General features: G+C 72.8%; 46 protein-coding genes and 2 pseudogenes (2 of these 48 cut by a window edge). 28 read left to right on the top strand and 20 right to left on the bottom strand.

Annotation, left to right across the window (positions count from 1 at the left end; genetic code table 11):
* A protein-coding gene (locus RFN52_RS37515) for an elongation factor G (protein WP_184853370.1) crosses the window boundary here: on the bottom strand, window positions 1-260 show its start. Its footprint begins 1,717 nt before the window's first position; 260 of the gene's 1,977 nt are visible here — the first part of the coding sequence; its start codon is at window positions 258-260; its stop codon lies off the left edge, out of view.
* Between the two features lie 191 nt (window positions 261-451).
* Between RFN52_RS37515 and RFN52_RS37510 the strand changes: the two genes are divergently transcribed.
* From RFN52_RS37510 to RFN52_RS37490, 5 genes are all read left to right on the top strand, one after another.
* Window positions 452-1,558 (top strand): XdhC family protein, encoded by a 1,107-nt coding sequence (locus tag RFN52_RS37510; RefSeq protein ID WP_184853369.1) that lies wholly within the window; start codon window positions 452-454, stop codon window positions 1,556-1,558.
* Window positions 1,559-1,681: 123 nt separating this feature from the next.
* Window positions 1,682-2,014, top strand: a complete 333-nt coding sequence (locus tag RFN52_RS37505) for a putative quinol monooxygenase (RefSeq protein ID WP_184853368.1) — start codon at window positions 1,682-1,684, stop codon at window positions 2,012-2,014.
* Window positions 2,015-2,145: 131 nt separating this feature from the next.
* The gene (locus RFN52_RS37500; RefSeq protein WP_184853367.1) at window positions 2,146-3,153 is read left to right on the top strand and encodes an NADP-dependent oxidoreductase; all 1,008 of its coding nucleotides are present in this window, start codon (window positions 2,146-2,148) and stop codon (window positions 3,151-3,153) included.
* Between the two features lie 26 nt (window positions 3,154-3,179).
* On the top strand, window positions 3,180-4,232 hold the full coding sequence (locus RFN52_RS37495) for an alcohol dehydrogenase catalytic domain-containing protein (RefSeq protein ID WP_184853366.1): 1,053 nt from the start codon (window positions 3,180-3,182) through the stop codon (window positions 4,230-4,232).
* Between the two features lie 109 nt (window positions 4,233-4,341).
* A complete protein-coding gene (locus RFN52_RS37490) occupies window positions 4,342-4,893 on the top strand; it encodes a carboxymuconolactone decarboxylase family protein (RefSeq protein WP_311241153.1) in 552 nt (183 codons plus the stop codon).
* On the opposite strand, the gene RFN52_RS37485 is transcribed toward RFN52_RS37490, so the two are convergent.
* Entirely contained in the window at window positions 4,890-5,711 is an 822-nt protein-coding gene (locus tag RFN52_RS37485; RefSeq protein WP_184853364.1) for a methyltransferase domain-containing protein, read from the bottom strand. The genes RFN52_RS37490 and RFN52_RS37485 overlap by 4 nt on opposite strands.
* Window positions 5,712-5,744: 33 nt before the next feature.
* On the bottom strand, window positions 5,745-6,254 hold the full coding sequence (locus tag RFN52_RS37480; RefSeq protein WP_184853363.1) for a metallophosphoesterase family protein: 510 nt from the start codon (window positions 6,252-6,254) through the stop codon (window positions 5,745-5,747).
* 95 nt (window positions 6,255-6,349) lie between these two features.
* Between RFN52_RS37480 and RFN52_RS37475 the strand changes: the two genes are divergently transcribed.
* From RFN52_RS37475 to rfbC, 3 genes are all read left to right on the top strand, one after another.
* Window positions 6,350-8,245, top strand: a complete 1,896-nt coding sequence (locus RFN52_RS37475; protein WP_184853362.1) for a TerD family protein — start codon at window positions 6,350-6,352, stop codon at window positions 8,243-8,245.
* Window positions 8,246-8,418: 173 nt separating this feature from the next.
* Entirely contained in the window at window positions 8,419-10,362 is a 1,944-nt protein-coding gene (locus RFN52_RS37470; RefSeq protein ID WP_184853361.1) for a glycosyltransferase family 2 protein, read from the top strand.
* A gap of 4 nt (window positions 10,363-10,366) precedes the next feature.
* A complete protein-coding gene (gene rfbC, locus RFN52_RS37465; protein ID WP_184853360.1) occupies window positions 10,367-10,972 on the top strand; it encodes a dTDP-4-dehydrorhamnose 3,5-epimerase in 606 nt (201 codons plus the stop codon).
* Between the two features lie 121 nt (window positions 10,973-11,093).
* Here the strand turns inward: rfbC and RFN52_RS37460 are convergent, their stop codons facing one another.
* The 7 genes from RFN52_RS37460 to RFN52_RS37430 form a co-directional block, all read right to left on the bottom strand.
* Complete coding sequence (locus tag RFN52_RS37460) at window positions 11,094-11,897, bottom strand: class I SAM-dependent methyltransferase (protein ID WP_107459841.1); 804 nt, start codon at window positions 11,895-11,897, stop codon at window positions 11,094-11,096.
* The gene (gene rfbD / locus RFN52_RS37455; protein WP_184853359.1) at window positions 11,884-12,771 is read right to left on the bottom strand and encodes a dTDP-4-dehydrorhamnose reductase; all 888 of its coding nucleotides are present in this window, start codon (window positions 12,769-12,771) and stop codon (window positions 11,884-11,886) included. The genes RFN52_RS37460 and rfbD overlap by 14 nt, the downstream gene beginning before the upstream one ends.
* Entirely contained in the window at window positions 12,768-13,748 is a 981-nt protein-coding gene (gene rfbB, locus RFN52_RS37450; RefSeq protein ID WP_184853358.1) for a dTDP-glucose 4,6-dehydratase, read from the bottom strand. The genes rfbD and rfbB overlap by 4 nt, the downstream gene beginning before the upstream one ends.
* Window positions 13,745-14,812 (bottom strand): glucose-1-phosphate thymidylyltransferase, encoded by a 1,068-nt coding sequence (locus RFN52_RS37445; protein WP_142156571.1) that lies wholly within the window; start codon window positions 14,810-14,812, stop codon window positions 13,745-13,747. The genes rfbB and RFN52_RS37445 overlap by 4 nt, the downstream gene beginning before the upstream one ends.
* A 104-nt stretch (window positions 14,813-14,916) precedes the next feature.
* Entirely contained in the window at window positions 14,917-15,099 is a 183-nt protein-coding gene (locus tag RFN52_RS37440) for a hypothetical protein (protein ID WP_184854236.1), read from the bottom strand.
* 181 nt (window positions 15,100-15,280) lie between these two features.
* Complete coding sequence (locus tag RFN52_RS37435) at window positions 15,281-15,700, bottom strand: CBS domain-containing protein (protein ID WP_184853357.1); 420 nt, start codon at window positions 15,698-15,700, stop codon at window positions 15,281-15,283.
* 74 nt (window positions 15,701-15,774) lie between these two features.
* Window positions 15,775-16,707 (bottom strand): LysR family transcriptional regulator, encoded by a 933-nt coding sequence (locus tag RFN52_RS37430; RefSeq protein WP_184853356.1) that lies wholly within the window; start codon window positions 16,705-16,707, stop codon window positions 15,775-15,777.
* Between the two features lie 153 nt (window positions 16,708-16,860).
* Here RFN52_RS37430 and RFN52_RS37425 point away from each other — a divergent pair, with 153 nt between their 5' ends.
* The gene (locus RFN52_RS37425; protein ID WP_184853355.1) at window positions 16,861-17,556 is read left to right on the top strand and encodes a type 1 glutamine amidotransferase domain-containing protein; all 696 of its coding nucleotides are present in this window, start codon (window positions 16,861-16,863) and stop codon (window positions 17,554-17,556) included.
* A gap of 270 nt (window positions 17,557-17,826) precedes the next feature.
* Here the strand turns inward: RFN52_RS37425 and RFN52_RS37420 are convergent, their stop codons facing one another.
* A complete protein-coding gene (locus tag RFN52_RS37420; RefSeq protein ID WP_184853354.1) occupies window positions 17,827-20,274 on the bottom strand; it encodes a SpoIIE family protein phosphatase in 2,448 nt (815 codons plus the stop codon).
* Window positions 20,275-20,460: 186 nt separating this feature from the next.
* On the opposite strand from RFN52_RS37420, the gene lanKC reads away from it, so the two are divergent.
* From lanKC to RFN52_RS37400, 4 genes are all read left to right on the top strand, one after another.
* A complete protein-coding gene (gene lanKC / locus RFN52_RS37415; protein WP_184853353.1) occupies window positions 20,461-23,055 on the top strand; it encodes a class III lanthionine synthetase LanKC in 2,595 nt (864 codons plus the stop codon).
* An 84-nt stretch (window positions 23,056-23,139) separates the two neighbouring features.
* A complete protein-coding gene (locus RFN52_RS37410) occupies window positions 23,140-23,256 on the top strand; it encodes a SapB/AmfS family lanthipeptide (protein ID WP_031113019.1) in 117 nt (38 codons plus the stop codon).
* 81 nt (window positions 23,257-23,337) lie between these two features.
* Window positions 23,338-25,179: an ABC transporter ATP-binding protein gene (locus RFN52_RS37405; protein ID WP_311241152.1), complete on the top strand. Its 1,842-nt coding sequence runs from the start codon at window positions 23,338-23,340 to the stop codon at window positions 25,177-25,179.
* Window positions 25,176-27,260, top strand: a complete 2,085-nt coding sequence (locus tag RFN52_RS37400) for an ATP-binding cassette domain-containing protein (RefSeq protein ID WP_311241151.1) — start codon at window positions 25,176-25,178, stop codon at window positions 27,258-27,260. The genes RFN52_RS37405 and RFN52_RS37400 overlap by 4 nt, the downstream gene beginning before the upstream one ends.
* Here RFN52_RS37400 and RFN52_RS37395 read toward each other — a convergent pair.
* A pseudogene (locus tag RFN52_RS37395) lies at window positions 27,183-27,587 on the bottom strand (response regulator transcription factor); the annotation flags it as partial. The gene RFN52_RS37400 and the pseudogene RFN52_RS37395 overlap by 78 nt on opposite strands.
* A gap of 437 nt (window positions 27,588-28,024) precedes the next feature.
* Here RFN52_RS37395 and RFN52_RS37390 point away from each other — a divergent pair.
* Entirely contained in the window at window positions 28,025-30,181 is a 2,157-nt protein-coding gene (locus RFN52_RS37390; protein WP_184854184.1) for a SpoIIE family protein phosphatase, read from the top strand.
* Window positions 30,182-30,297: 116 nt separating this feature from the next.
* Here RFN52_RS37390 and RFN52_RS37385 read toward each other — a convergent pair whose 3' ends face one another.
* Window positions 30,298-31,713, bottom strand: coding sequence for a S1 family peptidase (locus tag RFN52_RS37385; protein ID WP_184853351.1), 1,416 nt, complete (start codon window positions 31,711-31,713; stop codon window positions 30,298-30,300).
* A 745-nt stretch (window positions 31,714-32,458) separates the two neighbouring features.
* On the opposite strand from RFN52_RS37385, the gene RFN52_RS37380 reads away from it, so the two are divergent.
* From RFN52_RS37380 to RFN52_RS37335, 10 genes and pseudogenes are all read left to right on the top strand, one after another.
* The gene (locus RFN52_RS37380) at window positions 32,459-32,674 is read left to right on the top strand and encodes a hypothetical protein (protein ID WP_003994898.1); all 216 of its coding nucleotides are present in this window, start codon (window positions 32,459-32,461) and stop codon (window positions 32,672-32,674) included.
* 117 nt (window positions 32,675-32,791) lie between these two features.
* Window positions 32,792-33,598, top strand: a complete 807-nt coding sequence (locus RFN52_RS37375; protein ID WP_184853350.1) for a biotin/lipoyl-containing protein — start codon at window positions 32,792-32,794, stop codon at window positions 33,596-33,598.
* Window positions 33,595-35,820 carry an NHLP family bacteriocin export ABC transporter peptidase/permease/ATPase subunit gene (locus tag RFN52_RS37370; RefSeq protein ID WP_184853349.1) on the top strand — a complete coding sequence of 742 codons (2,226 nt, stop codon included), beginning with the start codon at window positions 33,595-33,597 and terminating at the stop codon, window positions 35,818-35,820. Before RFN52_RS37375 ends, RFN52_RS37370 begins: the two co-directional genes overlap by 4 nt.
* A gap of 1 nt (window position 35,821) precedes the next feature.
* On the top strand, window positions 35,822-38,647 hold the full coding sequence (locus tag RFN52_RS37365) for an NHLP bacteriocin export ABC transporter permease/ATPase subunit (protein ID WP_184853348.1): 2,826 nt from the start codon (window positions 35,822-35,824) through the stop codon (window positions 38,645-38,647).
* 43 nt (window positions 38,648-38,690) lie between these two features.
* A pseudogene (locus tag RFN52_RS37360) lies at window positions 38,691-39,208 on the top strand (MFS transporter); the annotation flags it as partial.
* 124 nt (window positions 39,209-39,332) lie between these two features.
* Entirely contained in the window at window positions 39,333-40,340 is a 1,008-nt protein-coding gene (locus RFN52_RS37355; protein ID WP_184853347.1) for a Ppx/GppA family phosphatase, read from the top strand.
* A gap of 58 nt (window positions 40,341-40,398) precedes the next feature.
* The gene (locus RFN52_RS37350) at window positions 40,399-40,599 is read left to right on the top strand and encodes a hypothetical protein (RefSeq protein ID WP_184853346.1); all 201 of its coding nucleotides are present in this window, start codon (window positions 40,399-40,401) and stop codon (window positions 40,597-40,599) included.
* 61 nt (window positions 40,600-40,660) lie between these two features.
* Window positions 40,661-41,668, top strand: coding sequence for an iron-containing redox enzyme family protein (locus tag RFN52_RS37345; RefSeq protein ID WP_184853345.1), 1,008 nt, complete (start codon window positions 40,661-40,663; stop codon window positions 41,666-41,668).
* Window positions 41,669-41,698: 30 nt separating this feature from the next.
* Window positions 41,699-42,343 carry a HemK2/MTQ2 family protein methyltransferase gene (locus RFN52_RS37340; protein WP_229856121.1) on the top strand — a complete coding sequence of 215 codons (645 nt, stop codon included), beginning with the start codon at window positions 41,699-41,701 and terminating at the stop codon, window positions 42,341-42,343.
* Window positions 42,324-42,530: a CDGSH iron-sulfur domain-containing protein gene (locus RFN52_RS37335; protein ID WP_033308553.1), complete on the top strand. Its 207-nt coding sequence runs from the start codon at window positions 42,324-42,326 to the stop codon at window positions 42,528-42,530. Before RFN52_RS37340 ends, RFN52_RS37335 begins: the two co-directional genes overlap by 20 nt.
* Window positions 42,531-42,694: 164 nt before the next feature.
* On the opposite strand, the gene RFN52_RS37330 is transcribed toward RFN52_RS37335, so the two are convergent.
* Window positions 42,695-43,129, bottom strand: coding sequence for a protease inhibitor (locus RFN52_RS37330; RefSeq protein WP_184853344.1), 435 nt, complete (start codon window positions 43,127-43,129; stop codon window positions 42,695-42,697).
* A 326-nt stretch (window positions 43,130-43,455) separates the two neighbouring features.
* Here RFN52_RS37330 and abmR point away from each other — a divergent pair, with 326 nt between their 5' ends.
* Together abmR and RFN52_RS37320 are read left to right on the top strand one after the other, a co-directional pair.
* The gene (gene abmR / locus RFN52_RS37325; protein ID WP_184853343.1) at window positions 43,456-44,010 is read left to right on the top strand and encodes an ATP-binding transcription factor AbmR; all 555 of its coding nucleotides are present in this window, start codon (window positions 43,456-43,458) and stop codon (window positions 44,008-44,010) included.
* Between the two features lie 130 nt (window positions 44,011-44,140).
* Window positions 44,141-45,310, top strand: coding sequence for a lactate 2-monooxygenase (locus RFN52_RS37320; RefSeq protein WP_184853342.1), 1,170 nt, complete (start codon window positions 44,141-44,143; stop codon window positions 45,308-45,310).
* A 60-nt stretch (window positions 45,311-45,370) separates the two neighbouring features.
* Here the strand turns inward: RFN52_RS37320 and RFN52_RS37315 are convergent, their stop codons facing one another.
* From RFN52_RS37315 to RFN52_RS37305, 3 genes are all read right to left on the bottom strand, one after another.
* Entirely contained in the window at window positions 45,371-46,993 is a 1,623-nt protein-coding gene (locus RFN52_RS37315; protein ID WP_184853341.1) for an RICIN domain-containing protein, read from the bottom strand.
* Window positions 46,994-47,330: 337 nt separating this feature from the next.
* A complete protein-coding gene (locus RFN52_RS37310) occupies window positions 47,331-47,708 on the bottom strand; it encodes a hypothetical protein (protein ID WP_031110699.1) in 378 nt (125 codons plus the stop codon).
* Between the two features lie 3 nt (window positions 47,709-47,711).
* Window positions 47,712-47,957: a hypothetical protein gene (locus RFN52_RS37305; protein WP_062930854.1), complete on the bottom strand. Its 246-nt coding sequence runs from the start codon at window positions 47,955-47,957 to the stop codon at window positions 47,712-47,714.
* 174 nt (window positions 47,958-48,131) lie between these two features.
* Here RFN52_RS37305 and RFN52_RS37300 point away from each other — a divergent pair, with 174 nt between their 5' ends.
* Window positions 48,132-49,085, top strand: a complete 954-nt coding sequence (locus RFN52_RS37300; protein WP_184853340.1) for a sigma-70 family RNA polymerase sigma factor — start codon at window positions 48,132-48,134, stop codon at window positions 49,083-49,085.
* On the opposite strand, the gene RFN52_RS37295 is transcribed toward RFN52_RS37300, so the two are convergent.
* The 3 genes from RFN52_RS37295 to RFN52_RS37285 all read right to left on the bottom strand — a co-directional run bounded on the left by RFN52_RS37295 (window position 49,076) and on the right by RFN52_RS37285 (window position 55,423).
* Window positions 49,076-49,867 (bottom strand): alpha/beta fold hydrolase, encoded by a 792-nt coding sequence (locus tag RFN52_RS37295; protein ID WP_184853339.1) that lies wholly within the window; start codon window positions 49,865-49,867, stop codon window positions 49,076-49,078. The two genes, RFN52_RS37300 and RFN52_RS37295, sit on opposite strands and share 10 nt — an antisense overlap.
* Window positions 49,868-49,943: 76 nt before the next feature.
* Window positions 49,944-52,187, bottom strand: a complete 2,244-nt coding sequence (locus RFN52_RS37290) for a glycoside hydrolase family 9 protein (RefSeq protein WP_184853338.1) — start codon at window positions 52,185-52,187, stop codon at window positions 49,944-49,946.
* 146 nt (window positions 52,188-52,333) lie between these two features.
* Window positions 52,334-55,423, bottom strand: a complete 3,090-nt coding sequence (locus tag RFN52_RS37285; RefSeq protein ID WP_184853337.1) for a glycoside hydrolase family 2 TIM barrel-domain containing protein — start codon at window positions 55,421-55,423, stop codon at window positions 52,334-52,336.
* A 255-nt stretch (window positions 55,424-55,678) separates the two neighbouring features.
* On the opposite strand from RFN52_RS37285, the gene RFN52_RS37280 reads away from it, so the two are divergent.
* Window positions 55,679-57,671 carry the 5' portion of a SpoIIE family protein phosphatase gene (locus RFN52_RS37280; protein ID WP_184853336.1) on the top strand. It continues 395 nt past the right edge of the window, so 1,993 of the gene's 2,388 nt are visible here — the first part of the coding sequence; the start codon lies at window positions 55,679-55,681; its stop codon lies beyond the right edge, outside the window.

Below are 57,671 nucleotides of genomic sequence, written 5' to 3'. Positions count from 1 at the left end.
CGCTCCACCTCGGCGATGAAGTCCGGGTGGCCGGGGGTGTCGATGAGGTTGACGGTCACGCCGTCGAGCGGGAACGAGACGACGGCGGACTTGATGGTGATGCCGCGCTGCCGCTCCAGGGCGAGGGTGTCGGTGCGGGTGTTCCCGTCGTCGACGCGGCCGATCTCGTCGATCACCCCGGCCGAATGGAGCAGCCGCTCGGTCAGGCTGGTCTTACCCGCGTCGACATGGGCGAGAATTCCAAGGTTGAGCATGTGCACGAAGCGTCATGTCCTTCGGAGAGAGGTCCGTTCCTGGCTGGGGGGACATGCACGCAGTGCGCATTCGGAACTCCTCCGGACTCGGTGACGCCGCTGACCTGTGCAGTGCACCAGACCGGCACGGGGGGCCACAACGGAATTAACCGCTGCCGGGGTACCCGGCGGGGTGCGCGCAAGGAGAGGAGCGGCTCGTGCGGGACGTTCTCCCGGTGCTCGGCCGCTGGTACGCGGCCGGGGTCCCGTTCGGCCTCGCCACGGTCGTCGAGGTCAGCCGCAGCGCGCCGCGCGACCCGGGCGCGGCGATGGCGGTGGGCCCGGACGAGGAGGTCGTGGGCAGTGTGTCCGGGGGGTGCGTCGAGGGCGCCGTGTTCGAACTGGCGCAGGAGGTCGCCGAGGGCGGGGAGGCCCGTCTCGAAACCTTCGGCTACAGCGACGAGGACGCCTTCGCGGTCGGCCTGACCTGCGGCGGCGAGATCACCGTCCTGGTGCGCGCGGTCACGCCCGGGCGGGATCCGGGCTTCGGCGCGGTCGTGGACTCGGTCGCGGCGGGGGAGCCGGTCACGGTGGCGACCGTGACCGACGGGCCGGCACCGCGCGGGGCGGCCCTCGCCGTCTGGCCGGACCGGACCCTCGGCACGCTCGGCGCGAGCGGCCTGGACGTGGCCGTGACCGCCGACGCCCGCGGCGAACTCGCGCTCGGCGCCACCGGCCTGCGGCACTACGGGCCCGAGGGGCAGCGCCGCGAGGACGCCGTGAGCGTGTTCCTGCAGTCCTTCGCGCCGCCGCCGCGGATGCTGGTCTTCGGCGCGATCGACTACGCGGCGGCCGTGGCCCGCATCGGGGACTTCCTCGGCTACCGGGTCACCGTCTGCGACGCCCGCCCCGTCTTCGCCACGCCCCGGCGCTTCCCCGAGGGCGTCGAGGTGGTCGCGCAGTGGCCGCACCGCTATCTGCGCGGAACCGACACGGACGAGCGCACCGTCATCTGTGTCCTGACGCACGACCCGAAGTTCGACGTGCCGCTGCTGACGGAGGCACTGCGCCGCCCGGCCGCCTACATCGGGGCGATGGGCAGCCGCCGCACCCACGCCGAGCGGGCCGAACGGCTGGCCGAGGCCGGGCTGACCGAGTCCGAGCTGTCCCGGCTGCGCTCACCGGTCGGCCTCGACCTCGGGGCCCGTACGCCCGAGGAGGTGGCGGTGTCCGTCGCCGCCGAGATCGTCGCGCTGCGCTGGGGCGGCAGCGGCGCACCGCTGACCGCGACGGAGGTGGCGGTGCATCCGCGCCGCCCCTCCTGATCGCCGGCGCCGCTCCCGGTCACGTCGCCGTCGGGTCGGGTTCGTACGATCGAGTCGCCGCCGTCACATAGGCACAGCAGCACGTCAGCAGACAGCAGACAGCACATCAGCGAAGGGATTCTCATGATCTTCATCACCGCCAAGTTCCGCGTCCGCCCCGAGCACGCCGACCGCTGGCCCGAGATCGCCGCCGACTTCACCCGGGCGACGCGCGCCGAGCCCGGCTGCCTCTGGTTCGACTGGTCGCGCAGCGTGGACGAGCCGACGGAGTACGTCCTGGTCGAGGCCTTCCGCGACGACGCGGCCGGAGCTGCGCATGTGCAGTCCGCGCACTTCAAGGCCGCGCAGCAGACGCTGCCTCCGCATCTGGCCGAGACGCCGCGCATCGTGAACGCGAACGTCCCGCAGGACGACTGGTCGCTCCTCGGGGAGATGGCGGTGCCGGGACAGGAGTAGCGCCTGTCCGGGACCCGCCACCGGCCTGAACCATAAGTCGTAGCGGATCCGCTCTTGCCTCGGACGGCGGGCACCCGTACGCTCACGGCCGTACCGACTGGACGGTATGCAGCCGAGGAGAGGCTCCGGAGATGAGCACGATCAACCGCCAGATACGCCTTGCCGCGCGTCCCGTGGGAGAGCCGCGCCCCACCGACTGGCAGCACGCCGAGGAGCCGGCCGGGCAGCCGGGCGACGGCGAGTTCCTGGTGCAGGTGCTCTGCCTGTCGATCGACCCGGCGATGCGCGGCTGGATGAACGCGGGCCGGTCCTACATCCGCCCGGTGGAGATCGGCGAGGTGATGCGCGCCGGCGCGGTGGGCAGGGTGGTCGCCTCCCGGCACTCCGGGTTCGCGGTCGGCGACCATGTGTCGGGCACGTTCGGCGTCCAGGAGTACTGCGTCTCGGACGGGCGCGGCGTGACCAAGGTCGACCCCGCGGCGGCCCCCTTGCCGACCTACCTCGGCACGCTCGGCATGTCCGGCCTGACGGCCTACTTCGGCCTGATCGAGGTCGGGCGTCCCGAGCCGGGGCAGACCGTCGTGGTCTCCGGAGCCGCCGGGGCCGTGGGCAGCGTCGTCGGGCAGATCGCCAAGATCCTCGGCTGCCGGGTCATCGGCATCGCGGGCGGCGAGGCCAAGTGCCGGATGGTGGTGGACGAGTTCGGGTTCGACGCCGCGATCGACTACCAGAGCGAGGACGTCCGCAAGGCCCTGCGCGAGCATGCCCCCGACGGCGTCGACGTGTACTTCGACAACGTCGGCGGCGATGTTCTGGACGCCGTGCTGCTGCGGCTGGCGCGCGGCGCCCGCGTGGTGGTCTGCGGCGCGATCTCCCAGTACAACAGCACCAAGCCGCAAGGCCCCGCCAACTACCTGTCGCTGCTGGTGAACCGCGCCTCCATGACGGGCATCGTGGTGTTCGACTACGCCGACCGGTACGCGGAGGGCATCGCGCAGATGGCCACCTGGCGGGCCGAGGGCCGGCTGAAGTCCCTGGAGGACGTGGTGTCCGGCTCGGTCGCGGAGTTCCCCGAGACCCTGATGCGCCTGTTCCGCGGTGACAACCACGGCAAGCTGGTGCTGAAGATCGCGGACTGACGGGTCCGAGGGGAGGGAGAGATCCGATGAAGGCACTGACCTACCACGGCCGTCACGACATCCGCTACGGGGAGGTCCCCGACCCGGCCGTCACCGGCCCCGCCGACGCGGTGGTGCGGGTGACCGCGGCCGGGATCTGCGGCAGCGACCTGCACATCTACGGCGGCAACGGGTTCAGCCCGGAACTGGGCTACACACCGGGACACGAGTGCGTCGGCGTGGTCGTCGACACCGGCGGCCGGGTCACCCGGTTCAAGCCCGGCGACCGGGTTCTGGTGCCCGCCTCCGTCGGCTGTGCGCAGTGCGCGCAGTGCGCGGCCGGGTTCACCGCCCGCTGCGAGCGCGCCGAGTCGAGCACGGAGCTCTGCTACGGGGTGAGCCCGAAGCTCCCGGGCACCCAGGCTCAGCTCCTGGCCGTGCCCTGCGCCGACGTCAATCTGGTGCACCTGCCCGAGGACATCTCCGACGAGGCCGCCGTCGTCCTGACGGACAACGCCCCCACAGCCTGGTACGGCTGCCGCCGTGCCCGTATCCAGCCCGGTGAGACCGTCCTGGTCGTCGGGCTCGGTCCGGTCGGCCTGATGGCCGCGCAGTCCGCGTTCGCGATGGGCGCGGCCCGGGTGCTGGGCGTGGACCTGGTCGCGGAGCGCCGTGCCTTCGCCGCCGGCCTGGGCGTCGAGCCGGTCGAGGGTGACGACGCGCGGGCGGCCATCCGGGACATGACCGCCGGCCGTGGACCGGACGCCGTGGTGGAGGCGGTGGGTTCCGACGCAACGATCCAGCTCGCCCTCAAGGCCGTCCGGCAGGCCGGCCGGGTCAGCGTCATCGGCGTCAGCCAGAACAAGGCGTTCCCGTTCCACATGTACCTGGCGCAGGTCAAGGAACTGGAGTTCGCCATCGGGCTGTGCTCCGTGCACTACGAACTCCCTCCTCTGATCGCCCTCACCCGCGCCGGCCGGATCAGGCCCGAGGTCGTGGTCTCCCACCGCTTCGCCCTCTCCGAAGGCCCGGCCGCGTACGAGCTGTTCGCGAGCCGCTCCGACGGCGTCCGCAAGATCCTTCTCGACCCGGCCGGCTGATCGCTCCGGGCCTTTCACTCGCTGAGCGCGGTCTCTAGGGTGAGTCCCTCGGAGACTGGAGGCCGCCATGCCGCAGCGCCACGAAGCCGCCCGACCGAACCGTCCGCGGGTGACACCGCTCCCCGGAGGACAGGGAGACCCGCGGACCCGGGAATTGCTGGCCGTCGCACCCCGCGACCCCGGGGGCGGGATCCCGAACATCTTCACCACGCTCGTACGCCATCCCGATCTCTACGAGCGGTTCATGCCGTTCGGCGGACAGTTGCTCGTCAGCGGCCGACTGCCGGGAGACGTACGCGAGTTACTGATCCTGCGGACCGCGTGGAACACCGGCTCGCGCTACGAGTGGGGGCGGCACCTCCCCCTGGCCAGGGCCGAGGGCGTCACGGACGCGGACATCGACCGCATCGGCGAAGGGCCGGAGGCACCCGGCTGGGCGGGCCTCCAGAGGCATCTGATCCGGGCGGCGGACGAGTTGAACCGCGATGCCACGATGTCCGACGCCACCTGGGCGGGTCTGGCCGAGCACTTCGACGAGGCCGAACTGATCGAGCTCGTCGTGCTGGTGGGGCAGTACCACATGGTGGCCTTCTTCCTGAACGCCACCGGTGTGGAACTGGAGCCCGGTTTCGACGGCACCGGCTTCACGGAAGGGCCCTAGACGAGCCGCCGCGAGCCGTCGCCGGTCGGTCTGCGGCCCCAGGCCGAGATCATCGGCGAGGTGGCGAGGTCCAGGCGTCCCGCCTCGACGGCGGCGAGATGCCCGTCGATCTCCTCGTCCGTGGCGAGGCCCGCGGCGACGAGCCTGTCCCGCACCTGCCGGACGGTGGCCGCCTCCAGGGCGTCGCAGGCGGGCGAGGTGACCGGGAAGTAGGCGTCGGCCTCCACGTCCACCAGGCCGGCCTCGCGCAGCAGTCGCGGCAGTCTGCGCCCGTAGGAGAGATCTGCGCCGCGCTGCCGCAGCAGTGCGCGGAAACCGCTGCGGAGCCGGTTGGCCCGCTCCTGCTCGGGGCCGTGCTCGTCGGGGCAGATCAGCGGCTGCAGCGCGGGGTCGGCGTCCTCGACCAGCAGCAGCCCACCCGGCCGCAGCGCCCGGACCATGGCGCGCAGCGCGGCGTCGCGCTCGGTGACGTGGACCAGGACGAGCCGGGTGTGCACCAGGTCGAAGGGGCCGGGCGGAGGGTCGTCGCGGCCGACGTCGTGCCGGAGCACCTCCACGCCCTCGGTGGCGGCCGTACCCGTCCAGGACACGTCGATGTCGGTGGCGAGCACGCGGCCACCCGGCCCGACCCGCTCGCGCAGCCACGCCGCCACGCTCGGGCCGCCGGCCCCGACCTCCCAGCACCGCCACCCCTCGGCGACCCCGGCCGCCTCGAAGTGCCGGAACGTCGAGGCGTCGAAGAGGGCCGCCAGCGCGTCGAAGCGGGTTCCGGCCTCGGCCTGCCGGTTGTCCAGGAGGTATCCCTCGTCCTGAGCCATGCGGCGATCATGTCACGGGCCCGGGCGGGCGGTTCAGCGCGGTGCGCGGGGCGGCAGCCGGTGCAGTTCCACGTCCGTGAGCAGCCCGTCGGCGACCGTGGCGGTCATGTACGTGCAGTGCGGCTGGCGGCGGCGGTCCGTCGGGGAGCCCGGGTTCAGCAGGCGCAGGCCGGTGGGGGCCGTGGTGTCCCAGGGGATGTGGCTGTGGCCGAAGACCAGAACGTCCAGGCCGGGGAAGCGGGCGGCGCACCGCTGTTCCCGGCCCTGCGCGGCGCCCGTCTCGTGGATCACGCCGAACCGCACCCCTGCCAGTTCCGCGTACGCCACCTCCGGCAGCCGGGCGCGCAGATCCGGCCCGTCGTTGTTGCCGTACACCCCGACGAGCCGGCGACAGCGGGCCTCCAGCAGATCGAGCGTTTCCGTGTCGACCCAGTCCCCGGCGTGGAACACGACGTCGGCGTGGGGGATTTCGGCGAGCAGGGGGTCGGGAAGGACCTTGGCACGCTTGGGCAGGTGGGTGTCGGACATCAGGAGCAGTCGCACGTCATCACCCTAGAGGGTGTCGCTCGATATCCACTTATACGGATGAATCGACATCCGGGTTGAAGGATCGGTGAAGATCCCTCCATCCTTCCTCCATGTCTCTCCTCTCCCCTGCCTTCGATGAGCCCGGCCTGCGCGACTATGCCCACGACTGGGCGGTGCTCGACGTGGAGACGTCAGGACTCGTCGCCCGTCGAGACCGGGTGCTGTCGGTGGCCGTGGTGGTGCTGGGGCCGGACGGGGAGCAGACGGAGGAGTTCTCGACGCTCCTCGACCCCGGATGCGATCCCGGGCCGGTGCATGTCCACGGGCTCACGGCCGAGCGGCTGCGCGGTGCGCCGGTCTTCGACCAGGTGGCGCCGCGGATCGCGGCGATGCTGCGGGACCGCGTGCTCGTCGCGCACAACGCGCAGTTCGACTACGACTTCCTCGCCCACGAGTTCGCCCGTGCCGGGGCCGCGCTGCCGGTGGCCCGTCGCCTGTGCACCCTCGCCCTGAACCGCCGGGTCGATCCGCCGACCGAGGATCTCAGGCTGGGCACGCTCGCCGCCCACTACGGCGTCCCCCAGGTCAGGGCGCACGACGCGCTCGACGACACGCGGGTGCTGGCGGGTGTGCTGCGTGCCTCGCTGCGGGAGGCGGCGCGCCTCGAACTGCCGTTGCCGTTCGTGTCCTGCCCGCCCCGCCAGGACCCCCGGTTCGCTCCCCGGACGCCCAAGACGCCGTGCGCCTACCGCAATCCGGGGCGGCCGGAGCCGGGCGGGCCACTGGTGCAGGGCATGAAGGTCGCGATCACCGGTGAGACGCTGGTGCCGCGCGCACAGCTGGAGCGGCAGGCCGTCGAGGCCGGGCTGAACGTCATGGCGTCCGTCAGCCGGCACACCAGCGCACTGGTCACCAACGACGCCTCGTCCGGCTCCGGCAAGGCACGTCGCGCGCTGGCCGAGGGGGTGCCGGTGCTCGACGAGTCCACGTTCGTGAGGCTGCTGGGGGACGTGCGGCCGGGGACACCGCACGAACGGACGCGAAGCCCGGAAGCCGCGATCCCCTCGCCCGCGGTAGCCCCCGTCCCGGCCCCCACCCCGCAACCGGTCCAGGAACCCACGGCGCCCGCCGTCGTCCTCCCCGGGCCGGTGCCATCGGCACCGTCCACGCCACCGCGTCCGGCACACCCGGCCGCGCAGGACCGTCCCCTGTCCGGACGGCGCGTCCTGGTGCTCGGTGGCACGCACCCCGATGCCGTCGCGGCCCGCGGCCGGATCGTCGAGCTCGGCGGAGCAGCGGCGATCAACCTCTCCTCCAGCGTCACCGACGTCGTACTCCTGGAGGGCGGCGACCGGGACCGCCGGATGAAGCGGATCACCGCCCTGGCCTTCCCCACACATGAGGCAGCGTGGCTGGACGCCCCGGTCATCACCCCGCTCGCCCGGCAGGGCGGCGGGCAGGCGGCACCGCGGGTCCTTCCGCGCGGCGGTGTCATCGACCTGCCGCAGCCGAGCGGATCCGCCGCCGCGGTCCCCTGGACCGTCACCGCTGCCTGGGCGCAGCAGACGTCGTGCGAGATCGACGTGGTCGCCTTCGTCGTCGACGAGGACGAACAGGTCTGCTTCGACGAGGACTTCGTCTTCTACGGCGCGCCGGAGAATCCGGGCGGGACGGTGCGGCTGCACAGCGACGGGCCGACCGAGCAGACCATCGGCGTCGATCTCGCCGCACTGCCGCCCTCGGCCCGCAAGGTCGTGGTCGCCGCCGCCATCGACGGCTCGCCCACCTTCGGGGACGTCGGCGCGATCCACATCAGCTCCGGGCCGGGCCCCAGCGCCGCGCCCCTGGTGCAGGCCACTCTGGACGCCGCGACCACCGAGCGCACCCTGCTGCTCGCCGAGCTCTACCGCCGCGGCCCGCTGTGGCGCCTGCGCACCGTGGGACAGGGGTACGACCAAGGTCTGGGCGCCCTGGCCCGGGGCTACGGTGTGGATGTCGCCGGCTGAAGCGCACTTTGACCGCGAACAGACAGACACCGCAGCTCAGTTGCCCCGCGGGCGGAGATGATCACGGCGAGGTCTCGAAAGGTGAGGCGGCCTCGCCGAGCGGGTTAGCATCGGGCAACACGCAGTACAACAGGACGTCTACGGCGAGCGACCCGAAGGGGCCCGGAAACCCGATGCCGGTCAAGGTCAGCGTCATCATCCCCGTGTACAACCCGGGGATCTACATCGAGGACTGCATCTCCTCGCTGCAGCGGCAGTCGCTGCCTCCCGACGAGTTCGAGGTGATCTTCGTCGACGACGGCTCGACCGACGAGACGCCGGCCCGCCTCGACGCGCTCGCCGCCGAGGACCCCCGGATGAAGGTCATCCACCAGGAGAACTCCGGCTGGTCGGGCAAGCCCCGCAACGTCGGCATCGAAGCCTCCCGGGGCGAGTTCGTGATGTTCGTCGACAACGACGACTACCTGGGCGACGAGGCCCTGGAGCGGATGTACGACTACGGCGTGGCCAACGGCGCCGACGTGGTCGTGGGCAAGATGGCCGGGAAGGGCCGCGGGGTGCCGGTGGAGCTGTTCCGCCGCAACCATCCGCGCGCCACCGTCGAGAACGCCCCGCTCATCGACAGCCTCACCCCGCACAAGATGTTCCGCCGCGCCTTCCTGGACCGCATCGGCCTGCGCTTCCCCGAGGGCAGGCGGCGCCTGGAGGACCACGTCTTCATCGCGGAGGCGTATCTGCGCGCGGAGAACGTCTCCGTGCTCAGCGACTACGTCTGCTACTACCACCTCCGGCGGGACGACGGCTCCAACGCCGGTTTCGAACGCTTCGACCCCGTCGGCTACTTCAGGAACCTGCGCGAGGCCCTCGACGTCGTCGAGCGGTACACGGAACCCGGTCCGGTGCGCGACCGGCTGTTCCGGCGCTGGCTGCGGGTGGAGATGGTGGAGCGGCTGCGGTCCCGGCGCCTGCTGAACCTGCCGGACGACTACCGCAGGGAGCTGTTCGGGGAGATCCACGAGGTCGTCGTCGAGCGCTTCGGGCCCGGTGTCGCGGCCGGTCTGCAGCCGACGCAGCAGGTCGTCGCCGCGCTGACGGCGGCCGACCGGTACGACGACGTGGTGGCCTTCGCGGAGTGGGAGGCCGGCGTCGCCCCCGTGGCGGCCCCCGGGGGCATCGCATGGCGCGACGGCTTGCTCCACATCGACTTCACGGCCGAGTACCTGTCCGGCGGCGAGCCGATGCTGTACCCGGCCGGCGCCGCGGCCGCGCCGCTGACCGACGTGCCGAAGGACGTGACCGAGGCCGTGCGGTGGGTGGCCTCGGAGACCGCTGCCCGGTTCGGGCAGGCCGCGGCCGATCTGCTGCTGCGGGAGCGCTCCAGCGCCGCGCAGTACTTCCAGCCGGTGGAGTTCACGCGCGAGACCGTGCCCGCCGGGGACGGCGCGGAGGTCCGGCTGGTGCTGCGGGCGACCGCGACGGTCGACCCGGCCGCCCTGCCGCGTGACGGGGCCTGGGACGCACTGGTCCGGGTGAAGACGGGCGGCTGGACCAAGGAGTGCCGGCTGGGCCCGGCGCCGCGCGAGCACCGGCCCACGCCGGAGGTGGGCGTCGTCGGCGACCGCCCGGTGCTGCCGTACTGGACCGAACCGCACGGCAATTTCTCCCTGGAGCTCCGCCCGCGCGGCAAGCGGCTCGGGCTGGGCCGCGTGCAGCTGGGGGACGTCACCGTCTCCGACGAGCGGTTCCGGGTCCTGCTCCCGGTGCACGTCACGGGCGACACCGAGGTGCGGCTGAGGTTCGTCTCCTCCCGCCGGATCCTGGAGGTGCCGGGCACGCTGTCGCCCGAGGCGGACCGGCCGGGCTCGGTGCTGGCGGCGGACCTGCCCGCCGAGGACCTGTCGGGCGACGTCTGGCGGGTGGCCGTGTGCCTGAACCCGCGCTCCGGCCAGGCGCGCTTCACCGGTCTGCCGTTCGCGCTGCGGGCCGGGGATGGCAGCGTGCTGGTGACGCCGGTGCCGGGGCCCGGTGTCGCGCTGCGGCTGGCCCGGCGCGCGCGACGCGTGCTCGGTGCCGCGCGCCGGAAGGTGAATTCCCGTATCAGGACCGGAGGGCGGTGACGGTATGCGACCCCTGGGTATAGAGGGCGCCTGGGTTCTGGAGCCCAAGATCTTCCCGGACGACCGGGGCAGCTTCCACGAGTGGTACCGGGGTGCGGAGTTCCGCGAGGCGACGGGGTACGACCTGTCGCTGGCCCAGGCCAACTGCTCGGTCTCACGGCGGGGCGTGCTGCGGGGCGTGCACTTCGCCGATGTGCCGCCCAGCCAGGCCAAGTACGTCACCTGTGTACGCGGCGCCGTCCTGGACGTGGTGATCGACATCCGTGTCGGCTCCCCCACCTACGGGAAGTGGGAGGCCGTACGGCTCGACGACGACACGCGGCACGCGGTGTTCCTCGCGGAGGGCCTCGGTCACGCCTTCATGGCCCTCACGGACGACGCGACGGTGGTCTACCTGTGCTCGGAGGGCTACGCCCCGGGCCGCGAACACGGCATCCACCCCCTCGACCCTGCCCTGGGCATCGAGTGGCCCGAGGGCATCACCCCGCTCCTGTCCCCCAAGGACGAGCAGGCCCCGACCCTGGCGGAGGCGGAACGCCAGGGGCTGCTGCCGTCGTACGAGGCCTGCCTGGCCCACTACGCGGAACTGCGGGGCGGGCAGGGGACGTAGCCCTCGGCCGCCCCTGGGACACACCGCAGGCCCGGACGCGTGCAGCGTCCGGGCCTGTGTCGTGCCAGGCCGGGAAGGCCGTCGGCGCCGGCCACCCCCGGGCGGTGGCCGGCGCCGTCGGTCAACGGCTGACGCCGACCTGCTGCAGGGCCTTGCGCAGGGGCTCCCAGCCGATGGAGCGGGGCAGCCCCCGGTTACGGGCCTGGGTGAGGGGGCGCCAGAAGCCCGCTCCCAGGAGGGTCTCGGGCCGGACCGCGCCCGCCCGCTCCAGGATCGCCTCGGGGACCTTCTGCGGGTCGGGGATCTTGTACTCGGCCATGATCTCGTCGTACTTGTCGTGCAGGACCCGGTTGTCCGGGTCGGCGCCGAAGACGACCAGCTGGCCGGTGGGGGCGGTGTCCACCTGCACCGTGACCAGGTCCGGGCGGTAGCGCGCCAGCACCTCGGTGATCTTGTAGACGTCGCCGGTCCAGGCGTTGGTGTGCCGGTCGCGGGCCGCTTCGTCGATGCTGCGCGGCAGCATGTCGTCGAGGACGATCACACTGCCCCAGTCCGAGTACTTCTCGACGTTCATGAAGTCGCGCAGCGCGAACTCGAACAGGTGCATGCCGTCGATGAACGACAGGTCCAGCGTCGTGCGGCGCCAGTAGCCGATCGGGCTGCGGCCGCGGCGCAGGTTGCGCAGCGGGTGGCGGCCGCCCTTGAGGTGCTGGAGCGGGTTGTCGCGCGCGAAGAAGTCGTCGCTGGTGGCCTTCACCAGGTGGACGTCGCACCTCAGCTCCGAGACCACCTTGAAGGCCGGGTCGATCGCGATGCTGGGGACGCGGGACAGCGTCAGGCTGCGCCCGTCGTTGACGCCGATCTCCAGGTAGTTGCGATTGGCGCTGACCTTGTGCAGTTCCCGGAGGAACTCATGGCGTTTCACGAGGAAGACCTTCCTTGCGGATGCGGGGCAGTGCTTCATGCAGGGCGGAGCGCCAGTCGCGCGGCAGCGGCAGGCCGATCTCCTGCCACCGTCCGTGGGCGAGGGCGCTGTACGCCGGGCGGGGCGCGGGCCGGGGGAAGGCCGCGCTGCTGGTGGGGCGCACCCGGTCCGGGTCGGCGCCGATGAGGGAGAACACCTCGCGGGCGAGGTCGTACCAGGTGGCCTCGCCGGAGTCGGTCGCGTGGAAGACGCCGTGCGCGTCGGGGCCGAGCCGGGGGCCGAGGTCGGCGATCCGCTCGGCGACGTCCGCGCTCCAGGTGGGCTGACCGCGCTGGTCGTCGACGACGTCGAGGGTGTCCCGGCGGGCTTCCAGGCCGATCATGGTCCGGACGAAGCTGGAGCCGTGGACGCCGTAGAGCCACGCCGTGCGCAGCACCGCGCTCGCCCCCGGAAGCTCCTCCAGCACGGCCCGTTCCCCGGCCAGTTTGGTGCGGCCGTAGGCGGTGCGCGGGCCGGTCGGGTGATCCTCCGGGTAGGGGGTGGTGCGGGCCTCGCCGGAGAAGACGTAGTCCGTGGAGACATGGATCATGCGGGCGTCGTGCGCGGCGCAGGCCCGGGCCAGCAGGCGTGGACCGGCGCCGTTGATCTCCAGGGCGCGGGCCTCGTCGGTCTCGGCGTCGTCGACGGCCGTGTAGGCGGCGCAGTTCACGACGAGGTCGGGGCGGTGCTCCCGCACGGCGGCGTCGACGGCTTCGGGGCGTGTGATGTCCAGGGCGGCGCGGTCGAGGCCCACGACGGTCTCGCCGCGGCTGGTCAGTTCCCCGACGACGTCACGGCCGAGCATTCCGCTCGCGCCGGTGATCAGCCATTTCATGCCCGCTCCTGGGCGACGCGCCGCTTGAGGGGCTCCCACCACGCACGGTTGTCGCGGTACCAGGCGACGGTCTCGGCGAGGCCGGTGGTGAAGTCGTGACGGGGACGGTAGCCGAGTTCTTCGCGGGCCTTGGAGCAGTCGACGGAGTAGCGCAGGTCGTGGCCCTTGCGGTCCTCGACGTACTCCACCCGGTCCCAGTCAGCCCCGCAGGCGTCCAGGAGCAGGCCGGTGAGTTCCTTGTTGGTGAGTTCGGTGCCGCCGCCGATGTTGTAGACCTCGCCGGGCCGACCCTTCGTGCGGGCGAGGTCGACGCCCTGGCAGTGGTCGTCGACGTGCAGCCAGTCGCGGATGTTGCGGCCCTCGCCGTACAGCGGCACCGTGTGGCCGTCGAGGAGGTTGGTGACGAACAGCGGGATGACCTTCTCGGGGAACTGGTGCGGGCCGTAGTTGTTGGAGCAGCGCGTGACACGCACGTCCAGGCCGTGGGTGCGGTGGTAGGCCAGCGCGAGCAGGTCGGAGGACGCCTTGGAGGCGGAGTACGGCGAGTTGGGCTGGAGCGGGTGATCCTCGGGCCAGGAGCCGGTCTCGATGGAGCCGTAGACCTCGTCGGTGGAGACGTGCACGAAGGGGCCCGTGCCGTGGCGCAGGGCGGCGTCCAGCAGGGTCTGGGTGCCGAGGACGTTGGTGCGGACGAAGTCGGCGGCGCCGCTGATCGAGCGGTCGACGTGGGACTCGGCGGCGAAGTGCACGACCTGGTCCGCGTCGGCCATCAGCTTGTCGACCAGTTCGGCGTCGCAGATGTCGCCCTGCACGAACTCCAGCCGCGGGTGGGTCAGTTCGAGGTTGTCGAGGGTACCGGCGTAGGTGAGCTTGTCCAGCACGGTGATGCGCGGCGCGTCGGGCGCGTCCGAGGCGAGCAGGGCCCGGACGTAGCGGGAGCCGATGAACCCGGCGGCGCCGGTGACGAGGAGGTTCATGAAGTGATCTGCACCTTGCTGTGATCTCCGAGGACGAGACGGTGGGCGCTGGGGACGCTGGGAGCGGGGGTCACCTCGACGTGCCGGCCGATCAGCGAGGCCTCGATGCGGCCGACGCCCTGGATCGAGGAGTCCCGCAGCACGATGGAGAACTCCAGCTCGCTGTCGGTGATCCGGCAGTTCTCGGCGACGGAGGTGAAGGGGCCGATGTAGGAGTTGCTGACGACGGTGCCGGAGCCGATGACGACGGGCCCCACGACACGGGAGTTGACGATCCGCGCGCCCTCTTCGAGCACGACGCGCCCGATGGTCTCCGACGCGTCGTCCACCTCGCCGTCGATGCGGCGCTCCATCGCTTCGAGGACCGTGCGGTTCACCTCGAGCATGTCGCCGACGTTGCCGGTGTCCTTCCAGTAGCCCTTGATGACCGTGGAGCGCACGTCGGCGCGGGTGTCGATCAGGTGCTGGATGGCGTGGGTGATCTCCAGTTCGCCGCGCCAGGAGGGTTCGATGGCGCGGACCGCCTCGTGGATGAGGGGGGTGAACATGTAGACGCCGACCAGCGCGAGATCGCTCTTGGGCTGGTCGGGCTTCTCCTCCAGGCCGATCACCTGGCCGGACGGGTCGAGTTCGGCGACGCCGAAGGCGCGCGGGTCGGCCACGCGCGTGAGCAGGATCTGGGCGTCGGGCCGGTTGCCGCGGAACTCCTCGACGAGGCCGGTGATGCCGCCGACGATGAAGTTGTCGCCGAGGTACATCACGAAGTCGTCGTCACCGAGGTAGTCCCGGGCGATCAATACCGCGTGGGCCAGCCCGAGGGGCCGCTCCTGGGGGATGTAGGTGACCTTGAGGCCGAACTTCGACCCGTCACCCACCGCTTCCTCGATCTCCTCGGCCGTCTCCCCGACGATCATGCCCACGTCGGTGATGCCGGCCTCGGCGATCGACTCCAACCCGTAGAACAGCACGGCCTTGTTGGCCACGGGCACCAGTTGTTTGGCCGACGTGTGTGTGATCGGCCTCAGTCTTGTTCCTGCGCCGCCGGACAGCACGAGAGCCTTCATTCGGTTCACCTTAGTCGTGATCCGGCGGATGTGAACATCACTTCTTTTAGTTGTCGACGCGCGGAGTTACCCGGGGCGTAGCCGCGCGGTCCGGCGGAGAGCGATCAGTCCTCACCCCGGACGATGTTCCACTCCGCCCCGGAGCGCACCCCTCCCGGGGTGCCCCGGTCCTCGACGGCGGGGAGGCAGGTCCGCAGCGCGGCCTTTCCGCGCAGGCGGCGCGCCTTCGACCAGCCGGTCTCGTGCTGACGGACGACGGGCTTCTCACTGGTGTCCATGGACTCCACGACTCATCATCTTCCTTCTGCTTCCACTGATGTTCGAGTCCCCAGCGAAAAACCGAACAAACCCGGACCGGGACGCCTGTGCCGCGCCGTCGAACTCCCCCGCCGCCACCCGGTGTTCCTGGACGGACGACGGCCCCGCGCACGGTGAGGTGCGCGGGGCCGTCCAGCGGGTCGCCGCCGGTCAGGCGTTGGGGCGCGCGGCGCTGATGTCGCCGAGTGCCGACTCCGGGGCGCGTTCCATGGCCAGGTCGCCCAGGGAGACCATGCCCACGGGGTGCCCGTGGTCGACGACGGGGATGCGGCGTACGGAATGCTCGCGCATCAGCTCCACCGCGTGGACCAGGTCGTCGTCGGGGCTGACGGTGACCAGCTCGTCGCTGCACGCGCCGGCCACGGTGATCCGCTCCGGGTCGCCGCCCTTGCTGACCGACCGGACCACGATGTCCCGGTCGGTGACCAGCCCGCGCAGCTGGTCGCCGTCCGTCACCAGGACGACTCCGAGATCCTCGTCGCGCATGATGCGCGCCACCTCGGCCACGGAGGTCTGCGGCTCGACGGTGACCGGGTCGCCGGTCATGATGTCGCGGACATGCTGAGCCATGACGTTCCTCTTCCTTCGGCTCGTGGCGGTTGCTCCGTCCTGCTGCGTGCCGGGTACCCGGTCGTCGCGGGGAGTCACCAGGTACGGCCGGCCTCCAGCAGACGGTCGCGGACGAGGGTCACGTGCGGGTTGTCCGAGGTGCCCGGCCGCTGGACGAGGAAGCCGGTGTTGATCGGCGCGTCCTCGGGGGTGTCGAGGAGGACCAGGGCGCCGGACGCCAGGGCCCCGGCGCACAGGTAGCGCGGCAGCACGCTGAAGCCGGCACCGGCCGTGACCAGCGCCAGGACGGCCCTCAGATCCGGCACCGAGACGGCGGCGCGGCAGTTCAGGCGCCGGCCGAAGACGTGCCGCCAGTAGCGGCGCATGATGGGCAGGTCCTCGGCGTAGGCGATCAGCGGAATGTCGTGCAACGCGGCGGGCACGTCGGCGGCCGGGCGCCGCGCGACCCGGCCGGCCCAGGCGGGCGCGGCGACCAGGACGAATTCCTCGTCGGCCAGCGGCACCGCGGACAGGGTGCGGCCGCGGGGCCGGGTGGTGGCGATCACCAGGTCGTGGCGGCCGGCGCGCAGCTCGTCGAGCAGGGGCTCGGTCAGTCCCGTCGTGACGCGCAGCCGTACGCCTTCGGTGACGAGCGGGACGAGGGCGGGCAGCGCCCGGGTGGACAGCAGCTCAGCGGGCCCCGCCAGATGGACCGGCTCGGCGCGCGACTCCCGGGGGCCGTGACCGGTGGCCTCCGCGAGCGCGTCCAGGGGCCCCGCGACACGGGCAGCGAGTTCGTCGGCGATGGCGGTCGGGGCGGCGCCGCGCGGCAGCCGTTCGAACAGCTCCCGGCCGGTCTGCCGCTCCAGTGAGCGGATCTGTGTCGTGACGGTCGGCTGGGACAGGCCCAGCAACTGCGCGGCGGCCGTGAAGGAGCCGGACCGGTAGACGGCCAGGAAGGTGCGCAGCAGGTTCAGGTCGGGCTGCGCGGGCGCGCCGGTGGCGCCGAGGGGGTCGTGGGGCCTCACACGAACCGACCCTACTGCGCCCCGCCATTGGAAAACCTATGTCCGGCATTGGCCGTGCCATTGGAAAACCGGGGGTATGGGCGCCTACGGTCGTTCTCGTAACGAGTCATCGCCGCGTTGTCCCACCCGCGGCCCGTCCCACGGAGATGCACCATGTCGAAGATCCTCTTCGTCGTCACCGGCGCCGACACCTGGACCCTGGCCGACGGCACCGAGCACCCCACCGGCTTCTGGGCCGAGGAGGCCGTCGCCCCGTACGAGGCGTTCCGGGCCGCCGGCCACGAGGTCGTCGTGGCCACGCCCGGCGGTGTCGAGCCCACCGTCGACCGGGCCTCCCTCGCCCCCGAGGTGAACGGCGGCCAGGAGAACGCCGACCGGATCGCGAAGGCGCTGGACTCCTTCGCCGAGCTGCGGCGTCCGGTCCGGCTGGAGGACGTCCGGCTGGACGACTACGCGGCCGTCTTCTACCCCGGCGGCCACGGCCCGATGGAGGACCTCGCCGTGAACGCCGACTCCGGCCGGCTGCTCGCCCGGGCCCTGGAGTCGGGCAGGCCGCTCGGTGTCGTGTGCCACGGGCCGGCCGCGCTGCTGGCCGCCGTGGGGGCCGACGGCGAGAACGTCTTCGCCGGTTACGAGGTCGCGGCGTTCACCAACGCCGAGGAGGTCCAAGGCGGTCTCGCCGACCGCGCGAAGTGGCTGCTCCAGGACCGTCTCACCGAGGCCGGGGTGACCGTGCGGGCCGGCGAGCCGTGGGCCCCGCACGTGGTCACCGACCGCAACCTGGTCACGGGCCAGAACCCCGCGTCGTCGGCCCCGCTGGCGGAGGAACTGCTGAAGCGGCTGGGCTGAGCGGGGGGCGCGGCCGGCCCGGACGAGTGGCGGGGCTCCCCGGCCCGGACCGGTGGCGGGGCTCCCCGGCCCGGACCGGCAGCCGGGCTACCCGGCTCAGACCGGCAGCCGGCCTCTCCAGCTCAGACCGGCAGCCGGGCTACCCGGCTCAGACCAGCAGCCGGCCTCCCCGGCCCGGACCAGCAGCCGGCCTCCCCGGCTCAGACCGGCAGCCGGGCTCCCCGGCTCAGACCGGTGGCAGGGCTCCCCGGCCCGGACCGACGAGGTCGCTCAGCGGCCCAGCACCAGCTCCGCCCACACCTGCTTGCCGCCGCTGACCGGCAGGGTCCCCCAGGTCGCGGAGAGGGCCTCGACGAGGAGGATGCCCCGGCCGCCGGTGGCCTCCCAGCCGATGCTGGTCGGTCTGACCGGCGAGCGGGGGGAGGCGTCGGCGATGGCGACGCGCAGCCGGTCGTTCACGAGGGTCAGGTCCATGCGGACCTTGCCGTCGGTGTGGACGAGGGCGTTGGTGACGAGTTCGGAGACGACGAGGAGGACGGCGTCGTACTCGGCGGTGACGCCCCAGGAGCGCAGGGTGCGCCGGGCGAAGCGGCGGGCGTGCCCGACGGCCTGCGGAACCCGCCAGACCGTCCAGCTCTCCCGGAGCGGGCGCAGGTCCATGCCGTCGTAGCGCAGGAGGAGCAGGGCGACGTCGTCGCTGCGCGGGGCGTTGCCCAGCAGGGCGTCGGCGACGAGCCCCATGTCGGTGGGGGCGGCTTCGGCGAGCCGCCCGGCCAGGTACGCCATGCCTTCGTCGATGTCGGAGTCGGGTGTCTCGACGAGCCCGTCCGTGGCCAGGGCGATGACGGTGCCGGGCGGAAGCCGCAACGGGCTCATGGGGAAGTCGGCCCTGGCGACCACCCCGAGGGGCGGGCCGCCCTCCGCCTCCGCGATGTCGGTCCGGCCGTCCGGGTAGCGCAGCACCGGCGGCAGGTGCCCGGCGCGCACGCACCAGGCGGCGCCCTCCTCCAGATCGACGTCGACATAGCAACACGTCGCGAACAGGTCGCTTTCCATGTCCATGAGGAGCCGGTTGGCGTGCGCGACCACCACGTCCGGCGGGTGCCCCTCGACGGCGTAGGCGCGCAGGGCGGTGCGCATCTGGCCCATGAGGGTGGCGGCACCGGCGCTGTGGCCCTGGACGTCGCCGATGACGAGGGCGACGTGGTTGTCGGGCAGCGGGATCACGTCGTACCAGTCGCCGCCGAGTTCGAGTCCGGCAGTGCTCGGCAGGTAGCGGGCGACGGCCACCGCGCCCGGGAGCCGGGGCAGGCTGCGCGGCAGCAGCTGGCGCTGGAGCATGCCGACGAGTTCGTGCTCGGCGTCGAAGGCCCGGGCCCGCACCAGGGCCTGCCCGGCGAGACCGGCGCAGGCGGTGAGCAGCGCGCGTTCGTCGGTGCCGAAGTCGTGCGGGGTGTCCCAGCCGATCAGGCAGGCTCCGGCCATGCGGTTCCCGGCGGGCAGCGGCAGGACGGCGAGGCCGCCGGGGCCGACCTCGGCCAGGGCGCGTTCCAGGGGGCTTCCGGCGGGCCAGATGCGGGCCCGGCCCTCGCGCAGCGCGGCGGCGAGGGTGGGCATGGCGCGCACGGGGGCGTCGGGCCACTCGGTGCGCCACTCCGACCGCCACAGCTCGGGCCATGCCTCGGGTTCGGGCGGGTCGAGGACGGTGACGACGAGCCGCTCGCTCTCCAGCTCGGCGAGTGCGATCCGGTCGGCCCGCAGGGGCCTGCGCAGCGCCGCGACCACGGCCTTGCCGACGTCGCGGACGGTGACGGCGGTGGCCAGCGCGGCGGCCAGGCGCTGGACGCGGGCCACGTCGGTGACGTCGGAGCGCAGCGTGGAGACGTCGACGACCGTGCCCACGAGCCGCGCCGGGCGGCCCTCTCCGCCGGGCAGGAGGCGTCCGCGCAGCCGGAGCCACTTCGGCGGGCCGGTGGGCTGGAGCACCCGGAACTCCAGCTCGCGGTCGCCGATGGACATGTGGTCCGCCTCCACGACGGACATCAGGGACGGCAGGTCCTCGGGGACGGTCAGGCTGAGCAGCGTCTCGACCCGGCCGTCGAACTCCACGGGGTCGAGGCCGAACAGGTCCAGGAGGTCGTCTCCGACCCGGACCCGGCCGGTGTCCATGGCGAGGCTGAAGGCGCTCGCGGGCAGATCGCCGGCCTCGGCGGGCGCGGCCGGGGCGGTGAAGGCGACCGCTTCGGAGACGAGTTCCAGGCACCTGAGGTCGTCGGCGGTGAAGCCGCCGGGGCGTTCGCTCACGGCCAGCAGGCAGCCGCCGTCCCCCTGCACGGGCAGGGCCGTCAGGAAGAAGTCCCCGGACGGAACGCGCCGCGCCTGGGCGTCCGCGGCCAGCTCCGCCGGGCCCAGCGACACCGGCCGTCCGCCGCGGTGGGCCACGGCGACCGGGGACCACCCGGCCCGCGGGTAGCTGTCGCGCAGCCCGTACAGCGTCCTCGGGACCCCGGCCGACTCCATCAGGCACAGCAGCTCGCCGTCCTGGGCGGGCGCGTAGACGGCGGCGAAGGCCGCACCGGCGAAGACGAGTGCCTGTTCGAGGACGCGGCGCAGCCGTTCGGGTGACTCCTGATCGGCCGCGATCGCCTTGAGGGCACCTTCGGCACGCGTTGTTCGCGTTCCGCGCTCTTGGGCGCCCTGACTGACCACGTTGGCCATTACAGCGCTTATGAGACACCTGCGCAGCCCCTGTGGGCGTTCCGTGGAGGTGCGGCGGCGAGCACGCTCGAAAGAATCCGAACATGTCTTAACGCATGCGTTCCGCATGGTGTTCTCGTGACAGGCGTGACTGTGCGTGCCCGTCTCGTGGCTGGAAAGCTCGGTGCTCGTCACGGAGGGGGACGCATGGACAAGCGGTACGAGGTGTACGCGCTGGCCGACCGGCATTTCTACGAGACGCCGGACCGGCTGGCGCAGGGCGGGCAGGGCACGGCCGCCCACCTCTACGAGACGGCCCGCCGGCCGCTGCCCGAGGGCTGGGAGTCGGCCCGGATCGGCGACTGGCAGACGATGACGCCGCTCGGCCCGGACGGCGAACCGCTTCAGGGCCCGGCCCAGGGGTGGAAGATCCACGCCTCGGCGACCCGGGCGAACGCGGAGAAGATCGCCGCGATCGTGTGGGACTACTGCGTCGAGCGGCGCGTCCCCTTCAAGTTCGTGCCGGGCCCGCACCTGCTCCACCTGCGCAACACCAAGTACGCGCCACGCGACGGCAGCGGCAAGTTCGTCACCGTCTACCCGGCCGACGAGGAGCAGCTGCACCAGGTGCTGCGCGAGCTGGGCGCGCTGCTGGAGGGGTTCGAGGGGCCGTACATCCTCACCGACCTGCGCTGGGGCGAGGGCCCGCTGTACGTACGCTACGGCGCCTTCGCACGGGCGTTCGTCGTGGACGAGCGGGGCTCGCTGGTGCCGGCGGTGCGGGACGGCGAGGGACGGCTGGTGCCGGACCGGCGGTCGCCGTCCTTCCAGGTGCCCGAGTGGGTGACGCTCCCGGCGTTCCTCCAGCCGCATCTGGACGCGCGGAACAACACGACGACCGGCGAGCTGCCGTACCGCATCGAGAAGGCGCTGCACTTCTCCAACGGCGGCGGGGTGTACGCGGGCACCGACACCCGGGACGGACGCAAGGTCGTCCTGAAGGAGGGCCGGCCGCACGCGGGGCTCGCCTCGGACGGCGCCGACGCGATCGCCCGGCTGGAGCGCGAGAAACGGGCGCTGGAACAGGTCGCGGGCACGGGCGTGGTCCCGGAGGTGCGCGACTGGTTCGAACTCGGCGGGCACCGCTTCCTGGTGATGGACTTCCTCGAAGGCCGTCCGCTCAACTCCTTCTTCGCCGAGCGGCATCCGCTGCTCACCCAGGACCCCGACGCGGAGGCCGTCGCCTCCTACACGGCCTGGGCGCTGCGCATCCACCGCAGGGTGGAGGAGGCCGTAGCGGCGGTGCACGGCTGCGGCATCGTCTTCAACGACCTGCACGTCTTCAACATCATGGTCGCCCCGGACGAGGAGACGGTGTTCCTCCTCGACTTCGAGGCCGCGGCCCCCACCGAGGAGAACGGCCGCCAGGTCGTCGCCCACCCCGGGTTCTTCGCGCCGCCGGACCGCCGGGGCGCCGACGTCGACCGCTATGCGCTGGCCTGTCTGCGCCTGGCCCTGTTCCTGCCCGTGACCACGCTGTTCGTGGTCGACCGGGGCAAGGCGGCGCACCTGGCGGAGGTGATCGCGGAGCAGTTCCCGGACGTGCCGCGGGAGTTCCTCGACGAGGCGGTCACGGAGATCACCCGGGATGTGTCCGGCCGTACGGTGGCCGCTCCCTCCTCGCCGGTGGACCCGGGCGACTGGCCGTACAGCCGCGACTCGATGGTCAAGGCCATCCTCGCCTCGGCCACCCCGGAGCGCGCCGACCGGCTCTTCCCCGGCGACATCGCGCAATTCTCGGACGGCGGCGGGCTCGGGCTCGCGCACGGCGCCGCGGGGGTGCTGTTCGCGCTGGACGCGGCCGGCGCCGAGCGGTACGAGGAGGGCGAGCGCTGGCTGCTGGACCGGACGGCACCGGCCCCGGCCGGTACCCCGCTCGGCCTGTACGACGGGCTCGCGGGCGTCGCCCTGGTCCTGGACCGGCTCGGGCACCGGCAGCGGGCGCTGGACCTGGTCGAGGGCATCCTCGCCGAGCGGTGGCAGAACCTCTCCTCCGACCTGCACGGCGGACTGGCCGGGCTGGGACTCGTCCTCGGGCACCTGGCCCGTACGACCGGCGAGGCGGCACTGGGTGAGCGGGCCCACGAGGCGGCGCGGATCCTCGTCCAGCGGCTCACCGAGCCGGTCCCGGCCTCGTCCCGGCCGCGCGCCGGACTGCTGCGCGGTGCGAGCGGCCCGGCCCTGCTCATGCTGCGGCAGTACGAGTGGACCGGCGAGGAGGCCTGGCTGGAGGCTGCGGCCGTGGCCCTGCGCCGGGACCTGGCGTCCTGCGTGACCCGCGAGAACGGGTCGCTGGAGGTCGACGAGGGCTGGCGGACCCTGCCCTACCTCGGCGACGGCAGCGCGGGCCTCGGCATGGTCCTCGACGACCTCGTCGCCCACTCCCCCGGTCTCGCCGGGGAGTTCGCGCCGGCCCGCTCCGGTGTGCTCACCGCGGCCACCTCACGCTTCTACGCGCAGCCCGGGCTGTTCCAGGGCCGCGCCGGAATGATCCTGCACCTCAGCCGCACGACCGCACCGGGCGCGACCGATGACCGGCTGGCGGCGCAGATCGCCGGGCTCGGCTGGTTCGCGATGGCGTACCAGGGCCAACTGGCCTTCCCCGGCCACCAGATGATGCGGCTCTCCATGGACCTCGCCACCGGAACGGCAGGGTGCCTGCTGGCGCTCGGCGCGGCCCTCGACCCGGCGACCGACGCCCACCTGCCTTTCCTCCCGCCGCCCGGAAGGCGGCCCCACTGACGCGGTTCCGCGATCCCGCGGAGTCGTGACCCAACCCCGTCCCCACGGATGACCACGGACGGACACCCAATGGAAGGACACACCATGGCACTTCTCGACCTGCAGACCATCGAGACCGAAGAGCGCACGGACGGCGGCGGCAACAGCACGGTGAGCCTGCTCTCCTGCATCAGCGCCGCGAGCGTTCTGCTCTGTCTCTGACCGACGGTCTGCTCGCTCCGGGCGGCTCCCTCCCTTCGAGGAGGGGCCGCCCGGGGTCCTTCCCGTCCCGGAAAGGCCCGTATGACCTCCCGTGCCGACGACGACCCGGCGGCCGGACACGCTCGCACGCTGCTGCGCACGGCCACCCGGTACAGCGGCTCCCGCTGTGCGGCGCTGTGCCTGGTGAGCATCGCGGCGACGGGTGCCGGACTGCTGCTCCCGGCCGCGCTGGGCCGGGCCCTCGATCTGCTGCTGGCGCACGCTCCGGCGACCCGCTGGGTGCTGTGCTGCGCCGGCCTCGTCCTGCTGCTCGGTCTGCTCGACGCCGTCCAGACCGTCCTCACCGGCACCGTCGACGCCCGCACCACCGCATGGCTGCGCCGCCGGCTGACCGGGCATGTGCTCGGCGCCGGCCCGCGCGCCGCCGACCGCTTCGGCTCCGGTGACCTCGTCGCGCGGCTGGTCGGCAACGCCGCCGAGGCGGGGACCACTCCTGCGGCCCGTGCGGCGCTGGTCGCCGCGCTCGCCGGTCCCGTCGGCGGGGTGGTCGCCCTGGGTCTGATCGACTGGTGGCTCGCGGCCGTGTTCCTCGCCGGGGCGCCCGTGCTGGCCCTTCTCCTGCGCGCCGTCTCAAGGGACACCTCCGAGAGCGCCTCGCGCTACCAGCGGGCCCAGGGCCGGATCGCTGCCGCGCTGGCGGAGGCCGTCGAGGGCGTCCGCACCGTGCGCGCGGCCGGCACGGAGGACCGGGAGACGGCCCGGGTGCTGCGGCCGCTGCCCGATCTGTCCCGGGCCGGGCACCGCATGTGGCGGGTGCAGGGGCGGGCCGCGGCCCGGGCGGTCGCCGTGGCGCCGCTGCTGCAACTCGCCGTCGTCGCCGTGGCCGGTGTGCTGCTCACCCGGGGCCGGTTCTCGGTGGGCGAGGTGCTCGCGTCCTCCCGGTACGCGGTGCTCGCCACGGGCGTCGGCGTGCTGGTCGGCCGGCTCGCGGGCCTGGCCCGGGCCCGGGCCGCGGCCCGGCGCCTCGGCGAGGTCGAGGCCGAGCCCACCACCGCGTTCGGCGCCCGCCGGCTGCCCGACGGCCCCGGGCGGCTGGAACTGCGCGGGGTGACGGCCCGGCGCGGCGGACGCACCGTGCTCGACGGGGTGGACCTCGACGTCCCGGGCGGCACGACCCTGGCCGTGGTCGGCCGGTCCGGGTCGGGCAAGTCGCTGCTGGCCGCGCTGGCCGGACGGCTGGCCGACCCGGACGCGGGGGACGTACTCCTCGACGGTGTTCCGCTGCGCGAGCTGCCGCACGACGACCTGCGCGGCGCCGTCGGCTACGCCTTCGCCCGTCCCGCCCTCCTCGGCGGCACGATCGGGCAGGCGCTCGGCCTAGGTCTGCCGTCCCCCTCCCCCGGCCGGATCCGCGAGGCGGCCCGCACGGCCCTCGCGGACGACTTCGTCCGCCGCCTCCCGGACGGCTACGACACGGCCGTCGCCGACGCCCCGCGCTCCGGCGGCGAGGCCCAACGGCTCGGTCTCGCCCGGGCGTTCGCGCACGGCGGCCGCCTGCTGATCCTCGACGACGCCCTCTCCAGCCTCGACACGGTCACCGAACGGCACATCACCGACGCGCTGTTCGGCGACGGCCCGGGCACCACCCGGCTGCTGGTCGCCCACCGCGGCGCCACGGCCGCGTGCGCCGATGCCGTGGCGTGGCTGGACGGGGGGCGGGTGCGGGCGGTGGGGCGGCACGAGGAGCTGTGGCGGCTCGCGGAGTACCGCGCGGTGTTCGGGGAGGGGGCCGGGCCCGCGGACACGGGCGACAGCGACGTGCCACCGGTTTCGGACACCCGGGGCGGGAACGGAGAGGGACATGACGGCATGAGCGGACGGATACGGCCCGCAGCGGCCGCCGGGGACGGGACGGCTCCGTGACGGCCCGGTCCCCCGACGCCCTCCCCGCCCGGGGCCTGCGCTTCCTGCTGGCCCGCCGGCGGGTCCTGGCGCGGCTCACCGCCTGGTCCGTCCTGGAGACCGGGCAGACCTTCCTCATCGGGTACGGGCCCGCCCGCGCCCTGGACGACGGCTTCCTGCGCGGGCGGGCGGACGTCGGACTGGTCTGGCTGGCGCTGACCGGGATCGGTGTCCTGCTCGGCGCGTACGGGACCGCCCGCGTCTACGCCGCCGTCGCCGCACTGGTCGAACCGCTCCGGGACCGGCTCGTGGAACGCGTGGTCGCGCGCGGGGTGCGGACCGGTGACGGGGGTTCCCTGTCCGGGCTCACCCAGCAGGTGGAGATCGCCCGGGACACCTTCGCCGGACTGGTCATGGTCTCCCGCTCCTTCGTGGTCACCGCCGTCGGTGCCCTGGCAGGTCTGTTCACCCTCGCCCCGCCACTTCTGCTGGTCGTGGGACCGCCCCTGGCCGTCGGCGTGGCGCTGTTCGCCGCGACGCTGCGGCCGCTCGCCCGGCGCCAGGAGACGTTCCTCCTCGCCGACGAGGCCCTCGCCGGTGACCTCGGCACCGTCTGCCCGGGCCTGCGGGACATCACCGCGACGGGCGCGGAGGCGCACATCGCCGCCGGCACCGGGGAGCGGGTCGAGGCCGAACTGCGCGCGGCTCGCGCCCTGGCCCACTGGGGCGTGCTGCGCGTGGTGTCCCTGACGATCGGCGGCCAGCTCCCGATCGTCCTGCTCCTCGCCGCCGCCCCCTGGCTCCTGTCCCGCGGCGTCACCGCCGGCGCCCTGGTCGGCGCCCTCGCCTACGTCACCCAGTCCCTGCTCCCGGCCCTGCGCAACCTGATCCACGGCCTGGGCACGAGCGGCTCCCGGCTGACGGTGGTCCTGCGCAGGCTGACCCGGTCGTCCGACACGGCAGACGACGACGCGCCTCGGACGGCCCCGGGCAGCCCCCTCCCGAAGGCAGACCCCGAGGGCGGCACACCCCGCCCATCCACGACGGCCCGCCCCACGGCCACCACCGACGCCGAAACACCGGGGACGGCCCCGGGCCCCCACCCCACGGAGTCCGTCCCCGCCGACGGCACCGCGCCACACGCAACCGCGAACACCACCGACGTCGACGACGACCCGCTCCCCCGCCCCGAGCGGAACGGACCCGGCGAAGAGACACCCCCCGCCTTCTCCCTCGCCTCCGTAACCTTCGCCTACGGCCCCGCCAGCGCCCCCGTCCTCCAGGATCTCGACCTCGCCCTGCCGCGCGGCGCGCACCTGGCCGTCGTCGGTCCCAGCGGCGCCGGCAAATCCACCCTCACCGCGCTCGTGGCGGGGCTGCTCACGCCCTCGCGCGGCACCGTCCGGGTGGGCGGGCACCCCGTGCCGGGCCCGGAGGCCGCCGCAGAGCGGGTGCTCATCCCGCAGGAGGCATACGTGTTCGGCGGCACCCTGGCCGAGAACCTCGGGTACCTGCGCCCGGACCCGGTGCCCGAGGAGGAGCTGCTGGCCGCGGCCGATGCGGTCGGCCTCACCCCGCTGGCCGGCCGGCTCGGCGGGCTCGGCGCCCGGGTCGATCCCACGGCGCTGTCGGCCGGCGAACGGCAGCTCGTCGCCCTGGCCCGGGCCTGGCTGTCGCACGCCCCGCTCGCTCTGCTGGACGAGGCGACCTGCCATCTGGACCCCGGGACGGAGGAGCGCGCGGAGCGGGCGTTCGCCGCGCGGCCGGGCGGGACCCTGGTCGTCGTCGCCCACCGCATCAGCTCGGCCCGCCGCGCCGGCCGTGTCCTGGTGATGGACGGCCGGAGCACCGCGTACGGCACCCACGAGGAGCTGATGCGGTCCTGCGCGCTGTACCGGGACCTCGTCGGGAGCTGGGCCCCCGCACCGGGCCGGCGGGGGTCAGAGCCAGCCCTGGCCCTGCGAGATGCGTATCGCGTCGATGCGGTTGCGGGCCCCGGTCTTGCGGGTGATGGCCGCCATGTAGTTGCGCACCGTCCCGTGGGACAGGTGCAGGCTCCCGGCGATCTCCGCGATGGAGGCACCCTCGGCCGCGAGGGATAACACACTCAGTTCTCTGCGGGTCAGCGGCATCTCGGCCGCCTTGAGGAAGCCGAAGCCCAGCGAGTCGTTGACGAAACGTTCCCCCTCGGCGATGCGACGGATCCCGCGCAGCAGATTCTGCGGGGATCCCTCCTTGTCGACGTAGCCGAGCGCCCCCGCCTCGGCCGCCCGCTTCAGCAGGCCCGGCCGGTTCGCGGTGGCGAGCACGAGTAATCGCGGGCGCACCCGGTCCGGCCCCGGCCGGCACAGCTCGCCCAGCGGAGGGATGCCGTAGGAGTCCGCGCACTCCAGGTCCGCCGCGCACACATCCGGCCGAACCGACCGCATCATGCCCGGCGCGCCGCGCCACGACGTGTCGTGCACCGCCAGGTCGGACTCCTGCCGCAGCCACTCCGCCAGCACCGACCTCACCAGACACTCGTCGTGCACCAGAAGCACCCGGATCACTGCCACCCCCTCCGCTCGCCGTACGCCCCCTCGTCGTATTGAGCGTGTGCCCCATTGTTCGCGACCGTGACCCTGCGTGGGCGCGGAGAACCGGCCATCAGGGTGCGCGGGGGCGCACGCCCAGCGCCCGTACGCCCGACCACGCTTCGACTACGGGGGCATGGGTCGGAGCGGTGGGGGTAGGCACGTGCCCCCGACGGGGCCGGAGCACATGTGACCGACGGTAACCGGGGCGGTTCCGGAGCCGCTCGTCGTGCGGGACGGGCCGCCAGGGGGGAGATTTGTTCCTGGACCCGGTCGCGCGGCCGTGCGAGGAGGTGGTCGGCGTGTCCGACGGGCAGTACTCCGCGCAGGCGCCCGCATCCGCCAGGACGCCGGTCGGCCGGCCCCTGCTCTCCCTGGCGCTGGCCTCAATGATGGACGAGGTGCACGCCCACTCCGGCGCGGTGTACCTGATGGCACCGGATCAGCCGGTGCTGGAGATGGCGGTGATGGCCGGGCTGCCCCGGGCGTTCGCGGCGCCCTGGGAACGGGTGGGCCTGAGCGCGTCGATCCCGGTCGCCGACGCGGCGCGCGAGCGGCGGCTGGTGTGGGTCGGCGGCGAGGAGGAGATGGCCCGCCACTATCCGCGGATCGCCGTGGTGCTGCCCTACCCGTTCGCCCTGGCCGCGGTGCCGGTCGCCACCGAGTCCACCGTGTACGGCGCGGTCTTCGTGACCTGGCCGGGCGCCCATCCGGCGGAGATGTCCGACCACGAGCGCAAGCACCTGACCGCGGCCTGCGGCCGGCTGGCGGTCCGGCTGGAGCGGGCCGCCGCGCACAGCATCCCGCCGCACCCCGAGACCGACATGCTGGCCTCGCCCCTGGTGAGCGGGCTTGCCGGCACGCTGGGCACGGTCGAGGCGGCCCGGATGGTGAGCCGGCTGCCGTATGGCCTGGTCTCACTGGACCTGCACGGACGCGTCGGCTTCGTCAACGCGGCGGCGGGTGAGCTGCTGAACGTCCCGGTCAGCAGGCTGCTCGGCACCCAGCTGTGGGCGTCGGTGCCATGGCTCAACGACCCGGTGTACGAGGACCGTTACCGGGCCGCGCTACTCAGTCAGCAGGTCACGTCGTTCGTGGCGCTGCGCCCGCCCGGCGAGTGGCTGTCGTTCCGGCTGTACCCGAGCACGACGGGCCTGAGCGTGCGCATCACCAGGTCCAGGGCCGTGTCGCGGATGAACCGGACCGCACCGCCGCCCGACGGGGCGCCCTCCCGGCTCGTCACCATCTCGCAGGTGCTGGACCTGGCCGGGGCGCTCACCGAGGCGGTGGGGGTGCAGGACGTGGTGCAGCTGGTCGCGGACGAGATCGCCCCGGCCGTGGGCAGTCAGGCCCTGGTCGTGCTGGGCTCGCGGGCGAACCGGCTGCGGGTGCTCGGGCATCGCGGATACCGGGACCCGCACCTGGTGGAGCGGTTCGACGGGATGCCCCTGACGGAGTCGACACCCGGCACCCAGGTGCTGCGGACGGGCGTGCCCGCCTTCTTCGAGTCGCAGGAGCAGCTGGAGCGCCTGTACCCGGCGCGGCTCGCGACCCCCGACGGGTTCGCGGCCTGGGCCTATCTCCCCCTGATCGCCCAGGGCCGCCCGGTGGGGACCTGCGTGCTCTCCTACTCCGAACCGCACCCGTTCCCTACGGAGGAGCGGGCGGTGATGACCAGCATGGCCGGGCTGATCGCCCAGGCGCTGGAGCGGGCGCTGCTCTACGACGCCAAGTACCGGCTCGCGCACGGCCTCCAGGAGGCGCTGCTGCCGCACTCGCTGCCGTCGCTGCCCGGCATCGAGGCGGTCGGCCGCTATGTGCCGGCCACTCAGGGCATGGACATCGGCGGGGACTTCTACGACCTGGTCGGCACTCAGGGAACGGCGGCGGCCGTGATCGGCGACGTCCAGGGCCACAACGTGACGGCGGCCGGGCTGATGGGGCAGGTCCGCACCGCGGTGCGCGCTTACACGACCGTGGGACAGGCGCCCGAGGAGGTCATGCGGAGCACCAACCGGCTGCTGCTCGACCTGGGGTCCGACCTGTTCGCCAGCTGCCTGTACCTGCGGCTCGACCCGGAGCACGGGCGGGCCATGATGTCCCGGGCGGGCCATCCCCCGCCGCTGCTGAGGCGTCCGGACGGAAAGGTGCGCGTCCTCGACCTGGCGGGCGGGCCGCTGCTGGGCATCGACGCCTCTGCGGTGTACCCGACGACGGAGGTCGCTCTGGCTCCCGGTTCGCTTCTCGTCCTCTACACCGACGGGCTGGTCGAATCCCCGGGCACGGACTTCGAGGAGGAGCTCGCGGATCTGGGCCGGAGGCTGGGCGATGCCGGGGACCAGCCGCTGGACGAGCTGGCCGACAGCCTCGTCCATCAGCAGCGGCAGCGCGCGGACGGGGAGGAACGGCTGGACGACATCGCCCTGTTGCTGATCAGGGCCCTCGGGTAGGTCGCGGGGCGCGCCGGCACCCCGGCCGGGAACGCCGGTGGCCGGCCCGGTTCCGCCAGGAAGGGGGCGGAACCGGGCCGGCGGCGTCGGACCGGCTGCCGACGGCTGTGTGGGCGTCAGCGGCTCTCGGTCAGACCGGAGTTGTCCTCGACACCCTGGCCCGCGTCCTGACCGGCACCCGCACCGGCCTCGTCGCCTCCGGCCTGTTCACCGGCACCGGCCTGCTCACCGGCACCGGCCTCTTCACCGGCGCCCGCACCGGCCTCGTCACCCGCACCGGCTTCCTGACCGGCACCGGCCTCTTCGCCCGCACCCGCGTCCTGACCGGCACCCGCACCGGCCTCTTCGCCCGCACCGGCTTCCTGGCCCGCACCGGCCTCGTCACCGGCACCGGCACCGCCGCCCGCGGCACCGCCCGCGCCGAGGGTCGCGCCGACCGCTTCCAGGGCGGTGGTCACCGGCTGGAAGAACGTCTCGCCGCCGACCGTGCAGTCGCCGCTGCCGCCGGAGGTCAGGCCGATGGCGAGACCGTCCTGGGTGAACAGCGAGCCGCCGCTGTCGCCGGGCTCGGCACAGACGTTGGTCTGGATGAGGCCCGTGACGGTGCCCTCCGGGTAGTTCACCGTGGCGTCCAGGCCGAGGACCTGGCCGTCGGCGAGCCCGGTGGTACTGCCCATCCGGAAGACCTCCTGGCCGACGGTAGCCTCCGCGGCCTCGGTGATCGGGACGGTCTGGTTGCCCGTGTTGACCTCGCTGGGCGCCTCGGTCGCCGGGTCGTCGTACTTCACGAGTGCGAAGTCACCGTCGCCCGGGAACGTCGACTGGTCGACGGTGGCGATCGGCTGACCGCCCTGGGTGTCCGACCACTCGTTGCCGCCGAGGGTGCAGTGACCGGCCGTCAGGAAGGCGGGCGAGCCGTCGCCCGCGGTGACGTTGAAGCCGAGGGAGCAGCGCGAGCCACCCGCGAAGATGGCGTCGCCTCCCGAAACGAACGGCTTGAAGGTGCCGGAGGACTTCTTGATGGTGGCCATGCCGGAGCCGAGCTCCTGCACGGTGGATTCCAGTCTGTCCCACTTGGCGCCGGTCACGGTGCTGTCCGCCGTCACCAGGAGCTTGTTGGTGCGCGGGTCGATCGACCACGAGGTACCGGCGATGGTCGCCTCGGACTTCAGCGTCGAGGCGCCGTCCTGGAGCTCCGACCAGCTGTTCTCGACCTCGCGGACCTTCGCGCCGGCCGCCTTCGCCTGCACGATCACGTTGTTGTTGTCGCCCGGTACGACGTTGACGACGAGCTGCTGGCTGTCGCCGTCGTAGTAGGAGCCGCCGAACGCCTCACCGAGGAGCCCGGAGAGCTGCGAGGCGAGATCCGAGGCGTCGCCCGCCTTCAGGGTCTTCGGCGCGGCCGCCGCGTCGTCGGACGAACCGTCCTGCGAGGCGTTGGCGTTGGGGAGCAGGATCGCGGCCGCGCCGAGCGCCACCACGCTGCCCGCCGCTATCGCGGCCTTGCGCTTCGGAATTCGCTTGTGACTCAAACTTCTCTCCTCCTGGGGAACGGAGTAGGTGCCGCCGTCCGGCAGCTTCTGGGGGGGCGCCTGGATGGCTGTTGGTACGCACGGGCCGCACGGGGCGTTCAATTCCGATTGCAAGTGATCCCTTCGCATCACGGAATCAGCCAACTCCCGCCGGCCGCACGGCGACCGCGCGATTCCCTGCCGCCCTGTTCGCACAGGGCCGGTCCGGCGGAGCCGGCCGCGCCGGCCCGGGGAGATGCATGGCCTGATGACGGCCTTTCAGCGACGGGCCCCCGCCGTCCGGGCGGAACGCCACACTCCGTATCCGTCCGGGAACGATGCGTCGAGGTCACGGAGTCAAATCCCGGCTTCAGCGAATCTGCACATCGAATGCTCAACCCGGTCACGGAAATGAGGGTTATCCACACGCCGGCCGGGCCGGACACGCCTTTGGGGCGGGAGTGCCGGATTCGCCGCCCCGCCGGGCAAGGGCCCGGATGCGCCGATGCGGTGCCGCATGTGAAGAACTCGCCGCCAAGCAGTGCACGAACCTGCACGGATCGGTGCCGCTGAGGCGCAAGTTGCCTGGTGAGGCGGGTGGTTGATTGGAAGCGCGGAGCGGCGGCGTGCTTTGATCCATCGCACCGCGGGGGCCGCTCAGGGCACTCGGAAACGGATGCCCGGTGCTCGCGGTCGCGGCCGTCATCTGTCCCCAGAGGGGGCCGCTCCCCCCTTGTGAGATATCCATATGAAGGGAAGTTCCATCATGAACTCCACCCCCCAGGTTGAGACCGTCGAGATCGCTGACGCCCAGCTCGACGCCATCTCCGGCGGCCTGTCCGTGAACGCCGTGAACACCGTCACCGACACCGTTGACGGCATTGCCCCGGTCTCCGGCCTGGTCGACACCGCCGTCGGCACCGTCGAGGGCGTCACCGGCCTCAACACGGCCCCGGTCACCGGCCTGGTCTCCGGCCTCTGATCGAGCCCTTGTGCCGTTGATTCCCGGAACCGCAGCCGGCGGTTCCGGGTTCTTCGGGTTCCGTACGAGCCTTGTGCCTCGGCCGTCCGTTCCTCTTCCACGGGTGAGGGAAGTTCCTTGCAGTTCCGCCAACAGGCCCTCGCCAAGCTCCAGTCACCGGAGGAACTCGACCTGCCGGTGCGCTTCGCCCGCCCGCAGGGCTGGCTCGTGCTCTCGGTGACGGTGGTCGCGATGGCCGCCGCCTCGGTGTGGGCGGTGACCGGCTCGGTGACCTCCACCGTCAGCGCACCCGCCATCATCACGCACGGGCAGGGCAGTTACGTCCTGCAGAGCCCCGTCGCGGGCCAGGTCACCGCGGTGCTCGCCAAGCAGGGCGAGCAGCTGCCCGCCGGCTCCCCCGTGCTCAAGGTCCGTACGGGCAAGGGAGAAACGGTCGTCCGTACCCTCGACGCGGGCCGTGTCTCCGCGCTCGCCGCGACCGTCGGGCAGATCATCCAGACCGGCGCGAACGTCGCCGCCGTCGAGAAGGTCGCCCGCACCGGGGACCCGCTCTACGCGACCGTGTACGTCCCCGCCGAGAACGCCGCCTCGATCCCCGACGACGCGGCCGTGGACCTGACCGTGCAGTCGGTGCCGACCCAGGAGTACGGCGTGCTGCGCGGTCATGTGAAGTCGGTGGACCGCTCGGCGCAGTCCCCGCAGCAGATCGCCGCGTTCCTCGGGGACAGCCAGCTGGGCGAGCAGTTCACCAAGAAGGGCAGACCGGTGGCCGTGACGGTCCGGCTGGACAAGTCCTCCACCACCAAGAGCGGCTACGAGTGGTCCTCCGCGGACGGGCCCCCGTACAAACTGGCCTCCATGACGCCGGCCTCCGGTTCGATCCGGCTGTCCGACGAGCGCCCCGTCGACTGGCTGCTGCCATGAGCGCGACCGCACAGGAACCCCGGAGCAGGCGCCGCGCCGCCCCGCCCAAGCGCAAGGTGCCCAAGGCCCGGGCGAAGACCGTCCGCACGCCCACCGTGCTCCAGATGGAGGCCGTCGAGTGCGGCGCCGCCTCCCTGGCGATGGTCCTCGGCCACTACGGCAAGCACGTCCCGCTGGAGGAGCTGCGCATCGCCTGCGGTGTCTCCCGGGACGGCTCGCGCGCGAGCAACCTGCTGAAGGCGGCCCGCTCCTACGGCCTGACGGCCAAGGGCATGCAGATGGACCTGGCCGCCCTCGCCGAGGTGACGTCGCCGGCCATCCTGTTCTGGGAGTTCAACCACTACGTCGTCTACGACGGCATGGGCCGGCGCTTCGGCCGCCGGGGCGTCTACATCAACGACCCCGGCAAGGGCCGCCGGTTCATCCCCATGGAGGACTTCGACGGCAGCTTCACCGGTGTCGTGCTGGTGATGGAGCCCGGCGAGGACTTCGCCCGGGGTGGCCGCAAGCCCGGTGTCCTGGGTGCGATGCCGGCCCGGCTGCGCGGCACGGCGGGCACGATGCCCGCGGCGGTGCTGGCGAGTCTGCTGCTGGTGGCGGTCGGTGCGGCGGTGCCCGCGCTCAGCCGCACCTACATCGACGAGTTCCTGATCGGCAACCAGACCTCGCTGCTCGACGTGCTGTTCCCGTCGATGGCGGCGTGCGTGCTGCTCACGGTGGTGCTGACCTGGCTCCAGCAGGCCAACCTGCTGCGCGGCCGCATCATCTCCTCCACCCTGTCCAGCGCCCGTTTCCTGCGGCATCTGCTGCGGCTGCCGGTGACGTTCTTCTCCCAGCGCAGCCCGGCCGACCTGGTGCAGCGCCTGCAGTCCAACGACGCGGTGTCCGAGACCCTGTCCCGCGACCTCGCGGCGGCGGGCGTGGACGCGGTCGTGGTCGTCCTGTACGCGGTGCTGCTGTACACCTACGACCCGCAGCTCACGTTCGTGGGCATCGGCGTCGCCCTGCTGAACATCGTCGCCATGCGGGTGGTGATCCGGCTGCGGGCGACGCGCACGGCGAAGCTGCGGGCGGACTCGGCCCGGCTCACCAACACCGCCTACACGGGCCTTCAGCTGATCGAGACGATGAAGGCGACCGGCGGCGAGGACGGCTACTTCCGCAAGTGGGCCGGGCAGCACGCCACCACCCTGGAGGAGCAGCAGCGGCTCGGCGTGCCGAGCGCCTGGCTGGGCGTGGTCGCGCCGACGCTCGCCACCCTCAACAGCGCGCTGATCCTCTGGATCGGCGGCATGCGCGCGATCGAGGGGCACATCTCGGTCGGTCTGCTGGTCGCCTTCCAGGCCCTGGTCGCCCGGTTCACGGCCCCGCTGACCCGGCTGAACGGCGTCGCCGGCCGCATCCAGGACTTCGCGGCGGACGTGGCCCGGCTGAAGGACGTGGAGAACTTCAAGGCCGACCCGCTCTACGGCCGGCCCGGCGCGAGCGAGTCCACGCGCCGCCTCCAGGGCCATGTCGAACTGGAGAACATCATGTTCGGCTACAGCCCGCTCGACAAACCCCTGCTCACCGGCTTCGACCTGACGGTCGGCCCCGGGCAGCAGGTCGCCCTGGTCGGCGGTTCGGGCAGCGGCAAGTCCACGGTGTCCCGGATGATCTCCGGGCTTTACGCGCCGTGGGAGGGCGTGATCCGTATCGACGGGCAGCGCATCGAGGACATCCCGCGCGGGGCGCTGGCCGCCTCGGTCTCCTTCGTCGACCAGGACGTGTTCCTCTTCGAGGGCACCGTCCGCGACAACGTGGCGCTGTGGGACCCGTCGATCCCGGACGAGGCGGTGGAGGACGCGCTGCGCGACGCCGCCCTGTACGACGTGATCACCCGCCGGCCCGGCGGCATCCACAGCAAGGTCGAACAGGACGGCCGCAACTTCTCCGGCGGGCAGCGCCAGCGCCTGGAGATCGCGCGGGCCCTGGTGCGCCGCCCGAGCATCCTGGTGCTCGACGAGGTGACGAGCGCGCTGGACGCGGAGACCGAGCAGGTCGTGATGGACAACCTGCGCCGGCGCGGCTGCGCCTGCGTGGTGATCGCGCACCGGCTGAGCACGGTGCGCGACAGCGACGAGATCGTCGTCCTGCAGCACGGCACGGTCGTGGAGCGGGGACGGCACGAGGACCTGGTGGCGCGTGGCGGCGCGTACGCGGCACTGGTCAGGGAGCGGTGAGATGACGGCCGTCCACGAAGGGCACGACGGCGACCTCGTGCTGGGCGCCTTCGGGCAGATGGGCTCGCGCATCGACTGCGCCGGGTTCAACCGTCTCGACCTCGAAGGCCCGCAGGTGCTGTGGCTGGTCGCGTCCGGCGCCGTGGACCTGTTCGCCGTCGAGGCCGGACAGCAGGGCCACTGGCACCATCTGGGCCGTTTGGAGGCGGGTTCGCTGGTGCTCGGCCCGGTGCCGGGCCCGCAGCACACCCTGGTGGCCCGGCCGCTGCGGGACTGCGTGGTGCACCGCATCGGGCTGCGCGAGCTGTACCAGCCGGCCAACACGGCGACCTGGTCCTACGACGAGTACGGCAACCCGCAGTACGTCCCGCCGACGACGAGTCCGCTGGAGTACGCGCTCGCCCTCGGGGTGGGCCGCAGCCTGTCGATCCTCTTCCAGGCGCCGATGGCCACCGAGCGGGCCGCGGCGCCCACCGACGACGACGTGTTCTGGATGCAGGTCCCGCCGGGCAGCGTGCAGTACGGCTCGCTGTACGGCGCGGAGGCCGCGGCCGACCTGCTGATGGACCCCGCGCTGTGGCAGTCGATGGTCGACCAGCAGTACCGGCTGCTGACCACGCTGGACCGCTGGATCGAACAGCTGGAGCGCACGCACGAGACGCGCACCGCCGAGGGCATCAAGGCCGGTGAGGCGGTGCGCGCCCAGGCCGACCAGACGCTCCTCGCCTCCATCGGCAAACGCTCCTCCAAGCGCACGACCGCGGCGGACGCGGACGCCACGTACGCCGCCTGCAAGCTGGTCGGGCAGGCGGCCGGGATCCGGATCACCGAGCCGACCCAGAAGGGCACCGGCGGCGACCGCCTCGACCCGGTCGAGCAGGTCGCCCTGGCCTCCCGCGTGCGGACCCGGGCCGTACGGCTCGACGGCCGCTGGTGGCGGGACAACGTGGGGCCTCTGGTCGGCCAGCGGGCCCTGTCGGGTGCGCCGGTCGCGCTGTTGTGGCGGCGCGGCGGCTATGTCGCGGTGCATCCGTCGACCGGGCGTGAGACGCCGGTCGAGAAGGCCAACGCCGACGAGTTCGAGCCACGTGCGGTGATGTTCTACCGTCCCCTGCCGGAGCGGGGGCTCAGTCCGCTGCGGCTGCTGCGGTTCTGTATGCAGGGCATGCGTGGCGATCTGACGGGTCTGCTGCTCAGCGGTCTGGTCACGGTGGCTATCGGCGCGCTGGTGCCCATCGCGACCGGCAAGGTGCTGGGCGAGTTCGTGCCGAAGGCGCAGACGGACCTGATCGTGCAGGTGTGCCTCGCGGTGATGCTGAGCAGTGTGGTGGCGGCGGCCTTCATGCTGTTGCAGAACCTCACCATCCTGCGGATCGAGGGCCGGATCGAGGCCACGCTCCAGCCCGCGGTGTGGGACCGGCTGCTGAGGCTGCCGACGAGGTTCTTCACCGAGCGCTCCACGGGCGAACTGGCCAGTGCGGCCATGGGCATCAGCTCGATCCGCCGGCTGCTGGCGGGGGTCGGGCCGACGGTCGCCCAGTCCGTGACGGTCGGGGCGATGAACCTGGGGCTGCTGCTCTGGTACAGCGTGCCCATGGCGATGGCGGCGATCGGCATGCTCGTCGTCATCGCGGCGGTGTTCCTGGGGCTCGGGCTGTGGCAGGTGCGCTGGCAGCGGCGTCTCGTGGTGCTCTCGAACAAGCTGAACAACCAGGCGTTCCAGACGCTGCGGGGCCTGCCCAAGCTGCGGGTGGCCGCCGCCGAGAACTACGCGTACGCCGCGTGGGCGTCGGAGTTCGCGCGCAGCCGGGAGCTCCAGCAGAAGGTCGGCCGCATCAAGAACCTCACGACGGTGCTGGGTGCGGTGTACCTGCCGCTGTGCACCCTGCTGATGTTCATGCTGCTGGCCGGTCCGGCCCGCGGCTCGATGTCGGCGGCGGCGTTCCTCACCTTCAACACGTCGGTGACGATGGTGCTGACCTCCGTCACCCAGCTGACGGGCTCGTTCGTCTCGGCGGTGGCCGCGCTGCCGCTGTTCGAGGAGATCAAGCCGGTGCTGGACGCGACGCCGGAGGTGCGTACGGCGAGCACCCGGCCGGGTCCGCTGACCGGGGCGATCGAGGCGCGGCGGGTGTCCTTCCGCTACGCGGACGACGGGCCGCTGGTCCTGGACGACGTGTCGTTCGAGGTGCGGCCGGGCGAGTTCGTCGCGGTCGTCGGGCCGAGCGGCTGCGGGAAGTCGACGCTGCTGCGGCTGCTGATCGGCTTCGACCGGCCCGTCTCGGGCAGCGTGCTCTACGACGGGCAGGACCTGGCGGCGCTGGACCAGTCGGCGGTGCGCCGCCAGTGCGGTGTGGTGCTCCAGCACGCGCAGCCGTTCAACGGCTCGATCCTGGACGTCATCTGCGGCACCGAGCCGTACACGCCCGAGGAGGCGATGGCGGCGGCCGAGATGGCGGGTCTCGCCGAGGACATCAAGCGGATGCCGATGGGGCTGCACACCATCGTCGCGGGCAGCGGAGCCGTCTCCGGCGGCCAGCGCCAGCGGCTGATGATCGCCCAGGCGCTGATCCGGCGGCCGCGCATCCTCTTCTTCGACGAGGCGACCAGCGCGCTCGACAACGAGACGCAGCGCACGGTCATCGAGAGCACCAAGGCCCTCAACGCCACCCGGGTCGTCATCGCGCACCGGCTGTCGACCGTGATGGACGCCGACCGGGTCGTGGTCATGGAGGACGGCAAGGTCATCCAGCAGGGCCCGCCCGCCCAGCTGCTCGCCGACACCCAGGGACGGCTGCACGAGCTGGTGCGGCGCCAGATGGCGTGACGTAGCGCACTCAGCGCGGCCGGTGCCAGCAGCGCGCCGAAGACTGATGGTGACGGCGCAGCTGGGCACCACCGTGCTGCTGCCGCGCCTCGGTCCGAAGACCGTCATCCCGCTGGGCTTCGCCGTCGCCACCGCGGGCATGGCCTGGCTGACCGGCATCGGCATCGGTTCCTCCTACGCGAGCGCGGTGCTGCCGCAGCTCGTCGTGATCGGCGTGGGTCTCGGCCTGGTGATGCCGACGGCCATGCAGCTGGCCACCGGCGGGGTGGCCGCCGAGGACGCGGGCGTGGCCTCCGCCATCGTCAACGCCATGCAGCAGGTGGGCGGTTCGGTCGGTACGGCGCTGCTCAACACCCTCGCTGCGAGCGCGGCGACCGACTACCGGCCGGCAAGGACCCGAGCAGCAGGCTCGTGCAGGCCCAGGCCACGCTGGAGAGCTACGCCACCGCCTTCTGGTGGTCGGCCGGGTTCTTCGCCGCGGGGGCACTGATCACCCTGGTCCTGCACCGGCGCGGGGTCCCGGAGCAGGACGCCGGGGCGGCGCCGGTCGTGCACATGTGACCGGCGGGGCGGGGCCGTCGTGGGCAGGGACACGGCGGCCCCTTCTCCCCGCCCGGTGGCGCGTCCTCGCCGGTCCGCGGGGTGCGGTCTGTTGGCCCGGCCCGTAAACGGGTACCCACCGCCCATGCGAATCAGCGTGGTGGACGTGGGATCGAACACGGTCAGACTGGTGGTCGCGGACGCGGCGGACGGGGTGCCGCTGCCGGTGCACACGGCCAAGTGGCGACTCAGGCTGTCCGAGCAGGTCACACCGGGGGGACCCGTCCCGGAGCGGGCCGTGGACCAACTCGTCGACGCGGTGGCCGAGGCGAGCAGGACCGCCACCCGGTGGGGTGCGGCGGGCCCGCTGGCCTTCGCGACCGCCGTGGTGCGCAACGCGCCGAACCGGCACGAGGTGCTGCGCGCGGTCCGCGCCCGGACGGGCGTCGACCTGTGCACCCTGCCCGGCGAGGTCGAGGCGGAACTGACGTTCCTCGGGGCCCGGCGCTGGATGGGGTGGCGGTCGGGGCCGCTCGCCCTGCTCGACATCGGCGGCGGCACCTTCGAAGTGGCTTTCGGACGCGGCCGGTTGCCCGACTTCGTGGCGTCCTTGCCGCTGGGCGCACGGCGGCTGACGCACGAGTTCTTCGCGGACGAGGACCCGCCGTCGCCCGAGCGGGTGCGGGCGCTGCGCCGCAAGGTCCGCCACCAACTGCGGGACGTCGCGGCGCGGATCCGCTGGGAGGGCCCGCGCACCGCGGTCGCCACCTCCCGCACCTTCCAGCAGCTGGGGCGGCTGTGCGGCGCGGCGCCCGGACGCCACGGCCCGTTCGTCGACCGGCAGATGCACCGCTCCGAACTGCGGGCGGCGATCACCCGGCTGGCCGCCCTGCCCGCCGCCGAACGCGCGCACCTGCCCGGCATCTCCGCGCCGCGCGCCGCGCAGAGCCTGGCGGGAGCGGTGGTCGGGCACACCGCTCTGAAGCTGACCGGCATCAAGGCCGTCACGGTCTGCCCCTGGGCGATCCGCGAAGGGGTGCTGCTGCGCCATATCGAGGACGGCCCCTCCTGGTGGGCGGAGGTCACCCGCCGCAGCGCGGAGGCCGCCCCTCCCGACCCGGTGCCGCTGCGCATCGCCGCAGCCTCCCGCTGAACCGCCCACAGCCATGGCATGACGCACCGAAGACGTACCGCACAGAAAGGAGACCCCCGTGTCCCAGCACGAGGACCGCGACCGGGACCAGGACCAGCACGGCAAGCCGCCCGAGACGGCTCTGGAGGAGGTGCTGAGGGAGGTCGAGGACGCCGAGACCCGCACCCGGGACTCGGACGAGCAGCGCCGCCACCGGGGCGAGGCCGGGGAGGCCGTCACCCCCAACGCGCGAGCACAGGACGAGTCCGAGGGGGACTGACCGGCGCCGGGCGGTGTCACACGGCGGGTGACCTCGGTCGCCGGGCGGGTACCCGACGCGCATGGAGCACGAAGGACCACGTCTGCCCACCCCGCGCGGCCCGCTGAGCAGGGGCGTCGACGCCTGTCTGCGCGGCGCGGGCCGCCTGCCCCGGCTGGAGGAGGTCGCCCGCGCCGAGGTGTACGGCGACGACCTCCAGCTCGCCCTGTACCTGTGCTACGAACTGCACTACCGCGGCTTCGCGGGCGTCCCCCCGGAGCGCGAGTGGGACCCCGACCTGCTGCGCGTCCGCGGCGCCATGGAGCAGCGCTTCCTGTCCGCGCTGCGCGCCGACGCGCACGTCCACGACAGCGTGGACGAGGCACTGGCCGGCCTGCTGGTCGAGCCCGTCGAGGGCACCGGCGTCACCCACTTCCTGCGCGACGAGGGCGAGCTGTGGCAGGTGCGCGAGTACGCGGCCCAGCGCTCCCTGTACCACCTCAAGGAGGCGGACCCGCACGCCTGGGTGCTGCCGCGGCTGTGGGGCCGGGCGAAGGCGGCGATGGCGGCGGTCGAGTTCGACGAGTGGGGCGGGGGCCGCGCCGACCGCGTGCACGCTTCCCTGTTCGCCGGCCTGATGGCGGACCTGGGCCTGGACACCGCGTACGGCCGCTATCTCGACGCGGCGACCGCCGAGGCCCTGGTCACCGTGAACATGATGTCCCTCTTCGGGCTGCACCGGGCGCTCAGAGGCGCCCTGGTCGGCCACTTCGCGACGGTCGAGATCACCTCGTCACCGGGTTCGCGGCGGCTCGCCGAGGCGATGCGCCGCACCGGCGCCGGACCCGCGGCCGAGCACTTCTACGACGAGCACGTCGAGGCCGACGCGGTCCACGAGCAGGTGGTGCGGCACGACGTCATCGGCGGACTGCTGGAGAGCGAGCCGCATCTCGCCCCGGACGTCGCCTTCGGCATCGACGCCACCGAGTTCGTCGAGGAACGCTTCGGCACCCGGCTGCTCGCCGACTGGCGTGCATCACGCTCGTCCCTGTGTGCACCACTTGCCCGGGAAGCAGCTCATACCTCCTGATTGCCGGGGTACCCGGTGTCCGTGATCGCACTGGCACTCCCGGGCGTGTACGCCCCGCAGGAGGACACCGAGCTGCTGGCCGGTGCCCTGTCCGACGAGCCGCTTCCCCCGGGCGCGAAAGTCCTCGACGTGGGCACCGGCAGCGGCGCCCTGGCCCTGGAAGCCGCGCGCCGGGGCAGCCGTGTGACCGCGGTGGACCTGTCCTGGAGCGCCGTGTGGGCCGCGCGGCTGAACGCCCGTGTGGCGGGGCTCCCGGTCCGCATCCTGCACGGGAACCTGTTCGAACCCGTGCGCGGCGAGAGGTTCGATCTGATCCTGGCCAATCCGCCGTACGTGCCGGCGCCGGACGGTCATCGCAGGCCGCGGGGCGCGGCCCGGGCCTGGGACGCGGGCGGCGACGGACGGCTGGTCGTCGACCGGATCTGCCGGCAGGCGCCCGGGCGGCTGCGGCCGGGCGGGGTGCTGCTGCTGGTGCAGTCGGCGCTCAGCGGGCCGGACCAGACCGTCGGGCAGTTGCGCGCGGCCGGCCTGAAGGCCGCCGTGACCCGCCGGCACCGGATCGCGCTCGGGCCGGTGCTGCGCGGCCGGGAACGCTGGCTGCGGGAGCGGGGGCTGCTGTCCGCCGCCGATGACAAGGAAGAGCTGGTGGTCGTCCGTGCCGAACTCCCCGTCTGACCGGTCCGCCGCACCGCGCCGCGTAGCCGTCCAGCGCAAGGGCCCGCTGCTGATGGAGGGGCCGGTGGAGGTGGAGCTGGAGGACGGCTCCGTCGTCACCTCCGACCGCTTCCGCGTGGCACTGTGCACCTGCCGCCGCAGCCGCCGCTACCCGTGGTGCGACACGAGCCACCGCGACCGGGCGTGATGCCCGGCCGTAGAAAAGCCCAGGGGCCGGCGGGCGGCCCCACTCCGCCCGCCGGCCCCCTTGCACGAGATCGCAACTCCCCGTGAACAACGGCCCGGCTCCCCAGCCACGGCCCGCTGTGCTTCACGGATCCAGCGCGATCCCGGTCTGTGGGCTCAGCCCTCTCAGAAGGAGAAGACGCCCGTTCCATAGGCGTTCTTCATGCAATCGTTGGAGAAGGTGCGCTCGTAGGAGACGCGCTTGCCCTGCCATACGCCGTCGACGGTGACGACCACCGGGTCGTACTGCTTGGTGCACATCACGCCGCCCCTGGCGGTCAGGGCGTCGAAGTCGCCGCCGACGCCGCGCAGTTCCGCGCAGGCCGGCGCGGCCGCCGGGTGCGTGCCGGCGGGCGCCGGGGCACAGGTCAGGGTGACCGCGCGTTCCGGAGTCGCTGTGATCGCGCTCTCGCCGTGGCCCACCGTGAGGACGAGGGCCGACGGGGCGTAGAGCGCGGTGGGGGCCTGACCCGGATCGGCGAGAGCGGCCCCGGAGAGGGGTCCGCAGACGGCGGTGGCCGTCAGTCCGATGGTCATGGCCCAGCGCGCGGTGGTCCGCATTGTGTGCATCCTTCCGCATCGATTACAGGGTGTGCCGGCCCGTGCTCGGTCGGTGCCCGGAGCGGCGAGCGCGAGTCTGCCGAGTCCGCCGCGGAAACACACATCGACCCCACGGGTTTCAGTAACCTTTCGTGTTGAATCAGTGGCGTGAAGTTACGGAATCCAGGCCGGTGAAGCCCGCAACTGCGCGGTTCCCCAGGTCACGAAGCGGCCAGATGGCCGATTTCCGCGCGTTCGTTAATAGGCCTGAAACATTCCGATTCCGCTCTCGGCCGACTGCTTGGTGACCCCTTGTGTTCATGGAACGGTCGAGTAATCGTCATTACATGATTACGACCGAGCAGACAGAGAAGCTTCGCGGCTGGTTCGCAGGCCGGCTGCCCGACGACCTCTTCGAGGAACTGACCGAGATCACGGTCGACCGCGAGGAGATCACCGTGATCGGCCGCATCCCCGCACCCCGGCTGGCCGAGGACGCCCCGGCCGCCGAGCGGGAGGCGGCCCTGGAGAGCCGGGCCCAGGAGTTCCGGGAGCGCACCCGCGAGGACCGGATGGCCGTGGCCCGCGAGGCCGAGCACCGGTTCCGCCGGAAGGTCTCCTGGGGCGTGGAGTGCGGCGGGCGGCGGACGCTCTTCACGCACGTGGCCGCGCCGGTCATGACGCGGCTGCGCCAGCCGGAGCGCCAGGTCCTCGACACCCTGATCGCCGGCGGCGTGGCCCGCAGCCGCAGCGACGCGCTGGCCTGGTGCGTACGCCTGGTCCAGCGTCATACGGACGACTGGCTCACGGAGTTGCGCGACTCCCTGGAACACGTACAACGCGTCCGCTCCCAGGGCCCGGACACCGAGCCGGGGTCCGCACCGCACACGGACGAGGAGTGACCCGTTGCCGGGCCCTTCGGCTCCCTTGCCCGTATGACCGGCCACACCACCGGACCCTCGGCCCATACCGCTCGGTATCCTCGCCCAACGGCACGGTCTCGACGAGGAGACGACGAGAGGCGGGCGTACGGTGGGCAAGCACTGGGCGGACTTCCAGTACGAGATCTATCTGAACGGGATGTCGGGCGCCGTACCGCGCCTGCCGACCGATCTGACCCGGCTGGAGGAGCTCGCCGAGCAGCGGCTCGGACCCGGTCCGGTCGGGTATGTGGCGGGCAGTGCGGGCAACGGCAGTACGGCCCGCGCCAACCGGGCGGCCCTGGAGCGCCGCAGGATCGTGCCGCGCATGCTGCGGGACGTGCACGAGCGGGACCTGTCGGTCGAGGTGCTGGGCCGCGCACTGCCCGCCCCCCTCGCGCTGGCGCCGGTCGGCGTGCTGTCGATCATGCACCCGGACGCCGAGCCCGCCGCGGCCCGGGCCGCCGCCGCGCAGGGCGTGCCGTACATCCTGTCGTCCGCGTCCAGCACCCCCATGGAGCAGGTCGCCGAGGCCATGGGTGATGCCGAGCGCTGGTTCCAGCTGTACTGGCCGAAGGATCCGGAAGTGGCCCGCAGCTTCCTGAACCGGGCCAAGGCGGCCGGGTTCACCGTGCTGGTCGTCACCCTGGACACACCGCTGCTGTCGTGGCGGCCCCGCGATCTCGACCAGGCGTACCTGCCGTTCCTGCGCGGGGTCGGGACGGCCAACTACTTCTCGGACCCGGCGTTCCAGGCGGGTCTGGCCGAGCCGGTGCACGAGGATCCGAACGCGGCCGTGATGCACTTCGTCGGGATGTTCTCCGACCCGGCCAAGAGCTGGCCCGACCTCGCGTTCCTGCGGGAGAACTGGGACGGCCCGATCGTCCTCAAGGGCGTCCTGCACCCGGACGACGCGCGACGGGCCGCCGACGCCGGCATGGACGGCGTGATCGTCTCCAACCACGGCGGCCGTCAGGTGGCCGGATCCGTCGCGGCGGCCGACGCGCTGCCCCGCGTGGCGGAGGCGGTGGGCGACCGGCTCACCGTCCTGTTCGACAGCGGTGTCCGCACCGGTGACGACATCTTCAAGGCTCTCGCCCTCGGCGCCCGCGCGGTCCTCGTCGGCCGTCCGTACGTCTACGGCCTCGGTCTCGACGGCAGGCCGGGCGTCGAGCACGTCATCCGCTGCCTGCTGGCCGAACTCGACCTCACCCTCGCCCTCTCGGGGCACGCGACGCCGAGCACGGTCGGCCCGGACGACCTCGTCGAGGACCGGACCTGACGGCGACGGGCTGCGCCGCGTGTCCGCAGCGCAGCCCCGATCGGGCCAGGGGAGCCTTCGTCAGGCGGTCCGGCCGTCGGTGAGCGTCACCTGGCGGGCCGCCGGGTCGTCCTGCTCCTCGATCGACAGGGAGCCCTCCGTCGTCGGCAGGGGCTCCGGCCGCCAGCGCTGGGCGTCGGAGGTGCGGTCGCGCACCTTGACGACGAGGTCGGCCTCCGGGTCGTCGTCCGCCGGGGCGAGGGCGAGCTGCTCGTCCCAGCGGGGCAGCAACTCCCCCTGCACGGTGAGGTCGTAACGCACGTCGTCGCCCCGCTCGGCATCCTCGTCGGCGCAGGTGCCGAGGACGACGACACCGGCGTCCTTGTGGGAGTCCAGACACAGCCCGGGGTCGGCGACACTGCGCAGCAGCCCGTCCTCCTCGTACGTCCACTGCTGGGTCCACACCGCCGAGCACTCCGCCAGCTTCGTGCCCGAGCCCTCCTTCGGCAGGTCCCTGATGTCGAGGCACAGGTCGGCACCGGCGTTGCGCAGCCGCGTCACACCGGGCGCCGAGGGAAGCCCGGCGGTGCCGGGCGGCGTCACCGACGTCGGGCCCTTGCCGCCGTCGGCGCTGTTGGACCCGGCCGGGTCGGCCTCCCCGCCGTCGTAGGACGACGCGCTGATGATGAGCACCGTCGCCAGCACCCCGGCCGAGACCGCGCCGACGCCCGAGAGCAGCGCACGTGAGGAGCGCAGCGCCTGCGGAACCCGGCGGGCGGGCACGGGAAGCCGGGACAGCAGACCGTGTCCGCCGCCCCGCCGTCCGCCACCGCGCCGGCCGGTGCGAGCGCCCCGGCTCCCGTGCGACGCGCGTCCCGGGCGCGAGTCGAGGTAGCGCCGGGCGCCCCAGCCGAGTACCGCCTCGGCGGTCAACGGCCCCAGCGGGCCCTCGAAATGGCTCAGTTGTTCCGCCGCGCTCCGGCAGTAGCGGCACTCGTCCAGATGCTGCTGGACATCCGGCAGGAGTGCGCCGCCCCGGCGGATCGGGACGTCGAGGAGGCGGTTGTAGAAGCGGCAATCCTGGGTGGGAGCGAGTTCACGATGGGCATGTACACAGCCTTCGCGGAATTTGTCCCGCGCCTGTTCGAGGGCCGCCGCCGCGATGTCGGTGTCCATCCCCAGCAGCCCGGCCGGGACGCTTAAAGGATCGGCCTCGACCTCGACATGCCACAGCAAACAGCGCGAGGCGGCGGGAAGTGCCTGGAATGCCCGCTCCGCGAGGATGCGATTTTCGGGCGTCATGGACGTCGCCGCGCGCAGCCCGCGCCCTCCGGCCGGTTTCTGCAACGCGGGCAGAACGGCCGATATTCGATCGTCGCCGGACCACTCGCGGATCGTGTCGCGCACGGTCACCAGAAGGGCCGGGCGCAGCGCGACGGCCGACTCGCCGAAGGCGAGGCGGTTGAGGGTCCGGTGGAAGGCGGTTCCGGTCACCATCGCGGCGACCTGCGCCGACGAGGCGAGACAGATCACCGCGTAGTCGTGCACCGGCTGGTAGTGCCGCGCCATCAGCAGCGCGACGGAATGGGCGGCGACCTCGCCCTCCGGGCTGCCTCTCAGCGGAGCGGCGAGTGATTCATCGGATTCCGCCGGATCCCCGCCGGGCGGGGGATACGGAGGACGAGGGGGGTGGGGGGTGGGCACTGAGATGGTTCCTTCCCACGCATGTGACACACAGAGGTCATGCCGCCGAAAAAGGAGGCCCGGTTGGTGCGTACCTCTTTTGGCGCGGCGCGGGAGGTGCGAATTCACCGACGGTGAATCGGACGCGGTCCACAAATCACGTGCGACACCCGGCCATTCCCCCCGCACGCGTGTTTCACTCTTCCACAACCCCCTCACGGCCAACAAGGCACCCGGACAACATCCCCGCCATTGACAGAAAGTCAGAAACGGGGAACGGATGCACGCGGCTCGCACCCGTTTTCGACATTTCCCTGCGGCCCGTGTGAATCGGGCACCGTGCCCGCTCGTCCGTTCCTCAGATCTGCCAGGAACGCAGCCGGTCCGCCGCGCCGTACACGTCGGTGGTGCCGGACAGCAGGTCGCGCGCGAGGTCGACGAGGGCGCCGTAGGGCGGGTCGATGCCGACGCCGCTGACGAACATGTACGCCACGGCGGTCGCGCAGGCGAAGCGGGCGTTGGCCGAAGGCAGCGGCCGGAGCACGGTGATGGTGTGCAGCAGCGCGGCGGCCCGCCAGGCGGGGTCGGAGTTCACCCCGAGGCGCGGCGGGTCGACGCGGTGCCGGGCGACGGCGGCGACCAGCGCGGAGAAGTCGTTGACGGTGGGCTGGTCCGGCAGGACCTCCTCATGGCGCTGAAGCAGCCAGGGCACGTCGATATGGATCACGGGCGCCATGAGTCAGGCGGCCCGCCCTTCGCCCTTGGCGGGCGGTTCGTCGTCGGGGAACGCGGCGGCGAACTCGTCGGCGTGGGTGGAGAAGAACCGGCGGAATGCCTCCGCGCCTTCCTGCAGGGCCCGGTGGCGGGCTATGTCGGCCGCGGCCGCCTCCCGCACGAGCGCCTTCATGGACGTACCGCGCTCCTTGGCGATCTGCCTGAGGTCCTCAAGTTCGCGGTCGCTGAACTCCACGTTGAGAGCTGGCATGCCTTCACGGTACCGCTCGGGTACTGACTCGTAAATACCCCCAGGTCAGCACCGGTGCCGAGGGGTACCGGGGCGGTGGTCGGCCTGAGATGTGGGTCACATCGGGCCGGGCGATGTCACATTCCGGGGCCCTGCCCGGCTCGCAGGGGTGAGCGCGCCAGAGGAGGCCCCCGCATGACCGAGAGCTCCGTACCCGGCACCGGCACCCCGCTCGACACGGCGACCGGGGTGTTCGTCGACCATCGCGAGCTGCTGTTCGGCGTCGTCTACAACATGCTCGGCAGTGTCGCCGACACCGAGGACGTCCTTCAGGAGACATGGCTCTCCTGGACGGCCCGCGGCGGCGGCGCTCCCCTCGCCGGTGTCGACAAGCCGCGCGCCTACCTCGTCCGGGTGGCCGTCAACCACGCGCTGCGCCGCCGGGCCGTGATCAGCCGCCGGCGGGAGACGTACATCGGCCCGTGGCTGCCCGAGCCGCTGGTCGCCGACGACACCGGAACCGCGGAGGACCCGGCCCTGCGTTCGGAGTCGGTGTCGCTGGCGATGCTGGTGGTTCTGGAGTCGCTGACACCGCTGGAGCGGGCCGTGTTCGTGCTGGGTGAGGTCTTCGGCTACCCGCATGCCGAGATCGCGCAGATCATCGACCGCTCCCCCGCCGCCGTACGGCAGTTGGCGCACCGGGCCCGGGAGCACGTGCAGGCGCGGCGGCCCCGGTACGAGGCGCATCCGCGGGTGCGGCGGGAGGCGACCGAGCGGTTCGTGCGCGCGGCGCTCGGCGGGGACATCGCCGAGCTGATGGAGGTCCTCGCACCCGACGTCACGGCGTGGACGGACGCCGGCGGCAAGCGCCGGCGGGCGAGCCTGCGCCCGGTGCACGGCCGGGACAAGGTGACCCGTCTGCTCACGGCCGGCCGGGGCGGTCCGGACCACCCCGTCTGGCGCTACCGGCGCGTGAACGGCGACGACGCGGCGGTGCTGTTCGACGGTGACGCGCCGTTCGCCGTCCTGGTCCTGGACCTCACCCCGGAGGGCGACCGGGTGCGCGGCATCTATGTGGTGGCCAACCCGGACAAGCTCGCCCACCTGCCCGCGGCGCAGGACGACCGGTGGGGCGCAGGTCAGGAGTGAGCGCGGCAGAACTCCCGGACGGTCCGGTTGAACGGCTCCGGCGCCTCGATGTTGCTGAGGTGCCCGACGCCGGGGAGGACGATCAGCGTGGCCCGAGGGACCGCTTCGAGGAACTGACGGGCGACGGTCTCGACGGGTGAGCGCGCGTCGAGCTCGCCCCACAGCAGCAGCGTCGGCACCTCGATCTTCGGCAGCAGATCGCGCTGGTCGGCCTCGGCCATGACGGTGAGCTGGGTCCGCATGCTCCGGGGCCGGGCGTCGGCCGACATCACCGACAGCAGGCGTACGGCTTCGGCGGGCGGCTGCCCGGCGAAGAGACCCGGCACGGTCGGGGCGAACGCCTCGGCCGGGACCGCGAGCATCCGTTCCGCGCCCTCGACCCGTGCCCGCACGTCCGCCGCCGGCAGTGAGCCCTTCCAGCCGGCGTAGGTGTCGACGAGGAGCAGTGTCCGCACGAGCTCGGCGTGGTGCCGGTAGAGCTCCAGCACGACGGTCCCGCCCCAGGACAGGCCGAGGACGTGGGCCGGGCCGAGGTGCACGTCCTCGATGACGGCCGCCAGGCAGCGGGCGTAGTCGGCCAGGGTGAAGGAGAGCGGTACGTCGGAGGAGCGGCCGGCGCCCGGTTCGTCCCAGGCGACGACGGTGAACTCGTCGGCCAGGTCCTCGGCCTGGCCACCGAACAGCCGGGCATCCGTCGTGGCGCCGTGCGCGAGCACGAGGGGCGGGCCCCGGCCCACCCGGTCGTACGCGACCTCGATGCCGTCGACCCGCACCGCTGGCATGACACCAGGCTACGCGCGCGTGCCGGGGGCGTCCTGTCGGCGGACTCCCCCGGCACGCGGCACCGCCGTCCGGTCCCTATGCCTGGTCCGCCACGAAGGAGGCCATGCGGGTCAGGGCGGCGTTCCAGTTGATCGTGTGCTCGTTGGTCGACCAGGACTGGATGTCGTCGATGTAGCAGAACTGGCCGACGCAGCCCTGGAGTTTGCTCTGTGCGTAGGGGTCCTGGATGCTCGAGTTCGGCCCGCCCGCGAGGGTGCCCTTCGGCGGGGCGGGCTGGTTCGGGTCGAGCTGGCGGGCGTACCAGCGGCTGTGCTGGTTCTGTGCGCTGACCTCGCCGTAGCCGGTGACGTAGGAGATGTTCAGAGCGTTGCGGCCCAGGATGTAGTCCATGCTCTGCAGCGCGCCGTCCCGGTACTTCGAGGCGCCGGTGATGTCGTACGCGGTGGCGAGGACGACCGCGTTGTTGAGCACCTGGTGACTGGAGCCCCAGTCGTAGGTGTTGCCGTCCGGCGCGTACGGCATGCCGTAGGGGTGGGCCTTGAGGGTGGCCAGGTAGCGGTCGGCGCCCTGGACGACGGACCGGCGTACCGCGTCCCGGCCGGGCAGCCTGTTCGGCACCGTGGCGAGGTCGAGCCGGCCCGCGGCCCCGGTCCGGGCCCAGTCGAAGCCGAGGGGCTTGAAGAGGTCGGCCGTGTGGACCGGGGACTTCAGGACGTACTCCTCGAACGGCTTCTCCCCGGTCGAGAGGTACAGCTCGGACGCCGCCCAGTAGAAGTCGTCGGTGACGTCGCTGTCGGGGTAGGCGCCGCCGCCGATGCCGTCGCTCTCGGAGGCGAGGCGGCCGGGGTGGGCGAGCGCCGCCGACCAGGCCTTGCGGGCGGCCGTCAGAGCGCGGTCGGCGAACGCCTTGTCGTAGGGCCGGTACATCCGGGCCGCCTGCGCCGCCGTGGCGGCCAGGTTGAGGGTGGCGGCGGTGGACGGCGGGTGCAGTTCGCGCTTCTGCGGGTCGTCGCTGGGCAGCAGGGGAAGCCCGGTCCACTGCTCGTCGTGCATCTTGTGGTGGGCCATGCCGGCCAGCGGCTTGCCGTCGGGCACCTGCATCTTCAGCAGGAACTCCAGCTCCCAGCGGGCCTCGTCGAGGATGTCCGGGACCTTGTTGCCGCTCTCCGGGATGGCCAGGGCGCCGTCCCCGAGCTTGTCGGCCTGCCCGGTGCGGGCGTGCCGGGCGCGTTCGTAGGTGCTCAGCAGTTCCCAGGTGGAGATGCCGCCGTTGACGACGTACTTGCCGTGGTCGCCCGCGTCGTACCAGCCGCCGCTGACGTCGAGGGTGTAGTCGCACACGCCGGGCTGGCAGGGCACGGAGGTGTCGCCCTTGTTGGGTGCCACGCCCACGTGACCGGCCGGGCGGCCGTAGCCGGGCCGCAGGTCGTCGCGGATCGCGAGGCCGCTGCGCTGTGTGTAGTAGTACTTCGCGGAGTCCAGCCGGAGCCGTTCGTAGACGTTCGCTCCGATGTCGAAGGGGCGGCTGGTCTCGCCGTCGGCGACGAGTCTGAAGCCCGCGCCCTTGGAGCGGAACGTGCCGAAGTCGATCGAGTGGACGTTCTGCCCGGAGGAGGCGTCGACCCCGCGCGGCAGGGTCGTTCCCCGGGCGACCACCGTCCCGGCGGAGTTCTTGAGCTGCCAGGGCAGCTTCGCCGTGGCGTCGGTGACCAGGGTGGCGTTCTTCGGGCCGGCCGGAAGGTAGCCGACCTGGTTCACGCGGACCCGGGGCCCGGTGTCGGGCTCGTACGGTTCGGGCGCCACCCCGCCCAGCAGCGAGACGTCGTCCATGCAGAAGCGCCAGGCGTCCGCACTGCCGCCGAGCTGGAAGCCGACCTGTCCCTGCGCGGTGTCGACGGGCGAGGTGAAGGTGTACGAGTAGGTGTCGCCGGAGACGCTGAGCTGCGGTGTCACCTCGTGGTAGGTGTCGTAGGGCGACACCGACAGGCCCACGATCGCCCGCACCACGTGCCCGGCGGGTGTCCCGGTCGCGCTGAACGAGAAGCGGTACGACTCCCCCTTCACGAGGGTGATGTCGTTCTGCCCGACGGCGGCGTCCCAGCGGTTGGCGGTGCCGCCGGGGACGTCGGCGCAGAGCCGGCCGTCGGACAGGCCGGCGGTGACGTTGCTGGTCGTCCACCAGGGGTCGGTGGTGGTGTCGAAGGTCCCGTTCCTGACCTGCTCGACCTCTTCGGCCCCGGCCGGCGTGGAGGGCAGCGCGGTGAGAGCGGTCGCGAGCAGGGCCGTCAGGGACAGCAGGGCGGTTCTGCGTCGTTTCACGTCTGGGCTCCTCAGGGAGGTGCGGGCGGCGCTCGGCATGGGAGCGCTCCCAGATGCGGACGCAAGCCATGGTTGTGGCTGATGTGACACTCCGTCAACGGTCCGGACGGGACTGGCTGTTCACCGCCCGTCCGGACCGGGGCGGCCTAGAGGGTGTCCAGCCGGCTGATGCGTATCGCGCCGCGCGCCTCGTCGGGGTGGCGGCTCGTCAGGGTGAGCCGGATCCGGGAGCCGCGGAGGGGCCTGAAGGTGATCGCGGTGGGGGCGTCGGAGGCGGCGGCCCAGCCGATCTCGGTGTCCCGCGCGGCCTGCCACGCCCGGCCGTCCCACACGGCGACCTCGATCGTCGCGGGCAGGCTGTGCGTTGCGTCCACCGTGAAGGAGACGTCCACCCGGTCGAAGCCGCGGGTGCGCCCGTGGTCGACCGAGACCCAGTCCTCGGCCCGCGCGCCGTCGAAGGCCGGCAGCAAGGGCGTGGCCTGCTTGAAGAAGCCGTTGGACCAGCCGGTGGCCGGATCGCCGTCGAGCATGGCGGCGGGCAGGGTGTCCGGGCGGCCGGAGTAACCGGCATCCGCGTGCGGGTAGGCGGGGGCAGCCGGATGCTCCGGCCCGAAGGCGCGCGGGGTCGTTTCGGCCCGGCCTGCGGCCGGGGTCGCGCGTACGGTCGCCGTGCCGGTGCGCAGACCCTCGCTGCGGGCGGTCACCTTCACCGCGCCGGCCTTCGTGCCGGACCGGACGATGGCGAGGGCCTTGCCGTGGAAGGCGGTCCGGGTGCTCGCCTGGTAGCGCTCGGCGCTCTCCTGACGGCCGTTGTCGAGCCCGGCGAGGGAGCCGCCCGACACCTCGAAGGAGAGCAGGTGCTCCGCGCCGGGCACCACCACACCGCGCCGGTCGACGACCTCGGCGGTCACGAAGACCAGGGAACGGCCGTCCGCGGCGAGGGACGTGCGGTCAGCGGTCAGGCGTATCGCGTGCGGGGCTCCGGCGGTGCGCAGCACGTCGGTGGCGACCACCTTGCCGCCCCGCCGGGCGACGGCCTTCAGCTCTCCGGGCTCGAAGGGCACCTTCCAGGTCAGGTGGAGCTTGCCGGCACTGCCGTTCGGGCTGGTGTAGCTGCCGGGGTAGGGGCCGTCGGTGAAGGTCTTGTCGTCGCCGGTCGCCTCGGTCGTCTCCAGGTAGCTGCGGCCGTCCACGGTCTTCTTGGTGTCGAAGCGCCGTACGCCCAGGGACCTGCCGTTGAGGTACAGCTCGACGGTGCCGACGTTCGCGTACGCCCAGACCTCGACCGTGTCGCCCTTGTCGTGGTTCCAGGTCATCGGCAGCAGGTGGACCATCGGCTCACCGGTCCACTGGCTCCGGAAGAGGTGGTACATGTCCTTCGGGAAGCCGGCCGTGTCGACCGCGCCGAAGAACGACGCCTTGACCGGGAAGACGTCGTACGGCGTGGGCTCGCCGATGTAGTCGATGCCCGACCACAGGAACTGCCCGGCGAACCACTTGCGGTCCCGGTCCTTCTTGTGGCCGTACTCGCCGCTCATCGTCCAGGAGGCGAGGTTGTTGTCGTAGGAGGAGGTCGCGCGCCGGCCCGGTGTGTGGTTCTCGCCGGTGTTGAGGTGCTCGGGCTCCTGGTAGGCGCCGCGGGTGGAGGTCTCCGAGGAGGACTCGGACTCGAAGAGGAACAGGTGCGGGTAGGCCGCGTGCAACTGGTCCACCGACTTGGCGGTGTTGTAGTTGAGGCCGAGGCCGTCCAGCTTGGCCAGCATGAGATCGGCCGCGGAGCCCTTGGCGGGCAGGCGGCGGTACTTGTCGGAGCCGATGACCAGCGGCCGGGTGTCGTCGGCGGCCCTGATCGCGTCGATGATCCGGTCGGCCATGGCGAGGCCTGCGGTGGAGGTGGAGTCGGGGACCTCGTTGCCGATGGACCAGCTCAGCACGGCGGGCGAGTTGCGGGCCGCCAGCACCATCTCGGTGGCGTCCTTCTCGCACCACTCGTCGAAGAAGCGGCCGTAGTCGTACCGGTTCTTGCCGGTGCGCCAGCAGTCGAACGCCTCCACCAGCATGACGACGCCCAGCTCCTCGCAGACCTGGATCACCTCGGGCGCGGGCGGGTTGTGGGAGGTGCGCAGGGCGTTGACGCCCATGGACCGCATGATCTCCAGCTGCCGGCGGACGGCGTCGATGCTGACGGCCGCGCCGAGTGCGCCCAGGTCGTGGTGGAGGTCGACGCCCTTGATCTTGTGGTGGGTGCCGTTGAGGAAGAAGCCCTCGTCCGGGTCGAAGCGGAAGGTGCGGAAGCCGAAGACCGTGCGGTAGGTGTCTGCGGTCCGGCCGCCGACACGCAGCTCGGTGTGCAGGGTGTAGCGGTGCGGGGTTTCGAAGTCCCACAACTCGGGGCGCCGCACGGTGAGTTCCTGGGTCGCGGTCCGCTCGGCGGGGACGGCCGCGGCGGAGGAGGTACGGGCGACCGTCCGGCCCTTGCGGTCGACGATCCGGGAGACGACCTCGACGTCGGCGGCGGTGCCCGAGGCGTTGACGACGGAGGTGGCGACCCGTACGAGGGCCCGCTCGGCGGAGACCTCGGACGTGGTGACGCGGGTGCCCCAGCGGGCCACGTGCACCGGCTCGGTGATCACCAGGCGGGCCTCGCGGTAGATGCCGCTGCCCGAGTACCAGCGGCTGCTGGGCAGCCGGTTCTGCACCTTGACGGCGATCACGTTCCCGGTGGTGCCGTCGGTGTGCACCAGGTCGGTGAGGTCGAGGGCGAAGCCGGTGTAGCCGTAGGGGTGGCGGCCGGCCTCCTTGCCGTTGCAGTAGACGGTGGAGTCCATGTAGACGCCGTCGAACTCCACCGAGATCCGCTTGCCGGCGAGGGCGGGCGGCAGGGTGAAGGCCAGGCGGTACCAGCCGAGGCCGCCGGGCAGGAAGCCGGTGCCGCTGGTGGTGCCGTGCTCGGTGGTGGGGGTCTGCTCGATGCTCCAGTCGTGCGGGACGGCGATCTCGCGCCATCCGGAGTCGTCGTGGCCGGGAAGGTGGGCGTCGGCATAGGAGCCGGTCGGGTCGCTGATGCCGCCCGGGTTCACCAGCGCGAAACGCCAGCCGTCGCGCAGTGCGACGGTCCGGCGACCGGACGTACCGCGCGCCTCGACGGCGGCCCACGCCTCCGGGGCGCCGAGCAGCGCTCCGGCCGCGGGTGTGGCCGCGGAGGCGAGCAGGACCGATCTGCGCGTGACCGACATGGCGGCTCCCTCATGAGGACTCAGAAGTACTCACAACTCATCGCGAACAAACAGATTCTGTCGACCTGTCACACATGACCGTCAAGGGTGCGGGAGCTTCCTTCTGCCCCAGGGCTCACTTCGACCGGATGTGCACCTTGCCTCCGGCCGCGCGGCCGGCACGGGGGTTACCGGTCCACGTCGGGTGCCTACGGACTACGCTGGAACTCAACTGGCTTCCCTGTTCACTGTGAGTGTCCGCATGGAGTCGCGACGATGAGCCCGGACGAGGTGTTCGACGATGGCTTGGCCGCCCGTGCCGTCATCGCCGTCGACGGCACGCTCACCGAGTGGAGCGAGGGCGCCCGCCGGCTGCTGGGCCACACCGCCGCCGAGGTCGTCGGCCGCCCGGCCGCAGCGCTGCTGGCCGAGGGCACGGACCTCCCGTCCGTGCCGGACGACTCCCGCTGGAGCGGCACCCTCACCCTGCGCCACCGCGACGGCCACCCCGTGTCCGTCTGGGTGCTGGCCCATCGCAGGCCGCCCGACGGGCCGAAGACGACCGAGTGGCTCGCGGTGTCCCCGCCGGAGGCCACCGGCTCCGGACCGGCGGACGACCCGCTGGTGCGCCTGGCCCTGACGCAGTCGCCCTGCGCCACGATGATCTTCGACGAGGGACTGCGGCTGCGGGGCGTCAACGAGGCCATGGCGGACCTCCTGGGACTGCCCGCCGGGCGGATGCTGGGCCTGAAGCCCACCGACGTCGGCAGCCGGCCGCAGAACGCCGAGCTCGAAGAGAATCTGCGCGAAGTGCTGGGCACCGGCCGGCGGCAGGACATGCAGACGTACATGAAGGCCACCGGCGAGAGCAGGGCCGCACACGCCTGGCTGGCCCGGATGGCGCCGCTCACCGACGGGACCGGCCGGGTGCGCGGCGTGTGCGTGACGGCCCATGACTTCTCCGACCAGTACCGGTCACGGGAACGGCTCCAGCTGGTCAACGAGGCGAGCGTGCGCATCGGCACCACCCTCGACGTCACCCGGACGGCTCAGGAGCTCGCGGACGTGAGCGTCCCCGCGCTCGCCGACTTCGTCAGCGTCGACCTGCTGGAGGCGCAGGAGGCCGGCGGCGAGGCTCCCGGTACGCCGGCCCCGCCGGTGCAGCTGCGCCGGGCCGCCCACCAGTCGGTCAACCGGGGCAGCCCCGAAGCCGTCGTCAAGCCCGGTCAGGTCGACGTCTACCCGGAGAACTCCCCGCAGACCGCCTCGCTGGTCGCGGGGCGCACCGTCGTGGCCACGGGCTCCTCCGGCGACCTGGAGCAGTGGCTCGCCTGGGACCCGGTGCGCTTCCAGCGGGTCCACGAGTACGGCATCCACTCCACGATGTCCGTCCCGCTCCAGGCCCGGGGCACGACGCTCGGCGTGGCGGTCTTCACCCGTTTCCGGCGCCCCGAGGCGTTCACCGACGACGACGTGCTGCTGGCCGAGGAGGTCACGGCCCGGGCCGCCGTCTGCATCGACAACGCGCGCCGCTACTCCCGCGAGCGCGAGACCACCCTCGCCCTGCAGCGCAGCCTGCTGCCCCGCACCCTGCCGCACACCGCCGCGGTGGAGGCGGCCTCCCGCTATCTGCCGGCCATCCGCTCCGGCGTCGGCGGCGACTGGTTCGACGTGATCCCGCTGTCCGGGATGCGGGTCGCCATGGTCGTCGGGGACGTCGTCGGTCACGGCATCCAGGCCTCGGCCACCATGGGCCGGCTGCGCACCGCCGTGCGCACGCTCGCCGACATCGACCTGGCCCCCGACGAGCTGCTCACCCACCTCGACGACCTGGTCGTCCGGCTGTCCCAGGAGGCCGGCGGGGACAACGGCACCGGAGAGGTGGGCGCGACCTGCCTCTACGCGGTGTACGACCCGGTGTCGCGGCGCTGCAGCCTGGCCCGTGCGGGGCATCCGCTGCCCCTGCTCGTGCCGCCGGACGGCCCGGCCCGGCAGCTCGACCTGCCCTCGGGTCCCCCGCTGGGCGTCGGAGGGCTGCCGTTCGAGTCCGCCGAGGTGGAACTGCGGGAGGGCAGCGTCCTGGCGTTCCACACGGACGGGCTGCTGGCGAGCCGCGAGCGGGACCTCGACGCGAGCGGCCGGATGCTCCGCGAGGCCCTGTCGGCGCCCTCCGACTCCCTGGACGAGACCTGCGACCGCGTCCTGCACAGCCTGCTCCCGCCGGGCGGCTCCAGCGACGACGTGGCCCTGCTGCTGGCCCGCACCCGCG

The sequence above is a fragment of the Streptomyces collinus genome (assembly GCF_031348265.1).
Lineage (GTDB): Bacteria > Actinomycetota > Actinomycetes > Streptomycetales > Streptomycetaceae > Streptomyces > Streptomyces collinus.
Note: the sequence above shows the minus strand (reverse complement) of the source record. Positions and strands in the feature narration are given on the sequence as shown.

Bases quoted from the DNA above. Each gene is read 5' to 3' on its own strand.
- RFN52_RS37500 (WP_184853367.1), top strand. From the start codon at position 2,146: ATGAGCACGATCAACCGCCAGATACGCCTTGCCGCGCGTCCCGTGGGA.
- RFN52_RS37310 (WP_031110699.1), bottom strand. From the start codon at position 47,708: ATGGCGCCCGTGATCCATATCGACGTGCCCTGGCTGCTTCAGCGCCAT.
- RFN52_RS37505 (WP_184853368.1), top strand. From the start codon at position 1,682: ATGATCTTCATCACCGCCAAGTTCCGCGTCCGCCCCGAGCACGCCGAC.
- rfbC (WP_184853360.1), top strand. From the start codon at position 10,367: ATGCGACCCCTGGGTATAGAGGGCGCCTGGGTTCTGGAGCCCAAGATC.
- RFN52_RS37295 (WP_184853339.1), bottom strand. From the start codon at position 49,867: ATGCCAGCGGTGCGGGTCGACGGCATCGAGGTCGCGTACGACCGGGTG.
- RFN52_RS37300 (WP_184853340.1), top strand. From the start codon at position 48,132: ATGACCGAGAGCTCCGTACCCGGCACCGGCACCCCGCTCGACACGGCG.
- RFN52_RS37425 (WP_184853355.1), top strand. From the start codon at position 16,861: ATGTCGAAGATCCTCTTCGTCGTCACCGGCGCCGACACCTGGACCCTG.
- RFN52_RS37485 (WP_184853364.1), bottom strand. From the start codon at position 5,711: ATGGCTCAGGACGAGGGATACCTCCTGGACAACCGGCAGGCCGAGGCC.
- RFN52_RS37365 (WP_184853348.1), top strand. From the start codon at position 35,822: ATGACGGCCGTCCACGAAGGGCACGACGGCGACCTCGTGCTGGGCGCC.
- RFN52_RS37305 (WP_062930854.1), bottom strand. From the start codon at position 47,957: ATGCCAGCTCTCAACGTGGAGTTCAGCGACCGCGAACTTGAGGACCTC.
- RFN52_RS37475 (WP_184853362.1), top strand. From the start codon at position 6,350: ATGTCTCTCCTCTCCCCTGCCTTCGATGAGCCCGGCCTGCGCGACTAT.
- RFN52_RS37285 (WP_184853337.1), bottom strand. From the start codon at position 55,423: ATGTCGGTCACGCGCAGATCGGTCCTGCTCGCCTCCGCGGCCACACCC.
- RFN52_RS37405 (WP_311241152.1), top strand. From the start codon at position 23,338: ATGACCTCCCGTGCCGACGACGACCCGGCGGCCGGACACGCTCGCACG.
- rfbB (WP_184853358.1), bottom strand. From the start codon at position 13,748: ATGAACCTCCTCGTCACCGGCGCCGCCGGGTTCATCGGCTCCCGCTAC.
- rfbD (WP_184853359.1), bottom strand. From the start codon at position 12,771: ATGAAATGGCTGATCACCGGCGCGAGCGGAATGCTCGGCCGTGACGTC.
- RFN52_RS37345 (WP_184853345.1), top strand. From the start codon at position 40,661: ATGGAGCACGAAGGACCACGTCTGCCCACCCCGCGCGGCCCGCTGAGC.
- RFN52_RS37355 (WP_184853347.1), top strand. From the start codon at position 39,333: ATGCGAATCAGCGTGGTGGACGTGGGATCGAACACGGTCAGACTGGTG.
- RFN52_RS37420 (WP_184853354.1), bottom strand. From the start codon at position 20,274: ATGGCCAACGTGGTCAGTCAGGGCGCCCAAGAGCGCGGAACGCGAACA.
- abmR (WP_184853343.1), top strand. From the start codon at position 43,456: ATGATTACGACCGAGCAGACAGAGAAGCTTCGCGGCTGGTTCGCAGGC.
- RFN52_RS37370 (WP_184853349.1), top strand. From the start codon at position 33,595: ATGAGCGCGACCGCACAGGAACCCCGGAGCAGGCGCCGCGCCGCCCCG.
- RFN52_RS37410 (WP_031113019.1), top strand. From the start codon at position 23,140: ATGGCACTTCTCGACCTGCAGACCATCGAGACCGAAGAGCGCACGGAC.
- RFN52_RS37380 (WP_003994898.1), top strand. From the start codon at position 32,459: ATGAACTCCACCCCCCAGGTTGAGACCGTCGAGATCGCTGACGCCCAG.
- RFN52_RS37495 (WP_184853366.1), top strand. From the start codon at position 3,180: ATGAAGGCACTGACCTACCACGGCCGTCACGACATCCGCTACGGGGAG.
- RFN52_RS37435 (WP_184853357.1), bottom strand. From the start codon at position 15,700: ATGGCTCAGCATGTCCGCGACATCATGACCGGCGACCCGGTCACCGTC.
- RFN52_RS37445 (WP_142156571.1), bottom strand. From the start codon at position 14,812: ATGAAGGCTCTCGTGCTGTCCGGCGGCGCAGGAACAAGACTGAGGCCG.
- lanKC (WP_184853353.1), top strand. From the start codon at position 20,461: ATGGACAAGCGGTACGAGGTGTACGCGCTGGCCGACCGGCATTTCTAC.
- RFN52_RS37330 (WP_184853344.1), bottom strand. From the start codon at position 43,129: ATGCGGACCACCGCGCGCTGGGCCATGACCATCGGACTGACGGCCACC.
- RFN52_RS37470 (WP_184853361.1), top strand. From the start codon at position 8,419: ATGCCGGTCAAGGTCAGCGTCATCATCCCCGTGTACAACCCGGGGATC.